We start from the raw sequence: 57,671 nt of genomic DNA, 5'->3' as shown, positions 1-57,671 counted from the left end.
TGCGGACTTTACCGGAGCTAACATGACAGGGGCAAATCTGGATTACGCTTCTGTTAAAAATGCAAGATTTGGTAACAATCAAGGAATGTCTCAAGAAATGAGATGTGACTTAATTGCTCACAAAGCAATATTTGTGACCCAAGGTAATGCTGGAGAAGATATTCTCCATAGCTCTATTCCTTTAGAAGTAAGGTCTGAGACTCCTGTTGCTGTTGGCTAAAAGGTCTTCTGCACTGAGATAAAAAATGTGTACTGTTTAATGGCGGTATGATTAATTTTTAAACCCAAAATTGCGAGACAACACAATTCAAAGTCTCTCGATTTTGGGTTATTTAGAGGCAATATGGAAGGAGGAAGGAGTAACATTACTCATTACTCATAATTCTCCGATCGCATCAATAATTTGTTGTGAAAGATTAAGGAGTCGAAGGGGTTTAGTGAAAATTGCTGCGACATCCAATCCTGCAAAACTTTCTTCTACAGAATATTTAGACTTAGCAGTCATCATAATTACGGGAATATTTTCGGTCTTGGGGCTAGACTTTAATTTTTGTAGCGTTGCTTTACCGTCCAGATCCGGCATCATTAGATCCAATAAAATGACGTCAGGTTGTTGACTTGCAGCCACATCAATAGCTTCTGCTCCAGAGGTTGCATTAATAACATTCCAACCTCCATTCATTTCTAAGCCTAACTGAATTAGCGCCCGGACATCTTCTTCATCATCAACTACTAAAATAGATTTTGTCATGGTGGTTGGGGATTGGGGATTTGCGTTAGCGCAGCGTGGCGTTAGCCATATAGGGATTGGGGACTGATAACTGATAACTTCATCACCCAGTCGCTAGTCCCCAGTCCCCAATTCCTTACTAAGCGGTAACTGAACATAAAAAGTACTTCCTTCACCTAGAGAACTTTCAACCCAGATACGTCCGTTGTGTTGCTCAACTATAGTACGACAAATGGGAAGTCCCAAGCCTGTACCTCCTTTAGCGCGAGAGTCGGAAGCATCTACCTGTTGGAAACGTTCAAAGATTAGTTGTAATTTGTCTTGGGGAATTCCCCGTCCTCGATCCTGAACTTCAATTTGCAGATACTCGCAATTCACACTGCTACGCAACCAAACAGTTTCTCCGGGTTCGGAAAACTTAATTGCATTACTTAATAGGTTTGTTAGGGTTTGCAAGATCCGATCTGGATCTGCATGAATTTGAACTGATGTAGGCTCCACGGAAAGATTTACTTGGGCGGAATCCGCCATTGCTTGCATTGCTTGTGTTGCCTCATTCAACAACTTATCTGCTTGACATTCAATATAGCGCATGGCTATTTTACCCGATTTAATTCGCTCTAGATCGAGAATGTCATTGACCAAACGAATCAAACGTTCCATATTATTGGTCGCAATATTAATGGTTTGCTGACCCAGTTCAGTTAAAGTTCCCAATTTTTGGGTTCCTAAGAGGTCTAATGCGCCAATAATAGAATTCATCGGTGTGCGTAGTTCGTGACTAACGAGGGAGATAAATTCATCTTCCATGCGTTTACGCTCGGTAATATCATTGATGATGCTTAAAGTACATTGAACGCCAGCAAGTTCAATTAATTCGGTAGAAATCAAGACTACTCTGGGTTGACCTTCCTTGGTATAAATTTCATATTCTTTATTATGTAAAGAACCATTTTCAAGTAAATATTGAACTGCACTATCGTATATCTCTGGAGTAAGGGAAGGATTTAACTCGGCGATGGTTCTACCAATAACTTCGGTTTGAGAATAACCGGTTAACTTTAAAAAACTGGGATTTATATCTAAAAAGCGACCCTCTGTAAGAGTTGCGATCGCAATTGGATTGGGACTATAACGAAAAATAACTCCAAATTTTTCTTCTGCGGCGGTACGTTCTACAATTTCTTGCTGTAATTGCTTATTTTGAGCCTGGAGTTGTTTTTGGAGATTACAAATAGTTAGGTGTGTTTCTAAACGAGCTAAAACCTCTTCTACTTGAAATGGTTTAGTAATATAATCTACACCGCCAACCTCAAAGGCTGTAACTTTATCTAGAAGTTCCCCTAATGCACTAATGAAAATAACCGGGATATCGTGGGTACGTTGGTCAGCTTTGAGACGTTTACAGACTTCATAACCATCCATTTCTGGCATTTTAACGTCCAGCAAAATTAAATCCGGGGGTGCGGCTTGAGCGCCTCTTAAACCCGTGGAGGGCTTGGTTACACTACGAACTTTATACCCTTTATCTTTAAGGATTTGTGACAGCAGCGCCAAATTTTCTGGAGTATCATCAATTACTAAAATATCCGCTTTGGGGGTAGCAATTGGAGAGTTAGACATTTTCATGACCCCCGCTTAGTTCAAGAATTGCATCAAAGTCATAGTTTTGGAGCAAATTTGTTAACTCTTTAGCCAAGGCTACATATTCTTGGGGAATTTGTCTAATTAAGCGAGAAATTAAGTCAGCATCAGCTTCAATTCCTGCTTGATATAGAGCTGCAATCCATTCTGGGGGCATAATTTTCAGACTGTTATTGGTCAAAGATTTGGATTTATAAACCTTTGATAGTTGACTATTTGTCTGATCTGTAAATTCATTGTTCGGAGTATTATCGAGGGAATCAAATTCAATAAAAAAGCAAAAAACACTACCAGAATTTGGAGTACTACTTACTTCTAATTCTCCCCCCATTAATTGAACAAATTGTTTGCTAATTGCTAGCCCCATACCTGCACCTCCTCCTGCTTTCAGACCACAACTGGTTTGAACGAAGGGTTGGAATAGTTTATCCATTTCTTCCCTTGCAATTCCTAAACCGGTATCGGAAATTTCAAAATGTAGATAATGGGGAAATTGGGGAAATGGAGAATATAAAGTAGATTTGAGAGTAGAGTTCCCTGAGGAGATCGGAAATATTTCTGATGTTAGTCGAGCACCATTAATAGGTAACTGACAACTATTAGCTGTTAGTTGGTTACTAGCTGTTGATTGTGAAGGTGAGGTGCTAGTCATAAATTGACAACTAACCTTTAATTTGACAATTCCAGAATGGGTAAATTTGATGGCATTATCTAATAGATGAATTAAAACTTGGCGAAGTTTAGTTTCATCGGCGATGATGTGTTGAGGTAAGTTAGAGGCTAAGTCAAATTGAAGAGACAAATGTTTGACTTTTGCTTTTGCTTGGAAGGATTCCCATAAATCTTTCAGTAATTGATGGAAATCAAAAGGAATTGGCTGCAATACAGTTTCCTGGGTTTCAATTTTAGAGATTTCCAATACTTCTTCTACTGATTTTAATAGGCGTTTGCCACTACGGTTAACGATCGCCAAAGCTTCTTTTTGTTGATTGTTAAGGCTTGGATCCTGTCCCATCAAATCGGAAAAACCAAGAATTGCATTGAGGGGTGTGCGCAATTCATGGCTCATATTAGCTAAGAATCTGCTTTTAGCAAGGTTTGCAGCTTCTGCTTTATTTTTTGCTGCTTGTAATAGAGATAATTGTTGTTTTTCCTGCTCTAAAAGTTTAGCTTGACCTAAAGCTATACCTACCTGAGCTGCAACTGCTTCTAAAAATTTGATTTCTTCTTCTGTCCAATGACGAATGCGATCGCACTGATGTAAAACAATAACCCCGTTAGCTTTTCCTTGATAAGAGGTACGAACAACCAGAAGAGATTTGAGTTGTAACTGGCGACAAATATCTTCAACTGGTTGCAAAAGCGGTTCTTGATAAACATCATCAGTATAAACTGCCGTATCTTGCACCAAAACTTTTTGCACGTGGGGGTTACCATCAATGGGAATTTCTATTCCCAACATGGATGAGTAATTATCCAAACGATACTCAGCAACTAAAGGTACCTTTGGTTCTGGGGAATCAATATAAGTATGAATATGACAGCGACTAACGTTAAAAATTTTCCCAACTTGATTTACTGTTGTTTGAAAAATTTGCAGACTGTCTAAGTTATTACGGATTTTTTGAGTAATTTCATTTAATAAAGCATAGCGCTCAACTTGTTTTGCTAAAGCAGTTTCTACATTTTTGCGTTCTAGCTCTGCTCCTGCTCTAGCAGCAAAAATTTTCAATATTAATTCTTCTGTATTGTTATTTCTAGAATTATTATTTCCAGATAGTGGTTTTGTATCTACTACCCCAATGTGACCGATAATTTTTCCCTGTTGGTCAAATACAGGTGTAGCAATATAACTTTCAGCATTTAAGGCTTGTAAAACGGGAACGTCTGGACAGTAAGTTTGTACTGAGTGGGGATATCGGAGGGTTTCACCATTCAGAACTCTTTCACAGGGGGTTCCAGGAATATCGTATTCAAAGTTTTCCGCAAAATCTTCTCCACCCCAAACAGCTAAGGTACGTACTTTATCTTTACTATCTGGAGAAAATTCAGCAATTAAAGCATAACGAGCTTGGAGTACTTCAGCTAAACAACGAACGCAGGAGCGAAAAAATTCGCTACCGATTTTGGTACTCGTTCCTTCGACAATGAATTGTAGTGCTTCTTCCCGTTGTTTACGTCCTGTGACATCTCGAAAATTCCAAATTCTTCCGTAGTATTCTCCTGTCTCTGATTTAACCGGACTGGAATAACGATCGAAAATTCTGCCATCTTTTAAATAAATTTCATCCTGACTGATTTCGTTGGGGTTTTCATACAGGTAATTTACTTTACTTAAAAATTCCTCTGGCTTGGAAACTTGAGATACTGCGTAGGTGAGTAAGTGGTGACAATTACCTTGATTAACAATTTCTTTTGGTATTTGCCATAGTTCGCAAAAACGTCGATTATAGGAGACTACTTGGCGATTTTCATCTATAACCAAAATTCCATCAATTGAAGCCTCTTGCTGTGCTTTTAGTAAAGCAATATTACGCTTCAGAAGTGTGGCACATTTATTATTCTGATTTTTTTGTTCATCATTCATACTTAATAAAATGTATAAAATTAATCTTAAAGTTTTAAGGTGTTAATTTAAGTATCTTGAGTTGAAACATCTTGGGTTCAAAATATCTTGAACCTAAATCGATCGCTTGAGAGTTTGATACAGCAAATGTATATTTTTCCCATCTTTGGGATATTCCGCAACCGACCAATTACACGGAACTTGAAATCTATTTCCATCTGGTGATGTAAATATCTGTTGTCGCAACACAGCAAGGATTTCGCCAAGTCTTTCTGTAGCTTGTATTTTATTTAACCCTGGCATCCCAACTATAAATTCTCCATTACCCCAATATCCTAAAACTTCTCTGCTGCGAAAAACTGATTTAATTAGGCGTCCCCATTTTTGTAATACTCGATCGCTAATAGGGTGACCGTATTGAAAATTTAGTCGATTTAGCTCAGCGATACTCAACATTGCCAGACACATGCTATTTCCATTGTGGGGAAGTCTTGCAAATAAGTGATTTAATTCTTGAGTTGATTCAGTATAATTACTAATACCTGTTTGGGGATCTTTAGTGGAAAGAGTTTGTAGTAACCGACTTCTTTCTAAACGATTGTTAATCCTAGTTAAGAGTTCTGGTCCTATAACTGGCTTATTAATAAAATCATCAGCCCCTGCTGCAAATACTTGACGAACTGTTTCTGGTTCGGAATGAGAAGTAAGAAATAAAACAGGTAATCCTTGCCAACGCCGATCTGTGCGCACTGCTTGACAAAGCTCTACACCTCCAATTTCTGGCATTTCTACATCTAAAATCAATAAATCGGGAGATACAGACTCAAGGGTGTTCCAAAAATGTTGGGGATTTTCCAACCCTGTAATTTCCATTCCCCAAGGTTCCAAGAGAGATTTTACAGTTGATAGAAATATGGGATCGTCGTCTACAACTAAAATTTTGATTGTGGAAGAATAATTACTAGATAATAATTGATACGCAACTTCCCAAATTTGACTTGCTTCTGTTGGTTTAACTAAAAAACCACATCCCCCAGCTTGAGCAACACTCACTCGGTTTTCTAAGTTATCAATTGCACTGATGACTATTGTCGATACGGAGGGAGTGCGCTTTGCTAAAGCCCCGATCAATGCTAAGCTTTCACGCCACTGATTTACAGTATCTATGGTTAATACAACCAATTCTGGGGAATAAGTTTTTAACCATTTCTTCGCTACTTGAATATCTTTAAAATGGTAACAACTCGTACCAGTGGAATGGGCTAATTGTATGAGTTGAGAGCCGAGTTGCACATCTGGACCGATGAGAAGCAAACGTGCTTGTTCATTTGTGGAAGAAGAAAAAGATAAATTAGTTTCAGAAAGTTTTGAATCTGTAGTCTTGGAGCTTTTATTGGTTGAAATATTATTTGTTGAGCTATTATGTGTCGAGCTATTATCTCTGAAACTATGATTTTTTGAGCTTTTAAGTTCTGAACTGGTAGCTGTTGATTCAGATAAAGCCAAAATTTCCCCTAATTCTCGTATCAAGGATGGTAGCGTATGTTGAATTGGGGAATTTTGTTCGAGCAAAAGTAGCTCAATTTCTTTGGCTAACTTACTTCCATCAAATCGCTCAAACATACCCAAAACTCCTGCGAGTTTATGAGCTTCTCGTTTTGCTGACTGTCGTAAATCCTCTGAAAGGTTTTCTTCTTCGATCGCTGTTGCTGCTGTTTGCAATACTGAGAGTCTCTTAACCATCAAACCTTGGTATTGCTCCCACATATTTTCTACAGCCCCTTGATATTTTGTCTCTAAGGTTTTATCTTCTAAAGACCGAGAATCCTGTTGGGGAAGAGCAACAGTTTGAGAGTTTTCAAAGTTCGTTGTTTTGGAAGTATCGATTTGGAAATTATTGACCTGATAATTTATTGCTTCAGTAGTATTGACTTGAGAACTCGTTATTGTGGGACTAGTTTTTTGAGGACTAGTATCTTGAGAGTTAGTACCTTGAGAGTTAGTATCTTGAGAGTTAGTTTCTGGGGAAGTACGTGACGAAACAATGTCTGGGTTAAGTCTGTATCCCAAACCATAAATATTTTCAATCCAACTTGCAGCACCTGCTTTCTTTAACTTTTGGCGCAAACCTTTAATGTGTGCTTTAACGCTATCTTCCAAAGGGGGATCGTCAAAAGTCCAAAGATGCTCTACTATCTGAGAGCGGCTATAAACCCGAGATGGGTTGCGTAAGAATAATTCTAATAAATTGTATTCCTTGGGTGTCAGTCTTATAAGCTTACCAGCATATGTAACCTGGCAACTATTAGGATCTAAACAGAGTTCTCCGATTTCTAAAACCGAACTGGGTGTAACTTCTCCTCGTCTTAACAAAGCCCTGATTCTAGCGTGAAGCTCGCTTAATTCGAAAGGTTTGGTTAAGTAATCATCAGCACCTGCATCTAAACCACGAATTCTATCTGCGATCGCATGTTTTGCAGTCATCAAAAGAATCGGTACGGAATAACTTTCAGATCGCAACTGCTGACATAGGGTAATACCATCAAGTGAGGGTAATCCCACATCCATTAAGATTAGTTCGTAGTTTCCAGTTTGGGCATACTCTAAACCATTTTTCCCATCATAAACTGCGTCTACAACATATTTATGGTGAGTCAAAGATTTTAACAACACATCCGCTAAAACTTCGTCATCTTCAAGTAATAGAATTCGCATTGTTACATCGCCCGTTTCTGAACTAAATATTACTTTTCAAATAAAGGAAGATTACCGCTATGCGGAAGTTAAACGTCAAAATATGTCTTGCGGACATGCTTTGCTAACAAAACAGACCGCGTCCTTACGGACGTTAACGCAGTACAGCAAAAAGTTTATAGATTAAGCTTTTTAGCCATTTAAAATGGTCGGTCTATTTATTTAAGCTTTAGTTTACTAGAGACTTGGTTCCAATCTTACTGCGATTTGCTCAAGTTTGACTTTGATAAGAGTAAAATTTGAAAACAACAGTAAAGTAAAAGAAGAAAGTAAAAGGGTTAAGTGAATCCCTTTTATCTTTCTTAGATACCCTAAATAATTGGAAAAAATCTAATCTATTTTTAAATTATTGGATAATCGGGAAGAAATAGAGAAGAATTAATCGTTACAGGATAAAAAATAGTGCTACGCGGAAGTCATTGGTATCAGCTTTCTCGTAAGAGTCAGTCAAAAGTTTACTAGTCTTAGGTTTGAGGGTTAACCTATGTCCTTACCTAATTACATGTGTGAAATTATTTGCATCATTGTATTTGTCTGGGATAATCAACTGGAAAAATTATAAAAATCGATTTGAATGACCAATCCTCAAACTGAATTTGACTCACCTTGGAAAGAGATTTTACAACTATATTATGAAGAATTCATGTTATTCTTCTTCCCTGAGGCACATAGGGAAATTGATTGGTCGCGAGAACCAGAATTTTTAGACCAAGAACTACAGCAAGTTATTCGAGATGCGGAGTTAGGAAAACGACTGGTTGATAAGTTGGTAAAAATTTATCGCGTTGGTGGAGAAGAATCTTGGATACTTATACATTTGGAAGTCCAAGCACAGGAAGAATCTGATTTTGCCAAACGGATGTACAGTTATAACTACCGCATATTTGATAGGTATAATCGCCCGGTAGCATCGATCGCTGTTTTGGGAGATGAAGGTATTAACTGGCGACCAAAGCAATTTGGCTATGATTTGTTTGGTTGTCGAGTTGATTTTCAGTTTCCAATTGTTAAATTGTTAGAATATAAGCACAGACAAGCTGATTTGGAAGTAAGTCGTAACCCTTTCGCAACAGTAGTCATGGCTCACCTAGTTGCTTTAGAAACTCGTAGCAATCGCTTGAAACGCAAAGAGCAAAAGTTAGCTTTGGTCAGAAAGTTGTACGAACAGGGTTTTCGACGGGAAGAGGTAATTAATTTACTGGCTTTTATCGATTGGATGTTGACGTTACCATCTGAACTAGAACGAGAATTTAAGTATGAATTGGAACAGTTAGAGGTGGAAAGAAAAATGCGTTACGTTACCAGCTTTGAGCGACTTGGAATTGAGAAAGGAATTGAGAAAGGAATTGAGAAAGGATTAATCAAAGGAATTGCTTTGGGATTAAAACTTAAATTTGGAGAATCGGGTCAAAGTTTATTACCGGAAATCGAGTCGATTCAGGACGTCGAAAAGTTATCTGCTGTTTTAGAAGCGATAGAAACTGTAGATTCGCTAGATGAGCTAAGGAAGGTTTATCAGTCAGCAAGCGAGTAGTTCTAGTTGTAAATTCTTATGGACTTCCAAAATTAGGATTTCCGACATTAGAATTTCTAAATTTAATTGCTAGAGTAGGGTGTGTTAGGCGTCAGCCGTAACGCACCGAAAAAAATATAATCTTGTTATCTGAAATTTACGATTTTTGCGCCAACCTGTGGGTGTTGAAAATGGGTTGCTAAATTTAGTGGCTGAAACGCTTGCTCTGTATGCTTTTGAGCGATTTTTGGTTGGAATGAGGTTGGCGCAACGCTTGAAAGCTTTGATTTGCAAGGGTTGTAGCGATTTTTCTGGAGGTCGTACTTGACAAGCAATCGGCTGAAACAGTATTTTAAGTTTGATTGGCGCAAATGTACCTTGAAAACTACATATAGCAAGGCTTCTATTTTGAGCGATTGCAATTAACATTAATCCCTATTAGGGATTGAAAGATAAGGTTTTGGGTTGACGTACTTCTTTCGATGCCGATTGCAATTAACATTAATCCCTATTAGGGATTGAAACTTAGATGGCAACGAGCCAGACTGCTTCCTGACTATAAAATTGTAATTAACATTAATCCCTATTAGGGATTGAAACCTGTGATTCGATTCTCCATTTCCGCGAATACTATATTGCAATTAACATTAATCCCTATTAGGGATTGAAACTTAAATTTAACTTCTTTAAGTTGTTCTAATTCAGATTGCAATTAACATTAATCCCTATTAGGGATTGAAACGCTAGCTTAAAAAATATAGAAAATAAAAAGCAAGGATTGCAATTAACATTAATCCCTATTAGGGATTGAAACATAGAACATCAAGCTGTTAATCCAAATTTCTGGTGATTGCAATTAAAATTATCCCTATCAGGGATTGAAAAATCCCCCAAAATAGGGGGACTTAAGGAACTTTAAATTAATCTGCTCCTTCTATCGGTGCAAAACCTTGACGTTGAATATTCTCCGTAATCGTACGTGGTTCGAGGAATTGTAACAAATAATCTGGACCGCCAGCTTTAAAACCAACACCAGAAAGTTTAAACCCACCAAAGGGCTGTCGCGATACTATCGCCCCAGTAGTATTACGGTTAATATACAAATTACCGACTTCAAAATCTTCCTCTGCTTGCTCAATATGGGAAGGAGTACGAGAATAAAGCCCGCCAGTTAAAGCATAATTAGTATTATTTGCAACTTCTAATCCTTGCTGAAAATCTTTAACTTTAATTACCGCTACCACCGGACCAAAAATTTCTTCCTGAGCTATTACCGCATCCGGTGTAACATCTGCAAAGATTACTGGACCGACAAAATAACCACCTTCCGGTGCTGACATTTCCAAAGCAACCCGTGCTTCGGCTTTACCCTTAACAATATATTCGCGGATTCTAGATTGGGCTGTAGCATCAATCACTGGTACAACTTGAGTTGAAGGTAATTCCGATTTACCAATATTTAAGGATTTTGTTGCTTCGACAAACCTTTCCAAAAAACTATCGTAAACACTTTCTAAAACTACCACTCGGGAACATGCAGAACACTTTTGTCCACTATACCCAAAGGCTGACATGACAATTCCGTCCACAGCTTGATCCAAATCAGCACTTTCATCGACTATGACCGCATTTTTACCGCCCATCTCCGCAATTACCCGCTTTAAGTGCTTTTGTCCCGATCGCAAAATAGCCGCATCTGCATAAATTCGACAACCAACTTCTTGGGAACCTGTAAAAGCAATAATATGGGTTTCGGGATGATTCACTAAGTAGGAACCAACTACGGAACCTTTACCCGGTACATATTGAAATACACCTTGAGGAATTCCTGCTTCTACCAAAACTTCTGCAATTTTTGCTGCAATTACTGAAGATGTCTCCGCAGGTTTAAGTAAGGTACAGTTACCAGTAACCAAAGCTGCAACTGTCATTCCTGTCGCGATCGCAATTGGATAATTCCAAGGTGAAATTACAACTGCAATTCCCCGTGGTTGGTAAACACAACGATTTGTCTCGCCGGAAATATCATAGTTATAACCCCGATCTAAACGCTCCATTTCGTCAGCGTAGTAACGACAAAAGTCGATCGCTTCGCTAACTTCTGCATCTGCTTCCTTGAGGGCTTTTCCTACTTCAAATACTACCCAAGCAGCTAATTCGGCGCGACGTTGTTCCATTAAATCTGCAGCTTTGCGTAAAATTCCCGCACGTTCTTTTACAGGGGTTTTTCGCCAACCGGGAAAGGCTTTTTTTGCAGCTTGAATGGCGGTTTCGGCTTGGTCTACACTGATAAGTCCGATTTTACCTACAACCTCATTATAATTTGAGGGGTTCAGGGAATTTACAAAATTCTCAGTATTAACATATTCGCCATTAATCAAAGGTAAATATGTTTTACCGAGTTGTTGACGAACAGTTGTGATTGCATTTTGGGCAATATTTCTTGCTTCTTCCTTAGCATAATCGGTATCAGCAGCACCGGGAAAACCACCTGTAATGGGAGCAGCAACACTAGAATTACCATTCTCATTTGCTTTTCCGTTACTTTCCCTTATTTCTCCTTTCTGTTTGGGAACCGGTGGAGCTAATAACTCCTCAGGGGGACGATCCTCCATATTTTGCCGCAGGAAGGAACTATTAGCAGTATTTTCTAAGAGACGACGAATTAAATACGCCATTCCCGGTAACAATTTACCGTAAGGACAGTAAACTCTTGTCCGATAACCCTTATCAGCTAAAGTTGCAGCAATTTTATCCCCCATACCATAGAGGACTTGCATTTCAAAGGAACGAGGAGGAACATTTAAACTTTCAGCAATTGCGATCGCGCGGGAAAGGGATCTAATATTATGGCTACCAATTGCAGCATAAACGTATTGATGATTCTCTAACAATAATTGAGTTATAAATTCAAAATTAATATCCGTTGCAGCCTTATCGTTATAAACCGGTATGTCCCAATGTTTTTGTGTCGCTTTGATAGTTTCTTGATCCCAATACGCACCTTTAACCAAACGGATATTAATCGGATAACCCCGCTCTTTAGCCCAGTTAATTAAGTCTTGAGCATCCTCTTTACTGTCATGCAAATAGGCTTGCACTGTCATACCAATATCTGTACGTTGTCTAAATTCATCCTCCATTAATAGTTTTTTCAAAATCTTGAAAGTTATATCTTTGTAGATATACTGTTCCATATCAAAATGGACTGCAACTCCTAACTCTTGGGCGCGATTTAGTAGAGTGCGAATGCGTGAAGTAACCTGTTCCTCACTTCCTTGTTCATCGAGGGGATCGAACTGGGAATAAAAAGCTGTTAATTTAACCGAAACTTGAACTTTTGGTAATTGTTCTCCATTAGCTTCGTCAATTAATGTTACAGTTTTCCAACTTTTAGCAGCTTCTGCTAACTGTTCCATTAACTTCAAATAGCTTTCTAAATAAGCTTGAGCCTCTATCTCTGTAATCACCGCTTCACCGAGTAGATCCACGGTAAAAGCCATTTTATCCTTGCGCAATCTTTCAATGGTTTTGAGAGCTTGTTTGATATTTTCTCCAGAAATATATTTTTGAGCCAAAGTTTCTACTGCTTTAGAAACAGTCGTAGCTGTAATTTGTCCTGGAGGTGATTCGGGGCTAGCAAAATTGAGCATCCCTTTAAGTGCTGAGGGTAGCTCCACAGACTCATCACTTAGATACTCTTGTAAATGTCTCGCAATTTCCGGTTTACTTTGTAGTGCTGGGAGGGTATCAATGAAACGAAATAACTGTACCCGCAATCCAGGATTACTCATAGCCCATGCAAGGATTTTATCATCCCAACGCATGCGATCGCGCAAAGAAGAAAATATGGAACCGCCTTCTTTTTGCGCAGTTAAAAGTTGTCTAGCTATTTCCTGGGTCTTAGCTTCGTAGATATCTTGATTTGCTTGTGCAACCACTGGTGGTAGACTCCTTATAAAATATCAAGTTTTCCTGAGAAAACCTATGTATCTATTGTGGCGCTTGGATTCTATTACCACCATATTCGTCAGGAAATTTTATAATGTTTTGGGGGTTGGAGATTGGGTGGGGATTGGCGTTAGCGGAAGCGTGGCGTATGACTGGCGTCACGCTCCGCTAAGAGCCATAAGCACTGCGTCATATGGGGGATTAGTAACTGACAACTGTTAACTGTAGCCCGTAAGGGCGTGGCGTTAGCCATAAACTGAAAAACAATAGATTAGCACCCATCAAAAACTTATATAAAGAATTTATTCATTAACTTGCTTGAGCAAAGCCATCCACATATCCGCAGGTTCAGAATAATAATCGATTTCTTCAACTTGATACTTCTGAGACCCCGAAGCATTAGCTAAAATTATATAGTCTCCACATTTAATATTTTTCCATCTAGCAGTCATACAACCTCTGGTGCAGTCATTATCAAGGATTTCAAACACATAATCACGCCCAGCAACTAAACCAGTGTAATCGTATGTCTGATTTTGCTGTAACTTAAAAGTTGTTAATACTTCGTGGGATAACCAATCCAAAAAAGTATTTAGACTAACACCTGAAGAAATTAAAAACATAAGTGGGATTAAATAAAATAAATTTAAGTACTATCGCGAAAGTTGTAAATTTGACATTTTGCCTGCACTTAATACTTAGATATTTTAACCCGCACCTCCTAAAAAAATTTTATAAAATGATAGAGATAATCAACTTTTTACATATTCATAAAGATATCGATAAAGCCGATAAAATTGTAATATTTGATTCTTAATTGCTTATTTCACAACTCGCAGGAATTTAAGCAAAGTTAATGTAAGGTAAGCATTTATTGTACTCAAACTTAACTCTTTTTCTGTTTTTCTTAAGTAAATATATACGCATAAAGTATTTTACACAGATTTTTGTGATTTAAGTCATAGACATTTAATATTTAATTTGACCTAAAAAATATATATCTCACAAGGTGTAGAATTGAAATATTTGTTTTGTGAAACTGCCAAGAGTCAAGATACTAAATTGTATAAATTCCATTATTTTAAATTTTTAATCCAAAAATATTTAGTTAAAAGACCCTATAATACTTATTATTTTATTTATCCAATTAAATGCATATTAATCAATGAAATAATCTAGCTTTTAGAGTATATAAAAAAGAATTGATTTTAATTAAAAATTATTGTCATTGATTTCTGTTGGACCTTCTAATAAGGAAAGAAAAATTTCCCATTCTCCTTCAGAAAGTAAAGTCGATTGTGGTTGTATAGTTTCTTCTTTTGCTGCAATTAAAGCAATTTCACGCAGATATTCACTTAAACTTAAAGACCTACTAGCAGCAGCTGTTTCCAATGTTTGCTTTTCTTCTTCGCTAAGTTGAATTTCAACGGTAGTACTTCTGGTTTCGGGGGATGTAGACATGGAAACATCGATTGGGAGTATATTTAATTATGTAAAATCTTAACACCCTATCCTACGATAAGTCTCTATATACCGACAAAACTATGTAATATATAATTTTTTGTATAAAAATAAATCAAATTATTATTTTCTGTATTTATAGTTACATTCGAGCAAAATATTCTAAAAGTAATCTATGAATAAAAATATAACCACCACCAACTTTCTGTAAGAAAATTCTTTCTGTAGCGTAGTCCAAAAAACGAGCATAATTCCAAGGGATAGAACCTCTCTGGAATAGAAGTATGCGTATAATAATATGTTTAATGCAGGTATCAACACCACCAGCAACGATACCAAAACTAAACCCAAAAATTGTCCATCCATTAACGCTCCAACCCAACATAGTTGCTGTGAAACGAAGTATTGATGCTCCAATCATTCCGAACAATAATGAATTTTTGGCTGATTTTCTAATTCCTTGACCTGGATTTGCAAACTTTTGAATTCTCGGTCCTGTAAAACCACGAATTATGACAAAAAATAATCCCATACTCAAGCCAAAAATAATTCCTCTGATCGCCCGCATCCATACAGAAAAATCAAAGCTGACAATACCTACCAATACTTTTTCTAATTCTATATCGGTGACATTTAGTTTAAGTAGTATACCTAAAGTTAATCCATAAATCATTCCTTTAACTAGATTTTTTCTTGCACTTTTCCACGACCATTGCAGTGTTTCCACCGGATTAATTCGATTTAAACCAAAATATAGCCAGAAAAATACAATGGTGAGTGAAAGGGATATTATTGCTTTCTCTGGAGGTATTGTTTTAATTACATGTATTGCAACTAACCATCCAATACCAGTAAATGTAAGTAAAGAACATAATATGTAAAGTCGATATAAATTTTTAGGTAACAGGTCGGGCTGCATTCTTTCAATTAAAAATACTGTTTGCGATCGCTCTTTTAGTTTTTGAGCTAACCAACTCAACCAGTAGATAGATTGACTTTTTGAGTAACTATGTTTTGTAACCCTTCTCTCAAACATTCTTTGGACGTATTTATCAAATAAATGTTGACGATGTTCCTCCAAAGTCATTCCTGGTAGTTCTGTAATCGATATACCCTGATAGGCTAAGGTCATAATATTTAGCATTAAGGGCGATTTTGCTAATTCTTGTAATGTTTCATTGGTTTGAAGTGCTTGTTTGAGAGCAGAAAGCTCTGTACCGAGATTTTGAAGATATTGATATACCTGTTCTAAAGTTAGGGGTTGAATATAGATCGCAGTTTGAAAGTGGAGTTGATGAGATAAATTTTGGTAATCTTTGATTCGACTACAAACTATAATTTCTGTTTCACCATAATTTTGGCAAAATTGATTAATTGCTGCGACACAAGCATCTCTCAAACTAGAATTTACTTCATCTAAACCATCTAAAAGTAATAATAATTGTTGATTCTCTATCCATTTATGAGCAATTTCTTTAGAGACTTGGTAGCTCGCATTAAGTTCTTTAACTAACCATTTATCAATAGTTATTTTGGGATTAGTCCAAGTAGAAAGATTGAATACTACTGGGATAGGTTGGTTGATATTTTGTTGAACAATTCTAATTAAATCACGGGTAATTTCTAGTAATGTTGTAGTTTTACCCGAACCCGGTTCGCCTAGTATTAATAAGGAACGACCAGTTCCCATTTGTAAAAATATATCGATAGCTTTGGTATTTTGACTTATTTCCTGTCGTGTTTGTTCGCTAGTTTCCCATAACATTCCCCAAGGATGGGCTAAAACATCTAGACGATTTTCTAAACCTAATTCAATTAAAGCTACTCCATGTAAAGAAGTTTCTAAAACACCTTTTACCCAATAGTTTGTTACCTTGTTGAGTAATATTTGGCGGTTGCGATAACTTTGCTGACTATATTGATTACTGATTGGTGTATTTAAATTGATTTTAGATAAACCCGGTGGCTGAGTTTGAACCTGGTTAATATTATCTTGGCTGAGATTATCCGGTTCGGGTCGCTTCCAATTTTCTCCCCGGTGGGGTGAAGCTTTATTTTGGGAAATTATATTTTGGGAAATTATATTTTGAGAAGTTTGATTATTGGGAATTTGACCTTCTGAGGATCTAACTGATAAATCTTGCTCTGATAAAGCCCGATATGAGAAAAGTTGATCTTGTGGTTGTAAAGCTGCTAACATCGCCTTTGCATTTGGAAAGCGATCGCTAGGATTGATTTTTGTGGCGCGATTTAAAATATTTTTGAGAAAACTGCTAATATCCCTCCTCGATTCCCAAATTGTTTCGCCGGTTTGAGGATTATTCTGTAATTTGTTGGGAGAGACTCCGGTCAATAGAGCAATTGCTGTCATTCCCAAACTGTAAATATCGCTAGCAAATATTGGTTTTCCTACAGCTTGTTCTGGTGGCATAAAACCAGGAGTACCAATTACTATTGTATTAGTAACTTCACCCCCTAATTCTATTGTGGGGTTAACAATTTCCTTGGCAATGCCAAAATCAATTAAAACAGCTTTAGAATCTTTTTCTCGATAAATAATATTTCCTGGCTTAATATCTCTATGGATAATTCCTTTGGAATGAATATAATCCAAAACATATAAAATATCTATTAAAATATTTTGAACTAAATCCTCGCTAAAAACTCCTTCTTGCCGTAATTTTTGACTTAAAGTTAAACCATCAATTAATTCTTGAACCAAATAAAACTGTTCATTTTCGACAAAATAGGCATATAGTTTTGGTATTTGATTATTCTCTTCACCCAATTCTTCTAAAATTGCAGCTTCACGTGCAAACCTTTCCTGCATAAGTTGATAGACATGTGGCTTCTCTACTACAGGTTTTAATTGTTTGATAACACAAATACGTCGGGAAGGAAGATGGGTATCTTCCGCTAGAAAAGTTTTGCCAAAACCACCTTTTCCCAACGTTCTAATGATGCGATAACGATTATTTAACACCGCTGGTACCATTTGATTTTGTTTGGCAGGAGCTTGTCCTAATATTAATTATGTCGATTTATCCCAAGATATGCATTTATTATCATTGGATAATCTTTAATATTTTAAAATATAATGTTACTTTATTTACTGCACTTCATAAATTGTTTTGATTTAAGTGCGTGTCTGATGACAATCTAAAAAATATAGTAATCCTGTTTGATTTATGGGTATATAAATTCTGTAAGGATGCAACATGTTTCCTTGGGGGAACGCCCTTGAAGACTACTTCTCTATAACAATCCTAAATCATTTATGAAGATGAATATTGTAGAGACGCGCCATGGCGCGTCTCTACAGGATTTACCGTTCACAAATCAGATATGATTGCTATACAATGTTGATTTTGATAAATTATTTAGGAATGCTGTATCTGGAATAAATTTACATTGAATAAATAGGTAAATCCAATCATAATAAGTTGGGTTTTTAATTAATATTCACCTATATATCAATTAGATTATATTTTTTTGGTTATTGAAAATTTATTGATAGTTAAAGCTGATATTTAGTAAATAATGGGTTGTAGTTAAAATATTTTTACATTGTAGTTCCAATAAAATTTATATAAGCATAGAATAATCAGCTGTATGCTCCTCGGCGCATCCCTGCAATAAATATAAAAGGTTTAATGATAGATCAAATATTAGACAGTCGCTATCAGATAACAAAAGCTTTGGGTAAAGGTGGATTTGGCGAAACATTTTTAGCAAAAGATGTGAAGCGTCCGGGAAATCCTGTATGTATTGTCAAAAAACTACATTCTTTTCACGAAAATATTGAAGTATTAAAAGTAGCCCGTCGTTTATTTAAAAAAGAAGCAGAAATTTTGGAAAAGTTGGGAAAACACGATAAAATTCCCACCTTACTAGCCGATATTGAAGAAGGACAAGACTTTTATTTTGTTGAACAATTTATACCAGGAAATACTTTAAATCAAGAAATTCTACCTGGTAAATCTTGGAATGAATTTACAGTTATAAGTTTTTTGAAAGAAATATTGACTATATTGCATTTTGTGCATGGTCAAGGTGTCATTCATCGAGATATCAAACCAGAAAATATTATTCGTCGGACTTCCGATCGCAAATTAGTTTTAATTGACTTTGGTGCAGTAAAAGAAATTGGAACTCAAATCCATCAAGGACAAATAAATCTTACGGTTACAATTGGCACTCCTGGCTATATACCAATCGAGCAAACTCAAGGTAGTCCCCAATTTAATAGTGATATTTATGCTGTAGGAAAGATTGCCATTCAAGCACTTTTGGGTTTAAATATCCAACAACTAATCAATCTTAAAGATCCAAGTAACCCGAGTATGGGAGAGATTATCTGGGAGAATAGGAGAAAGATTAGTCCAAAACTAGCAAATATAATCAATAAAATGGTCCGCTGCGACTATAGTCAGCGCTATCAGTCTGCAAATGAAGTTTTAGCAGATTTAGAAAAAATTACAGCAGGGGCTAAGTCTAACAAAGAAATATCAAATACCAATACTAGTACTAATACTAAATCTGGAATTTTTCGCACCTTATTACCTCAAACTCCAAAACTAAAAACTCTGGTGCTTGCAGGATTGGGAGTTTTGGGTGTAATTGGTATTAGTGCTGGGGTTGTCTGGAGTCAATCAAAAGCTATAGCTGAGTACTTCGACCGACAGGGAGTAACTAAAGGTCAAAAAGGAGAGCATAAAGCAGCTTTAGCAGATTTCAATCGAGCAATTTGGTTTAATCCCCAAGATCCTATAATTTACCAGAACAAAGGTACTTCTCACTTTACTCTCAAGGACTATGGGGGAGCAATTGAGGATTTCACCAAAGTTATCGAACTCGACCCCAACAACGCTTTAGGTTATCACAAAAGGGGTTTAGTTTATTCCTCGTCAAAACATAAACAGCGAGCGATCGCAGACTACACCCGAGCAATTCAGATCGATCCTAAATTGTTTGTAGCTTACCTGATGCGGGGGAATGATCGTTTTTACATGGGAGATAGCCAAGGTGCAGTTAGTGACTACACTAAAGTTATTGAACTCAAACCCGACTTTGCAGAAGCTTATATCGATCGCTGCAATCTGTATAAACAAATTCATGAGTTTAAGAAAGCAATTCGAGACTGCGACAAAGCAATATCCCTGAATCCACAAGATTTTGCTGCTTATAATAACCGGGGAAATCTTCTGAGAGAAATAGGAGACTATCAAGGAGCGATCGCTGACTTTAGCAAAGGTATTAATATTAATCCCAACGCGATTCAACTTTACAATAACCGAGGTAATGTTTATTCCTTGGGATTAAAAGACTATAAGAAAGCAATTGAAGATTACAACCAAGTAATTAAGCGGGATAAAAAATCTGCTGCTGGATATTTAAAGCGGGGTGCAGCACGCTTTGGAATTGGAGACACTCAAGGAGCGATCGCGGATGCTAGCAAAGCAATTGAATTGAAATCGGATTTTGCTCAAGCTTACTCTAACCGGGGAGAATATCGGGCTAAATTAGGGGAAAAGCAAGCAGCAATTAAAGATTTTCAACAAGCAGCAAAGTTTTGTGGAGAGAGAGGTTGGACTGATTGTTATAAAAAATCCCAGCAGTTTATTAAAGGACTGGAAAAAGAATCATGAAAAATCTGGCATAAAAATCTGGAAAAATGATTGTTCGAGATGAAGTATGTGTTACGATGTGTTTTCATCGCTCCATACTGGAATGAAATTCAGATAAATAATTAGATAAATAAGGAATAGAGCAATGTAGTCCTCAATTTCAATCAAATTTGTAAAAGTGCGAATTTTAGCAACTGTAATTAAATGAGTTGCTTGTTAGTAGGAAATTCGCAAACAGATTTTGCTAGTTGAATCCATAGATTGAATCCGTAGAGATATTTCAAAGTCTAAAAAGATTTGTTGATTGTCAAAATCCTGCAGTAGAGACGTAGCACGCTACGTCTTTGCAAGATGCTTGATGCTGAGTTCGACAGGTAAAATGATTTTGATAAATCCTTTGTCTTCAGCGGGTTGAATTTGTAGATTCGATCTATTGATTGAAATTGTTAAGGATCGAAAGTAATGAGACAAATATATAAGTATCCCCGTACCCGTCATATCCAGGGTTCGAGAATTCAACCTGGGGATGGGGATTTAAATAATATCCCGTTTGGGGAAATTCAACACAAATATGTAGTTGTTGAAGAAAAGGTTGATGGAGCAAATGCAGCTATTAGCTTCAGTGCTGATGGAAAGTTACTTCTGCAAAGTAGGGGTCACTATCTAACGGGAGGAGCAAGGGAAAGACACTTTAATTTATTCAAACAATGGGCTAATACCCACGTTACTGCTCTTTGGGAAGTTTTGGGTAGTCGTTATATTTTGTTTGGAGAATGGATGTATGCAAAACATACGGTCTTTTATGATGCTCTACCCCATTATTTTCTGGAATATGATGTCTGGGATTTAGAAAAACTAGTATTTCTCAGTACGAGGGAAAGAAAAAATCTATTAAATGGTTTGAATTTAGTTTCCGTACCGGTTTTATTTACCGGGGAACTGGAATCATATCAGCAATTATTAAATTTTTTGGGTAAGTCCAATTATCAAACCTCAAAGCATTTAGAGCGTTTCCAAGAGATTTGTGTAGCACAAGGACTTGATGTAGAGCGATCGCTAAAACAAACTGACCAAAGTTCCTTAATGGAAGGTTTGTATATCAAGGTTGAGTCGGACAATGTAGTGGAAGCTCGATATAAATATGTGCGTTCTAGTTTTTTGACTACAATCCAAAATTCCGACGGTCATTGGTTGAATCGTCCGATTATTCCCAATGTTCTGCGGTCTGATGTGGATTTGTTTGTTTTTCAGCAAAACCCTGTAGAGACGTACCATGGTACGTCTCTACAACCGGTCAACAATAAATAAGGAGTAAGAATAATGACTTGGATATTTCCCCATTGTCCGACTGGGGATAATTTATCGATTGATTGGTCTGCTTTGGAAAGGGAATTTGACTGTTTAGCACAACTTGCTCATTGTCCTCAAGATAAGCGTTTTCATGCAGAAGGTGACGTTTTAACCCATACAAAGTTAGTCTGCGAAGCTTTGGTAAATTTATCTGAATGGCAGATGTTACCAGAGCAAAAACGGAGTATTTTATTTGCTGCTGCTTTATTACACGATATTGGAAAACCTTCCACCACTCAGATAGAAGAAGATGGAACTATTTCATCCAAAGGACATGTTTTACAGGGTGTAAGGATGACACAACAGATCCTCTGGGATTTGGGAGTTCCTTTTCACTGTCGGGAAGAAGTCGTCAATTTGGTGAAGTACGGTAGTCTACCTTTGTGGTTTTGGGATAAACCAAATCCAGAGAAAGCTGTAATTCAAGTTAGTCAGTTTGTCAGTTGCGACATGCTCGCAATGTTAGCTGAAGCTGATGTTAAGGGAAGATATTGTGGCGATCGCGATGGTTTATTAGAACTAATTGAGTTTTTTCGCGAATTTTGTCGAGAAAATGATTGTTTCGACCGACCGAGGAGTTTTTTATCTTCCCACAGTAGATTTGTTTATTTTCATAAAGAAAATGCTGACCCTAATTATCGTGCTTATGACGATACTCGTTTTCAAGTAACCATGATGTCGGGTTTACCAGGTTCGGGAAAAGATACTTGGATTAAAGAAAATTGTTCCGAACTCAAAGTTATTTCCCTGGACGAGCTACGACGTTTTATGGGTGTAGAACCAACGGAAAATCAAGGAATCGTTGCAAATCGAGCCAAAGCGATCGCAAAAGAATATATGCGTAACGGGGAGTCTTTTGTCTGGAATGCAACTAATATCAATCGACAGTTAAGGGATATATTAATTCGTTTATTTACTTCTTATCAAGCAAGGATACGTATTGTTTATTTGGAGACTGCTTGGGAAGAATTATTACAACGAAATAAAACTCGCATTCATAAGGTACCAGAAAAAGTACTCTACAAAATGAGAAATCGTTTGGATGTGCCGAAAATTACAGAAGCCCATGAGGTTGAGTGGGTTATTAGCGCTACGCGCAAGTAAAAAGTAAGAAGTAAGAAGTAAGAAGTAAGAAGTAAGAAGTAAGAAGTAAGAAGTAAGAAGTCAGAACAGACCGCGCCTACGGCGAGCAGGAGTCAGAAGTCAGGAGTCAGATACGTTAACGTTACTCATTAATCATCACTTGTTACTCATTACTCATTACTCATTACTCATTACTCATTACTCATTACTCATCACTTATTACCAATTACCCATTACCTAAAATGTTACCTATTCAAGATGTCTATAATCGCATTATTTGGGATGCGCGACTCGATAAAAGGAATTTTATTATCGGTTTCCACGAACGGAACTCAGATACTGGAATTCAAGAAATGCACGTACTTCAGTGGTCTGCAAATGGAGATATACCTTGGCATCGTATTCGATATATACGTTGTAAAGATACGATTGTTTGGGATAGAGATCGAAATTTAGATTTGTTCGCTGCTAAGCAATTACCTGTTAATGCTTGGAATGATCGAGATAACTCAAATTCTCAGAAATCAATGAGTTCTAAAAAATCATTGAATCCTCAGAAATTATTGAATTCTCAAAAATCATTAGAAGCTGATGCTGTAAAGTTTGTTCACAAGAGCGTTTACAAATATAACGGGTCGATTTGGGAAGAGGTTAATCAAAATCCAGACTCAGTAAGATTGAAAAGTTTGAATGTGGTCAGCTTCAATGTTCTCCATGATCGGTATGAAGCAGAGAAAATTCAAACAGTGAAACGAATACCAGTAATTTTCCAGCATTTGAAGGAATCTGATGCAGATATTATCGCTATTCAAGAAGCTACACCAAATTTCTTAGAGTTGCTTTTATCTGAAAATTGGGTACGCGATCGCTATTATATTTCTGAGTCAATTGATGGGGAAAATATCAAACCATCAGGTAACTTGTTGATGTCCCGTCTACCATTTACTTTGGTAGAACATCGATTCTCCATCCACAAAAGCTTGATGGTCGGTACTTACAAAATTAATGGTGAAGTATTACAAGTTGGAGTAGTACATTTAACTAGTGACCGCGCCCAAAATGCAGCGGAGAAAAGAAAATATCAGCTAAATACCTTGCTGAAATATCTTCAAAGTCAACCGGGAGATAGTTTAATTGTTGGTGATTTTAATACCAGAGGTAAACAACTACAGGAGATATTAGATCTCTATGGTTTTACTGACCTATGGGAAGAATTACATCCCGAACAATTAGGATATACTTTCGACCCTCAACAAAACCCATTAGCGGAGTTGATGAGTCTGGAGGGAGAAGCAGCAAGGTTCGATCGGATTTTACTACACTCTGTGGATCGTAAATTTTCTCCAAATTCGATCAATTTATTTGCTTGCGAACCTATAGCAGGTACACCGATTTATCCCTCCGATCACTTTGGTATTCGCGCAACAATAGATATTAATAGTTACTTGCTAGATGAAAAGAAGCAAGATTTAAAATCTATTTCTCCAAAGTCTAATTCTTTAAATTCTAATTCTTTAAAGTCTATTTCACCTACTTACAGAAGCGCTATAGTCATAATTCCACCTAAAGAGGTTCTAGCTGAAATTCAAAATATTAGATATCTTCATGATGCAAGATATAAACGATGGATGCCGCATATTAACTTAATTTACGGTTTTTTACCAGAGTCATATTTTGTAGAAGCTGGAAAAATTATTGCTCCTATAGTTGCTAATTTAGAACCTTTTACTATTACTTTAGATAGTTTCCAAACATTCACCCATCGCAAAAGTTCTACAGCTTGGTTACGTCCCCAAAGTCAACCTGAGAAAGCATTACAGGAATTACAGACAGCATTACAAACTTTGTTTCCTCAATGTGACGAACAAAGCAAAAAATCAAAAACTGGTTTCACCCCACATCTGAGCGTGGGACAGTTTTCTAGTTCAGCAGAAGCATTTGCGAAATTACCGGAATGGGAACCAATAAGCTTTACGGTATCGTCCATCGCATTAATTAGTCGTCGGAATGACGAACCTTTTGAAGTTAGACAGGTTATTCCTTTAGGAAACAAATCTATTCAAGAAGCTTCTCAAAATTCTAATTCTCCCAGCAATCACAAACTCATTGAATTAGTAAATCAGCTGGAACCAGAAATAACATCAGCACAAAAAGCACAGCGTCAGACCATTATCGAAATAGTTCAGCAAGCTTGTACCGAATCCTTATGTTTTCCTGCAAATTTACATTTGCTTGGATCGGAACGTTTGGGAGTCGCAACCCCTGATAGTGACTTAGATGCTGTATGTGAAATTCCTATTTATTTGACTGGGGAAACTTTTCTCAAAAATGTAGAGCAACGTTTACAAGATTTATGCGAGAGAACTCAATTAATAACAGAAGCAAGAGTTCCTTTATTACGTTTGAAATTGGAAGGAATATCTGTAGATTTACTTTACGTTCAAATCAAATCTGTAGAAAGTAATTCTGAATCTAAACTTGAACCAGACTTACTTAAAGTCATTGCGACGCAAGGAAGCAATCCCAACCGATTTGAAGTAGAACTAGATTCCCCCAGCTTTAAAGCAATAGTTGGATCTTGGGAAGCAGATACAATTATTCAAACCGTAACTAGACACATACCACTTACATATTTCCGTCTATTACTGAGAACAATCAGAGCTTGGGCTAAATCTCGTTGGATATACAGCAACACTTACGGCTTTTTGGGTGGTTTTTCTTGGGCTTTATTAACTGCCTGGAGTTGTCAAAATTATCACATAAATTATGATGATAATGATATTTCCCTAGATAAATTACTCTTTAACTTTTTTAACCTGCTTGTTCAACACGATTGGAGTAAACCGATTTCTTTAACAGATACAGGGCTTCAGTATAAAGTAAGATTACCTCAGGACTGGATGCCGATAATTACCTCGATAAAACCTTGTCAAAATTCCGCACGTAATGTGACAAAATCGACATTCAATATTTTACGCAGCGAGTTCATCAGAGGTGCAGATCTAAGCAAGCAAGCATTAATCCATAATGAAAACTGGAATCTGTTATTTGATTCACCCGATTTTAATTCAGGATTCAAACTATTAAAGTCTGATGTTTTAGAACTCAATACATTAATTAAATTAGAAATACGCGATAAACGCCTAAGAGGCGTTCCGCGAAGCGATCACGATCGGGATTTAGAAAACAGTTTTAGTCTGGTAGAAAGTCAAATTGTCGGTTTAATTATTCAGTTGGAGCAGTTAGGTATTTTTGTTAGACCTCATACCCAAAGAGAAACCTTTCAAAATATTGAACCTCAAAATATTGAACTGCAAAATATTGGATGTATCAAACTGAGTTTAGATATTCCTTCTGATTGCAATTCAAGTTTAGTAGAAAAAATCTGCGATCGCTTTGTTAGTCAATTTTATGACTCAGGTGTAAATTTTAACGATTTTGACATCACATTTATTCCATTTGAGCAAAATGTTCTTGGAGCAAAGCGTGAAGAAACGTAAACCGACCACCGACTTTGTTGATTAATTTGCGATCGCTAGCGTAGGTGAGAAAGTGAGCGTAGTTCCAGGGTATTGAGCCGTTTTTCCAGAGTATAAGGCGAAGAGAAATGTCTTGAAGAATGGGATTTCCGGCAAAATTTATCCCACAAAAAAGTGCGAATGAAAATCCTTGAATTAGAATAGTCTCTACATTTAAGTTTCGACCTTGTATTTGCGCCGTTGCTAAAAACAATAAAATTGTAATAGGTGAAGCAATAAAAATAAAAATAGCAGTATTTTTTGCAGATTCTTGAATACCTTGATTAGGATATTTTCTATAGTTTAAACGTTCCCCTCTCATACCAGAAATTAGCCCATAAATCATTCCACAAATTAGTCCATAAACCAAATTAGAAATTACCCCAATTATCAAGCCGACAAGCAGTCCAGCTTTAAAATTAAAACCTATTTTTAAAGTTTCAGTAGCATTTATTTTTGGCACAATTAGATAAATAGCTCCAATAATTGTTCCAGCAATAAATCCATTATTCACTCCAAAAATCAGCCCAAAAATAACCCCAAATATCAGCCCAGAAATCAGCCACAAAGTCAAATAATACTGTATATCTCCAAACTTATTATCTAAATAACTAGGCTGCATTTGCTCCATATAAAATTCCTTGAGATTATGCTCCTCCATTTTCTGTGCTAACCATATTAACCATCGCTTGGTATCCTCAGTTTTATATCCCTTCTTATCGTGGTGTGTTTCTAGCTTTCTTTTAATAAAAGCATCAAACAAATTTTTGCGGACATTTTTTTGATATTGTTCCCGTTCATCTTCAGAATTAAAACGCTTAACTGTATTCTTTAAACCATCTGGATAAGCAATGGGAATCAAACTTAAAAATAAAGGTATCTTTGCTAATTCACCTAAACCATCTGGATCATTTTGAAGATTTTTCCATAATTTAGGAACACCAATCCGTCGCAAGTATTCTGTAATCTGTCCTTCACTTAAAGCTTGTAAATAAACCGCACCCCGCAAACGATTTAAAATTGCTCTACCTTCTTCATATTCTTCTCGACGACAGCAAACAACCAAGGGTAATAAACTGGAGTTGTTTTGCAAAAAATCATTAATTTTATCGATACATTTTTTCTGTCTGGTTAAACCCAATTCATCCAAACCATCGAGCAAAGGTGATAATTTATTTTCAGACAACCATTGACGACTGATATTTTCTGAAACGTTGTAGCGAAATTTCAAATCAGCAATCAACCATTCCCCAATTCCTTGTTTGTCATCCCTCCAGTTGGTAAGTTCAAATAATACTGGAATTGGTTTCTCTGGATCTTGTTCAGCGCGTTCAATTAAATCTCTTGCAAGTTCCAATAGTAAAATAGTTTTACCAGCACCAGGTTCACCTAAAATCAGTAACCGACCTGCAATATCTGACTTATTAAAAGCTTCGATAATTGGTTCACCTGAATCTAACTTACTCGTCCCACCACCAAAAATTTTTAACCATCGCTTTGGTTGTAACCATCCCGAACTGAACGAAGTATTACTGTTATTTGTTGTTAAAGGTTGTCTTCCAATCCGTTCTTGTTGTGCTTCTGTTCTCACCCGTATAATTTCTTGATGGTGTAGTGGTGAGTCATTTAACCTGATTTCTACATCAACCTTCATTGCTTTTAACAATTCTGGTCGCCAATCATCCGGGGTTTTTAATGTTTTTGTACTATTTGTTGTAATATTTGGATTAGTGAGCTTACCTTGTTTCCATGCTTGGTAAATTTTCCATACCAGTTTAGATACATGCCGAAAAAATAACAGTAAAACTATTACACCAACAGTCTTAGTTGCAACTTGAAGTGATAAAGTACTTTTACTGAAAAAATCTTTCCAGCCAGTAATAATTAAACTTAAAACTGTAACTTCAAATGTAAGCCAGACAGTTAAAACTTTATTACCTTGAACATCTGGGATGGGGGGTAACTGATTAATTAAATAACCGCCCAAAGCAGCTAATAACGTCAACACCAGTGTCACAAAAAAATTTGTTAGCATGTTGTGTCGGAAAAAATCCCAATTATCAGAGTACTAGCACTCTGTTAGAACTTCAAATGATGCTGAATAAATTCCAGATTTAACCGAAACCTCGTTTTGTTCAAAATCCCACCTTGAAATAAATAAATTTCAACACTCATAATCTAAGTACGTTAAAACGCACTGTAAACCTTACCCAGTCTGATTTATCAGGCTTTTGCTATGAGCCTGGGATTTTAATCCAAGGCGGATACTTGTAATTTAAAACTCGCCAACCCTCAATCTAAACCCTTTTAACTCATTACTCCTTACTTCTTACTCTTTACTTCTTACTCTTTACTTCTTACTTCTCACTCTTTACTTTTCCAATTTTCCTTTTTGTGCAACTTTAACTGTTAACAATTCGACTTTAATTGGTACACTATTTACTTCAGTACCCCTATTGACCAGCGCCTATGGTTCACGTGAAGCGCGTGGAACTTACCAATTTTAAATCCTTCGGTGGCAGCACTCAAGTGCCATTGTTGGGGGGATTTACTGTGATTTCTGGACCTAACGGTTCTGGTAAATCAAATATTCTGGATGCGTTGCTATTTTGTTTGGGACTTGCTAGTTCCAAGGGGATGCGAGCAGACAGGCTTCCAGATCTAGTAAACACCAACCAAATTAAAAAAGGAAACCGTTCTACAATTGAAACTAACGTCACGGTAACGTTAGACCTTTCTGACTACACTCAAGATGAAGATGATGACGCACCAATTGAATCTCAGGTTGTAGTAGAAGAAGACCCCTCAGAGGAAGGAAATGAAGCTGAGTTAGATCCAGAAGAGTTATTAGAACTTAAGAAAAAGCAAGAACAAACCGAAGAAGAAAAACATCGCAAGGAAAGAATCCGTGCAATATCCGGTGGGGAGTGGAGTGTCACCCGGAGATTGAGGGTAACACCTCAAGGTACTTATTCTTCAAGTTATTTGATTAATGGTATTTCCTCAAATCTTACCGAGTTACATGAGGAGTTGGATCGACTGCGAATTTATCCTGAGGGATATAATGTTGTACTTCAGGGGGATGTCACCAGCATTATTTCCATGAAAGCCCGTGAAAGGCGAGAAATTATTGATGAATTAGCTGGTGTGGCGACCTTCGATCGCAAAATAAATAAGGCGAAGGATACTTTAGAGGAAGTTAAGGAAAAAGAAGATAGTTGTAGAATTATTGAAACCGAATTAACGGCACAGTGTGAGCGTTTAGCTCAAGATAAAGCCAAAGCTGAGAAATATCAAAAACTGCGAGCGGAATTTCTCGAAAAGCAAAAGTGGGAAGGGGTTTTATCCTGGCGATCGCTGCAAGCACAACAGGAAAATTTAATCACCAAAATTCAAGAGGGTGATAAGAATAATACGGAACTTACCCAGCAACTTGAGAGGGTAAATACCGAGATTGATGAGAAAAATAAGGAATTAGAACAGTTAACCGCACATTTAAATGCATTGGGAGGCGAACAGCTTTTAAATGCACAATCTACTTTGGCAAATCAGGAAGCTGAACGCAAGCAGGTTCAACGTCAGCAAACGGAGTTACAATCCGCGATTGAAAACACTGCAAACCGCATTAAACGCACCCAGCAGGATATTCAAGAACAACAGCATACCTTAGAAGAATTAGCCCAACAATATCAGGTAGAGACGCGCCATGGCGCGTCTCTACAAGTAGAAAGGGATACAGCGCGACAGGAATTAGAAAATTCTCGGGAAGCTGCGACGGAAATTGCTTCGGCTTCGGAAGCATGGGTGCAACAACAAACTAACTACAATCGTCAAATTGAGACTTTGTTGCAAAGTTTAGAACCCCAGCGTACGGAGCAAGCACAATTAAGGGAACGTAACAACCAACTACAGCAACAAATTCAAGAACAAACTCAATTAGTTGCAACTCTCGAACCACAATTAACAGAGAAACAAGAACAGCTCACTCAACTAGAAACAGAGTTTAATACTTCTAATGAACCGATCCAAGATTTAGCACAAAACTTGGCAGCGACGGAACAAGAGTTAGATATTCAGCAGCAAACCCAAAAACGTCTGTTACAGGAACAACGGGAAAAGCAACGTCAACTAGATAAATTAGAAGCCCAAGCTCAAGCACAGCAGGAAGCCCAGGGAACCCATGCTAGTAAACTAATTCTTAAGTCGGGATTGAGTGGTGTTTGTGGCTTAGTAGCCCAATTAGGAAGGGTCGATCCCCAATATCAGCTAGCCCTAGAAATATGTGCAGGGGCGAGATTGGGGCATATTGTGGTGGAAGATGATATTGTTGCTTCTACAGGAATTGAATTATTAAAACAAAAACGGGCTGGTCGGGCGACCTTTTTACCATTAAATAAAATTAGAGCGCCGCGAATTTCCCAGTCAGATAAACTGAATTATGCCAATGGTTTTATTGATTATGCAGTAAATTTAATTGAATGCGATCGCCGTTATGATGATGTGTTTGCCTATGTTTTTGGTAACACTGTAGTATTTTCTACTTTAAATCAAGCCCGTAATTACTTAGGACAATTTCGCATAGTTACTCTTAGTGGTGAACTATTGGAAACCAGTGGAGCAATGACCGGTGGTAGTGTTAGTCAACGTTCTACCTTAAAGTTTGGAACTGCAGATGGAACAGATAATGTAGAGACGCGCCATGGTGCGTCTCTACGGGAAAGACTAGAAGAAATCGAACGGGTTTTGGGACGTTGTACCGAAGCGATCGCAACTCTTTCCCAAAGAACCAAGGAACTTTCCCTAGAATTAACAGAAGCACGTCAAGGAAAAAGAGAACAAAAACTACGTTTAGAACAGTTACAAAAAGAAGTTAAAAATTTAGCATCCCGTTTAGAAGAAGCGCGATCGCAACTTACTCAAAATACTGAGCGCTTATCAACAGCCCAATCTCGTCTGGAAATATTAGATCGGGAATTACCCAGCCAAGAGGAAGAATTACAACAGCTGCGCCAAGCCTTAGCTGAGTTAGAATCTTCCCAAACCCCCAACGAATGGCAACAAATTCAAGCTACAATCAAAAGTAAAGAACAAGAACTACAACAAAAAGAAACAAACTTACGGAAAGTAGAAGAAACCTTAAAAAACTTAGAAAATCAACAACAACGTTTACAGGAAAAAACCCAAGAAGCACAACAACGTCTCAAACAATACGAACGGGAAGAAGTAAATAAAAAAGAAAACTTAGAAAAGCTGAGAACTCAAGATACAGAATTAACCAATGCGATCGCTCAAACCAGAGTGACATTAAGCGAATTGGAAAAAAACCTGGGAGAAGAAAAACAAAAACGCGACAGTGTCGAACAAGAAGTACGCTCCCTGTTGTTACGCCAACAACAAGTAGAATGGGAACTACAAAAACTTCAAGAGTCTCAACATTCCCGGCGAGAAACTTTAGAACAAGTAAAAGCTCAATTAGAAGTCGTTAGCGCTGAATTACCATCTCCCCTCCCAGAAGTACCCGATAAGGTTGACTTAGAAGCTTTGAAGAAAGAATTAAAATCCCTTTCTCGGCGGATGCAAGCAATGGAACCAGTAAATATGCTGGCATTAGAAGAATACGAACGCACCCAAAAACGCTTGCAAGAATTAACCGAAAAACTGGAAACACTAGAAGGAGAACGCACTGAATTACTATTGCGGATTGAAAACTTTACTACATTACGTCAACGCGCTTTTAAAGAAGCATTTGATGCAGTCAACGAAAATTTTCAATCAATCTTCGCCGAACTTTCCGACGGTGATGGTTATCTCCAACTCGATAATCCCGAAGATCCATTTGGTAGCGGATTAAACCTAGTAGCCCATCCCAAAGGTAAACCAGTCCAACGTCTTGCTTCCATGTCCGGGGGAGAAAAATCACTAACAGCGTTAAGTTTTATTTTTGCCCTACAGAGGTATCGCCCCTCACCGTTTTATGCTTTTGATGAAGTAGATATGTTTCTAGATGGAGCAAATGTTGAACGATTAGCTAAAATGATTAAGCAACAAGCGCAACAAGCACAATTTATAGTTGTGAGTTTGCGTCGTCCGATGATAGAATCAGCCGAACGCACAATCGGCGTGACACAAGCACGGGGGGCTTATACTCAAGTTTTGGGTATTAAGTTACAATCCTCCAGCACAACTGCTTGAGTTTTAGTTAATAATAGTGTATAGATAAACCGGATTCGAGATCGGGACTCGGTATATAATGACCTCTGAAAAAGTTATTAGGCGCTCCGATATTTTAAACACCCAGGTAATTACTGGTGATAACGGTAAGCGATTGGGAATTGTTAATCAACTTTGGGTGGATATAGATCGCAGGGAAGTTGTGGCTCTCGGCTTGCGAGATAGCCTGATTTCCGTTTCTAGCATCCCCCGCTATATGTATTTAAGTAGTATCGATCAGATCGGCGACGTTATCCTAGTTGAAAATGAAGATGTAATAGAAGATGTCGAAGTTGACATTTACAGCAACCTAATTAACTGGGAGGTCATCACAGAAACAGGTGAAGTTCTCGGTAGGGTAAGGGGTTTTAAATTCAACGGCGAAACAGGTCAAATTCATACTATCGTCATTGCTAACTTAGGATTACCACAAATTCCTGAACAACTTCTTAGCACTTATGAGCTACCAATGGAAGAAGTTGTTAGTGTAGGACCCAATAGACTGATCGTATTCGAAAGTGCAGAAGAACGTTTAACTCAGCTTACGGTCGGTTTGTTAGAGCGTATGGGGATCGGTAAAGCTCCCTGGGAAAAAGAAGATGAAGCTTGGAACGCTCAACCAAAAACAGTTGCACCATCCAATCAGCTTCCTTCTGGGGTACCTTTAGAACCACCCAGACAAAAAGTTCGTCGTCCCGAACCTGTAGCGGAAGAAGTTTGGGATGAAGACGATTACGAAGAAGTTCCCAGACGTAGGGAAATGGAAGCTCGACCATTAGAACCCGAACCTTATGAGCCAGAACCCTACGAAGCACAAACAGTCGAATACGAAGAAGAGGAAGATAACTGGAGTGAAGCCACTGGCAAAGATAAGTATCAACAAACACCTCCTCCCCGTCAACCCAAACCCAGCAAGACTCCTGAATATGCTACTTACGATGATGATGTAAATAGTGATGTTTGGGGTGATGATGAACCGCCAAAACCAATTAATATTCCAAAAAAAGTTAAAGAAAAACAACCAGAATATGAAGAAGAAGGTGGATATTAGTTGTTGATATTGGTTGATATGCCTAAATAACTACAAAGCTTAAGGCTTGTTAGTAATAATTCCCGATTATGTAGAGACGTAGCATTGCTACGTCTTTGCTTTTGGTTACTACTAAAAATTTAAAATATCTAAGGATTCTTCAATTTCTAGATCGAGAATTTTCTCCCGCGCTTGTTTATGTTCTGTTAATTTTCCTTGTTGTTGATATATTTCTGTTGCTTTTTGAAAGTCTGTGATTGCAGCTTCCTTGTCTTCCAACTCATAAAAAATATCGCCGCGTTTGTTATAAATTTCGGCATTCTCGGGATTAATTTTGATTGCTTCGGTATAATCTGCGATCGCAGCTTCCTTATCTCCAAAATCGTAATATGCGTCACCACGTTTCACATAAATTTTAGGGTCGGGATCGATGTCAATAATGCGGGTGTAATCTAAAATTGCTCCCCTGTAATCCCCTAGGTCGTAACGATTATTCCCACGATTTTTGTAAGCAGGTACATCTTCAGGATTAATTCCTTTTATTATTTCTTTTGCTTGGGAAATTTCCAGGTGATTTTCCAGATGATTGGGAACCTGAGTTAAATTTTCGTAACTATAATTGCGATCACCCCGCGCGTTGCGATCGCCCTGCGCGTTGCGAACGGGATTAATATCAATTGCGCACACATAATCTTCAATTGCACCTTGCTTATCTCCTAAGTTGTAACGAGCATCCGCTCGGTTTCTATAAGCATTAGCATCAAAAGGATTAAGCCTAATAACCTCACTATAGTCAGCGATCGCACCTTCATAATCGCCTAATTGATAGCGAGCATCACCTAAATAATTGTAAGCTTTAACGTAATTGGGATGATTTGTAACTACCCAAGTACAATCTTCAATTGCACCTTGATAATCCCCCAACTGATACTTTGCAAAACCACGTTTATAATAAATTTCGGTTTCATTGGGCTTGATTTGCAGAGCTTGAGTGTAATTTTCCATCGCCCGATTGTAATCAGTCTTTTCCAAAAAGCGATCGCCCAACTTGACATAGAAACTATATAATTCAGTCCCAGACTTTAATCGAGACTCAATCGATAAACTACCAGAATGACTAGATACTAATTTCCGTTGACCAATGCGATCGCCATAAATTCGATGGTTTATGGCTTGATTTCTAAGTTCTTGATTTTTAAGCTCTCGATATTTAAATTCTTGATGTTCAAGCTCTTGATTTCTAATTTCTTGATTTCTAAGTTCTTGATTTTTAATTTCTTGATTTTTAATTTCTTGGTTATTAAACCCTTGACTTCTAAGTTCTTGACTTCTTATTTCCGATACAGTCTCAATTCTCGCCGATTGGATTTCTTCCAGATAACACCGCAATCCACTACCATGGAATAATTGATCGATACCAAAAGAAATTTTACCCGTTTTCAACTTGATCATCTTAGTTGGGAGAAAACCCGCCAAAATCAAGTTAAACTTGGACTGTGCCTCATTCACCTGTTCTTGAATTAGAACGCAAACTACAACAGCATTTTTTCTTACTTCTTCTACACTCAGCGACCATCTAACCTTATCAAAGGTACCAGAGCGAGATTTTACTTCAATACCAATAGTAGGGTCAGAAAGCAAAGTAAAATCAACATTACCATCTCCTCCAAAACGCTTAGCATAATCAATTTCTGTAATTAAATCCGCTAAACGTTCTTTGACAACTTCTTCACCTAACTTTCCCTTTAAATTACTGATAAAAACATCACGGACAGTACCAGCACGTTTATACTTTTCCGCCATTTCCCAACAAAAATCTCGTAATAGCCTTAACCTCTCTCCAGAGATTATTGTGAGTTCACTATATTCGCCTTCTTTTTGACAATGCAGCAGACAACCAGATTTTAATCTTTTGATGAAATCAGACTGTAGCGATCGCAGTACCGTAGTCCAGTCCATTTAAAATTCTGCGATTCTGGGGATGGGGGTATTGTAGGGAAAATTTTATGTGTTGTAAAGTTTTTTTTACTGGATTTAATCCAAGATTTTTCTCTGTAGAAGTATACTAATCAATGGTTTGAGTGGATCTTAATTTGACTAATCTCACTACGAGTAGCCTCTGATTTGTTAGCCTATAGGTACAACACAAATATAGCGCTATGCGCAAGTAAAAAGTCAAAGGTAAAAAGTCAAAATTATGACCTATGCGGTTCCGCTAACAAAAGCTCATAAATCATATGTTTTGCCAGATTTACCAATATCCAAAACTTGTTACTTAGTGCTGTAACACTTACCGACAACCGTAAAGCAAATTAATTACACTAATAACAAACGTACTGCACAAATTGTGCTATCTATGTTTTACATTTAATTAAGCAACAATGAGAAGAAACTCGTCCACTAGAACAGCTACTAAGTCTCCTGCTCTTGGCAACTCTACCTTTAATTTAACCTCGATCGCCATTTTAGGAGGGGTACTTATTTTAGGTATAGGTATAGGTATTGCTTTTAGCTCAACAGCGACACTGACACCTTCTAATGTAGCTACCCGCGAATTTATTGATATTAAAGCGCCGAACCCTGAAATTTGTGTCCAATATGGAGCTAGTGCCATGGTAATGGATGCTAGGCTATTTTTAACCCTCAACCCATTCAGTGTTTATGTATCCCAGTCTAGTATGCGTCCGGGTTGCGTATTAAGAACTAATAACTGGCAAGTTTTAGAACAAAAAGGGCTAATAACATCCCAACAAGTAAGAGATTGCAAGAATCGTCTGAACACCTTTGCATTTACAGGTGAATTGGGTAGTAAAGATGTAAATATCAGTTGCGTTTATCAAAACAGTGGCGCGCAAAACTTCTTTTTGAACGAACCAGGAGCGGTTGCACCACCAGTCGAAACAGAAAGATTTTAATACTGTTTGTTTAAAATTTTTTGATTCTAATGCCATATTTGGCGAATTTTCCTATACGTGTAAATCTTAAGACGTAGCGTTCTAAGTATTTATGGTTGCTACGTCTATATTTGAGAAGTAAAAGATGGCAGAATAATGCGCTGTAGAAACTCAGGAGATAGGAGTCAGGAGATAGGACAGACCGCGCTCTAACGAGCGTTAACGCAGTGGGGCGTCAGCACAGCAGGAGATAGGAGTTAGGAGTCAGAACAGACCGCTCAGAAGTTAGAAATGTAACTATTAGTCAGAATTAACGCAAAAATCAAATAATACTGACAATTATTATTTATGTGCGATTAATCATTACAAAACAGATAGGGTGTGTTAGCGACAGTGTAACGCACCATTGATAAGATTTTTTTAAGGAAGAGTATTTGGAAAAGGCTGACCAAATTCAATAACTTTTGGATTATTGGAAGTATTTGAATTATTAAAATTGTTTGAATTATTTGAATTATTTGAATTATTTAATATGGTCGGGGTTGGAAAATCTGGTACAGTCACACTTGGTACTTTTATACTTGGCACCATAACATTTGGTACCGTCACATTTGGTTGATTATTAAGATTTCTTCTTGCTGGCTGAATTTGAAATCTCGATGGTGGTAAAACATAACCGTTGGAAAATTCTTGAGGAAATGAATTATTGGGAGAAATACTTGGAACAAATATAGGTAACTGTTGCTGATTATAATTACGATTATTGCCAAATTGACTGTTGACTGGTGGTAGATTTTGTAAGCCAGGTTGAGGAAGACTTGGATTGAGACGTAGGAGATCGTTAGGAAGATTTGTAGCAGGAATATTAACAGCACCGGGTGGATTGATTGGTGGTAGCTGTTCTCTGTAATTTTCGTTATTGTAAGATCTGCTGTTAACTGGTCCTCCTGGTAAGGAATTTAAAGGAGGTAGGGGAACATTCTGATTTTGTTGTGGAAACCGATTTCTTCTACCTGAAGGGAAACTGCGGCGAGGTTGTGATTCTCTGGTATAAGGTAAAGGAGGATATTGGCGACGGTTGTAATAAGTATTAGGTGAGGGTAACGGGTAACGACCTTGACCTCGTCCAATAGAATTATAGTTGCTTGCAATCAAAGGACGAAATACCCAACCAAGAGAATTTCGGCGAGATATCCGCTGTAATCGCATTTGACTGGAATCGAAAAACGTTCCCGGAGCTAAATCCATCACAATGCGAGTTACGTTTTCGTCAAACTGGGAAACACGGATACCTTGGATATTCCCATAAAATCTTTGTTGTGTAGGAACGTAACCTAACTTTGTATCCGGTAAATCCACCACAATACGAGGAGGTTGAGGAAGATAGAAATAACGTGGTTGAGAAGAACCCGAAAGCATGACTTCTAATTGTTGAGCTTCCGGATAAAATTTCCAATTTTCTAATCTTGCGATCGGTTCAGCTAAACTTCTACCAGCACTCAAAGAAAGTGCTACGTAAAAACTGAATAAACCAAATTTCAGTACCTGCTTACACCCAGAAACTAGTTTTTGAGTTGCGATTTGCTTCAACACGACCTTTATCTCCAGTTTTTATGGCTAATTATTAACGAGCAAGCACTTACAAATAATTGTCTTGTAATGACTTAAAAAGCTTAAACGATTTTTTTTATAGCTTGTATCATTGGTTGAAATTTAATATAGCTCGATTGGTTTGTAAATAGCACAAGAAGCAATTTATTGGAAATTGTGAGAAAAAATTGATTTTATTTTTAGAATTGTATCGAAATAAATTTATTTATTTTTTATGTTGAGTTCATTTGAAGTTCATCTTATTTTCATGTTCATGATTTATATATATAAATTGTTATAAACTGACATCTCGTTTTCTATTGATACTAGTCTTAGGCTTTTGGCCATAACACACAAGTGTGGGTGAAAGCCTATTTTTCTGGGAATAATCGTTAATAATGAATGGATAATTAACGATTATTTTTGTTTGCAGATATATTCTCTGTTGCTTGATGATGGTAATTGATAATTGGCGATCGCACTGCATATCACTACTAAAACCTAGCTGTAGCCGTTCGCTTATATGAGGATATAGCAATAAACGCCTAAGAGACGTTCTACAAAGCAATCGCGTAGCAGTTAGTATCTGTTTTTTAGAAAAAAGTCTGAAATACGAAATAATTCAATGGTTAATTAACACATGGTTATAATTGCCAATAATACTTATTTATTAAGTATTAATTAATCATCTCAGGTTAACATCAAAAATTTAACTAAGAAATTTAAATGTTTTGCGCAGTATAGTTTTCCCCATTGCATAGATTCATCAACGTTGACGCTTTTTCTCTTCTAAACGCATTCTTTTTTCTTCAGTCAAATCATCAAAACATTGAGGACAGGAAATTCCCTCCTCGTACTTTGGTGAAGATTTCTCGGTTTCCGAAATCGGATAACCGCAACCAGGACACATCTCATAATTACCAGCTTCTAAACCGTGACGGACTGTGACCCTTTCATCAAAAACAAAACATTCACCTGACCACAGACTTTCTTTTGCTGGTACTTCTTCTAAGTATTTGAGAATTCCACCTTTGAGATGATACACCTCCTCAAATCCCTGGGAAAGCATAAAAGATGTAGCTTTTTCGCAGCGAATTCCGCCCGTACAAAATAGGGCTACTTTTTTGTGTTTGCTTGGCTCGAGATTTTCAAGCACATATTCAGGAAACTCTCGGAAAGATTCAGTGTGGGGATTTTGCGCGCCCTGAAAAGTCCCAATTCCAACCTCATAACCATTGCGGGTATCGATTAGTGTAACTTCAGGATCGGAGATTACATCATTCCAATCTTGGGGATTGACGTAAGTTCCAACTTGCTCGCTTGGATCGACATCTGATAAACCGATGGTGACAATTTCTTTTTTCAAACGCACTTTCATACGCTTAAAAGGTGAATTTTCGGTGTAGGATTCTTTATGTTCTAGATCCTGTAAGCGTGGATCGGAACGCAAAAATGATAGTACTGAATCAATACTCTTGCGATCGCCAGCAATCGTACCATTAATACCTTCTTCTGCGAGTAAAATCGTCCCCTTGACTCTTAAATCTTGACAGTAAGATTGTAAGGGATCCTGTTTCTTAGCAAAATCTGCTAATTTGACAAATTTATACAGTGCAGCAATAACTAAAGTCATAATTTCTTAACTTTTTAAATATTTGAATTTCAAGTTGATGATATGCAGGGAAGATTATTTTGTGTGCTTTAAAATTCTACATTTTCCCAAACTTTATTGTTGGTGTAAAACTTAAATAAGTTTAAAATATTTGCTATAAACTGCTACAAAATTTCAACCTGTAGGTCAAAATAACCACGATTATCATTTACAATAATCTTAGTAAATTTAAAATACTGAAGCTAAAATACCTAAGTATAAAGTAAATATTTTTTTACCGTTTTTTGACTTTTGACTTTTTACTTTTGAATTATATTCTGGGGGTATAGCTCAGTTGGTAGAGCGCCTGCTTTGCAAGCAGGATGTCAGCGGTTCGAGTCCGCTTATCTCCATGTAAAAATAAGTAGAGATGGATTAGCATAGTACTCCACAAGGAAATAATTATCTCCTCTAGAATAATCTGTACTAATCCATCTTTGATGTTTATTTAGTTTGTATAACGAAATTACTTCACTCTCAGCCAACGGTAAATTTATGTCTGGTTAATTAGGTTTAGCCAAAAATTCTTTAATAGTCGCGATTGAACAAACCAAGCAAAGGTGCCAGAATCAATCCAAACACAAAACCACCGATGTGAGCCCAGTAAGCAACTCCACCTGTTTCTACACCCATAACTGCAGCAGTTTGTAGACTAGCAAGACCAGATATTACGTTTTGGATCACGAAGAACCCTATAAGTATGTATGCAGGTACCCTGATTGTAGTGATAAAAATACCCAGAAATACAAAAGTATTAACAACTGCTCGGGGAAAGCGGATTACATAAGCACCCAACACACCAGCGATCGCACCACTTGCTCCCAAAGAAGGAATCATCGAACCCGGAGAAATAATATATTGACACAAAGCAGCCAAAGCACCACAGGCTAAGTAAAAAATTATGTATTTAAAATGACCCAAGCGGTCTTCAATATTATTACCAAAGACCCAAAGATACACCATATTTGAAATTAGATGCCACCAACCGCCATGCAAAAATTGAGAAGTAAACAGAGTCCCCCATTCCGGTAGTCCTTGGTTCGCAGCCAATATTACAGGACATTGAAAAGCAGATCGCGTAAATGGGACTAAAACACCAAAGCTTTCGCTCAACTGTCGCGGTACTAGTGCGTAGGCTTGAAAAAATTGACAAAGCTGAGCATTGGGTAATGTAAATTCGTGGAGAAATACGAGAATATTGATAGCAATAAACCCATAAGTAACATACGGGGTAATTCTGGTTGGATTTTCGTCTGATAGAGGAAACACAGGTGGGTTTTTCCTAATTACTAATTAACTGCAATATAGCTTGTGGAACTAGCGAATGCGAAGGATAAATGTTGCACCTGAGTTGTTTATTTTGGGGATTGGGGAAAGTATGGGGAGTGTGGGGAGTGTGGGAAGTGTGGGAAGTATGGGGAGTGTGGGAGGTGTGGGGAGTGTGGGAAGTGTGGGGAGTGTGGGGAGTTTGGGGATTGGGTATTTAGAATAACATAATAAGGAATAACTCCTGACTTATTACTCCTTACTCCTTACTCCTTACTCCTTACTCCTTACTCCTTACTTACTCCTTACTCATTACCCATTACTCCTTACTCATTACTAATATTGCTCTTCAGCTTTGTCACTAAATAAACCTAAAATTGGACCGATAATTGCTCCAAACACAAAACCACCTGCATGAGCCCAATAAGCAATACCACCACCCTCCATACCAATGTTTGTTGGAGCTTCTAAGCTTGCAAAGCCATAAAAAGCCTGTTCTAAAAACCAAAATCCCAAAAAGAAAAAAGCAGGTACCCGAAATGTCGGGAAAAATATACCTAAAGGAACCAAAGTTAAAACTTCTGCTTTGGGAAAACGAAGAATATACGCACCCATCACTCCGGCGATCGCACCGCTAGCACCCAAAGAAGGAATCAGAGAAGTCTGAGAAAAATACCATTGGGCTAAACCAGCTAAAACTCCACAAGTCAAATAAAAAATTAAATACTTTACATGACCCAATTTATCTTCAATGTTATTACCAAAAATCCACAGAAATAACATGTTTCCACCCAAGTGTAATAAACCACCATGTAAAAACTGAGAAGTAAATAGGGTTGCCCATTCTGGTATAGGTTGATTTACCTGCACCCCGGAAAAGCTTAAACTCAATTCTCGCGGTACTATCGCAAACAAATGGAAAAATCCATTTAAAGCTGGTGCAGGTAAACTACTTTCATAGAGGAAAACTAAGACATTACAAGCAATTAGCCCAAAAGTTACATAGGGTGTAATACTAGTTGGATTATTATCTCGAATCGGTACCACGGGTTTTTGTTCGTATCAATATATATAACCACGATAGCGAGATTGTCTTAGTTTTACTTCTAGCTTATGGATAAACTTAATAGTATCTATTAGTATCTTAAAGTGGAAGATAAATTACATCGTTCTACTATAAAGATAATTTGTAACTGTTAACTGGTAACTGATAACTGATAACTGTAAATAAGTCTTAACGGCGATCGCGTTCGAGTTCGTATATCACCTTTTCAGTTAACCAGTTAACCGAACGTCCGGGATTAGTGACATTCGCACCTGCAATTAATCTATTAGCAGTTCGGCGATCGTTATATAAAAGCTTCAAAAGTCTTTTGCGCAATGGTGGACTAGCTCGATCAATCCAAGAACCATAGTTTGATGAATTAATATTGGTCTTTAAAGACTTATTCCCTTTATTAATTCGCCAGATCAAACCAGCTGCTCCAGCACCTACTAACCCGATTGTCAGTATTCTGCTCAAATTACCAAGACTATTTGGATTTCCACTATTAGTTTGAGCTACAATCTGACTCACATCACCATCAAAACTCTGACTGGTAAAAGATTCTGTTAATGAGTTGTTGGTTTGCAGTGGATTAACACTAAGAAAAGAAACAGAAAGTAATGTAGTAGCTATAAGTGTAGTAACAAAGTTAGATAACTTAGAACTTCGACTAGAACTTTGACTGGGACTCAGACTAGAACTTCGACTAGAACTGTGACTAATAGTTTCGAGCATAAAATTAAGAACTCCTTAGAATTAAATAGTTACAAGTAAACTTTTATAATCAGTAATAATTGTTGAAGAACGACCGCTCAGCGAACCGTTCCATTGCTTATTCTTAGTGTGACAATCAAATATGACAAAAAAGTGTCAACTTAATTCCAAACATAATAACTGCATGATTATTGATGTGGTCTTGCTTGTTATAGACTAAGCAAAATATTAGTGTCCCTAAAAGCAAAAACCCCAGCATTAGATGCATGGGGAATTTCAAGAGCAAAATTATTCTTAAAAGCAGAATTCTTCGGTAGATTAAATTTTCTCGCAACTATCGTAATTATTTATCCTGACATTAAATCCATCAGATGGAAAACTGATTTTTGCAGTCTTTGGACAAGGAAAATCTAAGTATTTTTGTGTTTTCTGGGGACGAAGTAGTGACACTATAGTTCGCCTAATGCGCAAAATTACTTCAGTATTACGAAAACCCAAATGACAATACAACTTTCCAAGTAAACCTTCTTCAATTGGTTGGAAATCTGGTTTTAACTGATAAACCCAGTTTGCAATTTCACAAGCTTCATCCAAATGAGTACGAGCAATTGAATGCGCGATAATCCAAAGAATTTCACAAGCTGCATTAATTCTTCGAGGTGTTAATTCTCCCCGAATCAATAACTGATTGATAATATTTTTGTAGATTAATATATGCTGTAAATCAGTTCCCAAGCCTTTTAAACTTGTAGCAAATAGTAATCGCTTTTTACTATGATGGCGACGACAAAGGGTTGGTTCATAAACAACAGCTATCTTAGGTTTTGCAAGAGCAACTTCTAACATCAAGCAACGATCGTCTCTCGATGCAAAACCAGCAGATGCAAATGAAGTTCGGTGGGGAATATTTTCAATTAACTCTCTTTTGAAAAGAAATGCAGAGTAATGGGAGCTATCTCCTTCACCTAATTGCTGAGCAATAAAATCATCGCAGTCAACCCAGTTTTGACTTCTAATTAATTCTTCACGTTCATTATAAATTTCATAACCGCCAACTACTAAGTCAGCTTGGGTTTTTTCAGCTATTTCAAATTGTTTATCATTCGCATCTGGGTACAACCAATCATCAGAATCTAAAAAACGAATATATTTCCCTTTTGCGATCTGAAATGCTCGATTTACAGCCCAAGGTTTTCCCCAGTTACTGACTTGTCGCAAGGTTACGAGATCGGGCTGCTGTTGCAACCATTCCCATGTTCCATCTGTACTGGCATCATCAATAACAATGATTTCAACTTTACATTTACTCCGGCGACAAGACTCTATTGCTTTTGGAAGAGACCAGAGACGATTATATGCACAAATGATTACACTAACATCCATATAATTCTTTAAATAATAGTACTTAAAAACCGAATTGTATGACTTGAGATATGAATCTAATTTTTTATTAGTAAAATATTTGAATTACATATTTAATCTAGGAGCTAAAGATTGCAGATGAAAATTTATAAAAACAAAATTGATTAAATTTGAAATTGATGAAATAATTTATCTATCAACAAAAATACTTTGTTTTAAAGTCAGAAAATATCAATGAGTAATTGATAAGCTTCTATTAATTTAGCTTTAGGATAAGAATATATAGTAAACCATAATACACTTATATCTATCGAAGGTTATATTTACATAGAAATCAAGAATACTTCATTGCTGTGCACAAAATATACATGCTATTAAAGCACTTGCGATTAAAGTAGTTATTTATTAGATTTTCTCAATCTATAAAAGTAAATCTTACCTTATTGTAAATCAATGAGTTTAAAAAAAATATAATTCACTTGAGATTCAAAAATATATATAGATAACTTTATTTTTGCTTTACCATAAATAGAAATAGAACAAGTTTTTATAAAGTGCTTTATTGATAATTTAATACAGTGGTTTTCTATAATTTACAAAAATTTATTGACAAAATTAGAAATCTTATAACAGCTTCTGAAGATATAACTGTGCAAGTATTACAAAACTCGTAAATTAAAGTGTCAAAAAAATAAAGTGTAAAAAAAGCAAGTAACACCTTTGATAGAATATCTTCCTTGCCATAAATGATTATTTTGCACACTCATTAATTAAAAAATAATTTTAATGGATGGTAAATTTTATCACTGAATATTAAAGCTAAATATTGCAACAAGTAATTAAACACCATAGTTCATAGGATTCTTCGTCAGAATTTTGTCACTTAGACCCAATTTTGGGGTGCATAAAATATTTCTTAATCTTAGTGCTTACAAGAAGAAGTGAAAATAATTACAATAAGATATTTTGATAGTTGCTAAGTAAATAATTAGAGAAATAGTTGGGTATGGATATCGAAGAGTTGAAGCGGCGTTATGCAGCAGGAGAAAGGGATTTTTCAACAGTAAATCTGAGCAGAGCCAAATTGATCGGGCTAGATTTGGTAGGGATTAACCTATGTGCGGCAAATTTGATGGGAGCGAATTTGGCTAAAGCAAAAATGTGGGGAGCAAATTTGAGTGGTGCGAACCTAGCAAAGGCTAACTTGACTCGTGCTAACTTGAGCGGAGCCAATCTAAAAGATGCTAATTTGCGGGGTGCAAAACTGAGGTACACAAAATTATACGGGGCTGCTTTAGATAGAGCGTGTTACGATAGCACCACAAAATTTACTCAAGGATTTGACCCTGAGAGTAACAATATGCATAGATTCTAAAGTTCATATAGCAGAATTAAGGAGACAGGAGCCAGAAGCCAGGAGTATAATCCCCTTTACGCCTAAGTTCTAGCTTTTTAGCTATATCTTACTAGCTTGCAATCCGCCATCATATATAAAGTTCATAATTTTACGAACTTCAAAAATTCTCAACCGCAAATTAAAAGATAAACTTAAATTTCGCTACATTTCTGGGGAAATGGTTCAGATTCCGATAAGATAACAGTGTACGCATAGATACGCATAGGTATTAACAGATAAGGTAAAATCTGGCTGTAAATCTGGGCTATATCGCAATTTTATGCGGATTATAGCGCTCTATATTGCATTGGAGACACACAATAAAATATACCTGCTCGGCCTACCGGGTAAATAATTAGTTCAAAAAAATTAGTTCAAAAAAATTAGTTCAAGAAATTGATAGGAAACATTTGTCTCATTGCAATGAGAATCGCAATCAAAGTTATAAAATTAGAGTTTCATTGTTAGCTTGATTCAAATCTAGCTGCAAAGATTACCTGGAGGCTAACAGATAAATAATGCTTTACCTTTGCAAGCCAGAACTCCTGTCTGTTAACTGCTCTATCTATTTCCTGCGTTTCATTGGAAAGGAGCTATCAATAGTATAATGTCCGATATCCATATTCATAATTTAACTGGCTTGGAGCAATCAAATATTCAAGTTCTAAATTTCCCTTCTCTACCAATCCAACGTCCATTACTAATGGTTGGTCATGGGACTAGAGATGAGCAAGGAAAACAAGCTTTATTAGATTTCGCTACAACATATCAAAGTTTAGATCGTTCTCGTCCAGTTATACCTTGTTTTTTGGAACTGACTGCTCCGACAATTCAAGAAGGTATAGATGAGTGCATCAAACAAGGCTACACGGATATTTCTGTACTACCCATACTGTTATTTGCTGCTCGTCACAATAAGTTTGATGTGACTAACGAGTTAGATAGAGCTCGAGCAAAATATCCTCAACTAAAACTTCACTATGGCAGACATTTTGGTATTACCCCAGGGATTCTTGAACTTTGGAAAGAGCGTTTAGCAGTACTCGATCTCCCCGAACATAACCCACAACAAATTGCTCGTGAAGACACCGTTTTGCTATTTGTTGGTCGAGGTTCTAGCGATCCTGACGCTAATGGTGATGTGTGTAAACTTGCACGTGTAATGTGGGAAGGTAGCGGCTATGGAACTGTAGAAACTTGCTTTATCGGTATTACTCACCCCAGGTTAGAAGAGGGTTTTTTTAGAGCGAGATTTTACCAACCCAAACGGATTATTGTTTTACCATACTTCTTATTTACTGGTGCACTAGTTAAAAAAATCTTCCATATTACAGCACAACAACAAGAAGAATATCCAGAAATATCCATCACATGTCTACCGGAGATGGGTTTAAACTCTCAACTTTTATCCGTACTGCGGGAACGAGAAATTGAAACCCAAGTTGGACAAGTAAACATGAATTGTGAGATTTGTAAATTTAGATTGACAGCATTATCCCATGGCAATGGTGAAGCCCATCATCATCACGGACACGACCATTCTCACTCTCATTCTCATTCCCATTCCTCGGTCGATCCCTATGCAGATGTGAACAAGTATCATCAGAAAATTTGGCAAGCACCTTAAGATAAGTCAAAAACACGTACAAGCTATGAATTAGTGAAGTCAGTTGATTGAAACTCCCCTGACTGAATGAAGTACAGGGGATTTTTGGTTCTAAGACAATACTTGCTCAGTTAAAATCTAGGATAAATAGAATGTCATCTAAATCAAAATTCTCGAAAAATTCATGTCTAAAGAATTTGTAATTGGCGCTAAAGTCCGACTTGTAACTCTCCCACCTTACGTTAAAACAGCAGACCCCATGCCTATGTTGCGTCCCCCTGATATCTTGGAGGTGGGAGAAGAAGGTGTAGTACTCGATCGCCGTCCTGGTGGATATTGGGGTATACGCTTCGCCAAAGGAGCATTTTTAATGGATAGTCAATACATTGAAGCAATTGATACAGTAACTACTGAATAGGTAACTAATTGTAACTAATGATTGTAAACTTATTTAAAGTTGTGGATATTTTGCTGGTGTTATGATTTCCCGTCGGAATTTTTTAAATATATTTTTTGCTGTATGTTTTGCTGTTTTGGGATGGTTTAATTTTGCTCCTACAGCAAATGCATTGGGTGGTAAATTACCTGAAATTAATCAGCCCGCACCCGAGTTTACTCTTTCTACTAACACTGGCGATGGTGAAGTTTCCCTGTCTGACTATCGTGGTAAATGGGTAGTACTTTACTTTTATCCCAAGGATTTTACCCCTGGCTGTACTATAGAAGCACGACGTTTTCAGCAAGATTTACCTAAGTATATCGAAAAAAATACTCAGGTAATTGGTGTCAGTGCTGACGATATTGATTCCCATGCAGAATTTTGTGATTCTGAAGGCTTAAAATTTCCTTTGCTAGCTGATACTAGTGGGGCTGTAAGTAAAGATTATGGTTCTTGGATTGGTTTTGTTTCCATGCGTCATACTTTTATTATTGACCCAGAAGGTTTACTGCGTGAAACTTTTGTAAAGGTTAATCCATCAATTCACAGCACTGAAGTTTTAGCAAGATTAGAGGAATTACGCTCAGTGGCTTGAGGATAAAATATTAACCTCGGTTTTCATCGGCTTAGCGCTATATTTACAAATATTCATTAAGTCTTCCCCCTCGCTCTACCTCGACAAGGGGGAATTCGTATAAATATTGATAACATTTCACTTAATTTAATAAGAATATTTACTAATTCAGGATTATTTGCTTGTTCTAATGTTGTCAAAGTAATTATATGTTTTTGAGGTAAATCTATGGCTCGTCAACGTTGGGCTTCTAGAACTGTTTTTTTGCTAGCAGCCGTGGGTTCAGCAGTCGGCTTGGGTAATGTGTGGCGCTTTCCTTACTTAGCTGGAAAATATGGTGGAGGGGCATTTCTTATACCTTACCTCATTGCCTTAATTATTGTCGGTATGCCGATGCTAATTTTGGAATTTGTGGTGGGACAAAAAATGCAACAGGGTGCGATTGGCTCGTTCCGGAAACTTCACCCCTATGCAGGTGGCTTGGGTATTTTTACCATGATTTCTTCCTTGGTGATTGTTTCTTATTATGCCGTAGTCATGGCTTGGTCTGTGATTTATTTTGTAGCGTCTTTTGGGGTGCAGTGGTCGGATAATCCCAAAAATTACTTTAATAACAGTGTTCTCCAGATTAGCGATGGAGTTGACAATTTAGGAGGGATTAACTGGTCTATTCTTCTTTGTTTAATAATTGTTTGGGTTTTGGTTTATTTTTGTATTTGGCAAGGGACAAAAAGTGTTGGGAAAGTAGTTCTTTATTCAGTACCTTTACCAGTTGTGCTACTGGGTTTACTGCTGTTACGGGCAATTACTTTACCTGGTTTTTTAGATGGCTGGAGAGTTTACCTTAATCCGGTTTGGAGTGCACTAGTAGACCCGGAAGTTTGGACATCTGCCTTTTCGCAGATTTTCTTCACCCTCTCACTAGGATTTGGGATTATGATTACCTATTCTAGCTATAAGCAAGAAGATGATGATATTGCTCGAGATGCTTGGTCTACAGCAATAATAAATAGTGCAATTAGTTTATTTGCAGGCTTTGTGGTGTTTGGAATTTTGGGTTATATGGCTTCCCAAACAAATACTCCCTTAAAAGAATTAGCGGCTTCAGGTCCTGGTCTGGCGTTTGTGGTTTTTCCAGAAGCTTTGAGCTTGATGCCACTACCCTGGTTATTCAGTATTTTATTTTTTGTGATGCTTTTATCCTTAGGGATTGATAGTGCATTCTCAATAGTCGAAGTATTGAATGGAGCTATTCTGGATAAACACAAACATCTAAAACCTTCTGTTGTTTCATTTTGGGTTTGTATTGCTGGATTTATTGCTGGAATAATTTACACAACTCGTGCTGGGCTTTATTTTTTAGACATTACAGATCATTTTCTTACCAACTATAATTTAATATTGGCAGCAATTTTCCAAGTTATCCTTGCTGGATGGATATATGGAGTAGAGCGACTCCGAAGATATGTTAATCAAGTTAGTGATTGGCAAGTTGGCAAATGGTGGAATGTTTCCATCAAATATGTAATTCCAGTGATTTTGACCTGTTTACTTGCTACCCAGTTTTCCAAAGATATCAACACGCCTTATGGAGGATATCCAGGTTGGGCTTTGGGAATTGGTTGGGCAATTGTTTTGATTCCACTTGTGTTATTTATTTTGTGTTTGCTGAATGATTGGAGAAGAAATATCGAAGTTTAGTTTAGTTTGGTTTAGTTTAGTTTAGTTTAAGAGTTTACCTTACTTGAAATAATAGATCGAAAATAATGGCAAGCTAAATGTTAAGTTATGTGTTTGAATTATTTGTCTAATTTAACAGAACCGCTCACACTCAAACTATAGCTTGCCGACCCTTTACTCGATCTCCGACTGATTTGCATAATAATTTTTTGCTGATTTTGAACCTGCAATTTTTGAACTTTACGCTTACTTTTTGAAATGACACCTACACCAAAAGATTTTAATTTATTCCCATCAACATCGAATAAATCGACTGTGACATAGTTCAGAGTATTTTTGTCATTTGGAGCTACATCTAAGGCGATCGCAACTTCTCCCGCTTCCGCAACAAAGCTGTAGAAATATTCGCTTTGATTATCTTTATCTACTGTTCCTGCGATCTCACTCTTAGTTAATGCAGTTGGATTATTGCGATCGGTTGATTGGGCATAAGTGGGATTTACTGATGTTATTAGGACAAATATTGTAGCGATAGGTATAGCCACCTGCTTGCAAATCGCAATAGTTTTTAGAAATCTATTCGGTTGCTTATTAAGTTTTATATTTTTCAGCATGGTTGATTTTATGTATTTTGTCTTTATAATTAACTTGTACTGGGATATTGATTATATACATACTATCTAACAATAATTTGTATCAAATATAAATATTATTTAAGACTCAGCAATCTTAAATCTGTAAATCTAAAATTGGTAAATTATAACTATTTCTACTTAAATAAAATAATCTTGTATTTCCAAATGTAGCTGCGGATGATTCCTATATAATAAGCGTTACCACTTATTTAAAGAGTTATTTTGTAAATCTTAGTTAACAGTTATTTGAATTTTAATGAAATAGAATAAAAAAATTGACAAGTAATAAACATCATGAAATGAGAGGAAGATAAAGGCATATGAGAATCATCATAAGCCCATAAAAACAAGTTCCTAAAAAGCTTGTTTAGAAATTGTAATTAATTCATTACGTGAGGATTTATCTGTAGTAAAAGTTGTAAAAATTATAGGTTTAAATGTACAGCAAATACAGGAATTCAAAACAGAATTCAAAGCCGAGTTAAAACCTGAAAATAATAAGCAGTGGATGCAGTTATTAGATTGGAGTGAGGAAAGTGCAATGTTAATATGACTGCAGTCAGTCATTGGGCTTAATTAATTTAAAGCCCCAAGGTTTTAATGCTGCGATCGCGACTTCTTCATCTATACCTTCATAAGCTTCCCATTCTTCGGGATGCTCTTTAGGATGTCCATCACCCACATTACCCGCTACTTTAATAATGGGAATATCTACGGATAAATCAGCATAGGTGCGGACGCTAATCGTATCGCGTTCCATTGATATGGGTAGGACTAATTGAACTTTATGTCCTACAAACTTTGCTTTTTTCTGTGAGTTAGCAACAGATTCGCGTATTAAACAGATATCACCAGCTGTTCCCCAAGTGGTTTTGTAGATATAAAGGAACGAAATATAAGTTTTTGGCTTGACGGCTCTTTTGAGAACTTTCACGATCTGTAATTCCTATTCTTCGTTTCTGATTCAATCATTTAATTATCGCTGGTTTGAAACCAAAAAATGTATAAAAAATACTATGAATTTCAATTAAGCTCACTTTTACATATTCAGCACATAAGAGCCCTTAGAAGCTTTTAAACTTGGTTTGTAATTTTTATGTGGATTTAATTAAATTAATATAATTTCTAGGTTAAGTGATGGTAAATTTAAGGTAAAATCTACTTCTTAAATCTATTGTGGCTGACTTTGCTGCATTAAACTTCAGTGGTAGGAAATAAAAATTCATTAAGAAAATTAATTGTCAGATACTTCTCTAATCTGTACTTAGAGTTTCTTGAAATATTTAGCAACTGACCAAAGTTCAAAACCTGACTTTTCATAGGTGTGACGTGCTGGAGCATGACCGGGATCGCCTCCGGTCTCAACCATCGCAATAGACATCCCAGCGTCTTTCATCCGATCCAAAGCAAATTCTATCAGAGCGCTGCCAATACCGCGACCTTGAAAGTCTGGATCGACAGCAACCATATAGATTTCACCCATGCTGTCTTCTGAGTGAAGTTTCACAGCGACAAAACCTACTGTTGCTCCTGCATCGATCGCAACCCATACATTTGTATCCTCTGCAGCACAGACATCCTTCACAGCTTTTTGCTGGCTCACACGCCAATTATCGGGATAAAATGTTTGGTATACATCAGCATTCATGGCTTTCTGAATTGAATCAAAGACTGGAGTCCATGCTCGAAGCGAAAGACGAATAACGGCATCAAGGTGGCTTGGGTTGTATGGTTCAATTTGCATTAATGATTTTCTTTTATCGGTGAAATTATTCCTATCTGAAAAACTGGGCGTTAGGCGGTCGAGTCAAATCCTTGTTAGGTGTAGTACCCGACATTTTAACAATTTATCAATCCCATTTATCAATAACTCTTTGCCATTTGAGTTGCAATGAGATCGAAAAATTTGCCGATCAATTTTTTAAATAGATTTAATCTTACAGGATAAAAGTAATCTGATTCAAACCATCCATTTTCCATATAGTAGTTATAATCTCGGAATGTCTCATTTTGCAATATTTTTATTCTTGAACGCGCTATCCTAAACATCATCAGCATAAATAAAGAAGGATTTGGATATTCTTTTTTTATTAATTTTGAATAGAATCTTTTACTATGCTTGTCAATTATCTTGTCATTTTTTTTCTGGCGTTTCTCTGTCACCGGCTCAACCGTGGTAACACAAGAACCTTTGACAACATTAAAGCCTAATGCACTGCCCATTGAGTCCAAATATTCTACAATATCTTCACCTCCACCGAATCCTTGTGTTATTATGCTGGTGAATGTTTTCCCGAAAAAAAACGGACGATGAAAAAAGAATGCAAGCCTATCAAGGAATAGTTTCATCAACGCAGATACCTGAAAGGTATAGTTAGGAGATGCGAATATTACACCGTCTGAATCAATCATTTTTTTGATAAGTTTATCTCTGTCGTCTTTGAGTGGACAACATTCTTCACCCTTGTCAAAGCACAATAGACAACTTTTACATATTTCCAAGTTGCAATCACTTAACATAACTATTTCATATTCTATGTTTCCAAGGGATTGTAATTTTTGTAGTAATTTTTCAGTAGCCTTATAAGTATGATGTTTCCGTGCGCTACCAATAAATGCAGTAACTTTCATACATTTAACCCCCTTTATTGTAAAAATATATTTGTTGTTAGGGGTGACTGAAGCCTTCAAAAAATGAGGTGCTCCAGAATAATAACCTGGGGTATAAATTATTATGTAAACCGAGATAATAAATCTTCCAATGTTCCCTTACTATCTGATTTAGAGACTAAAACCCAGTCTTTTCCTCCTTTCACTTTAATCCTGGAGCAATAAAATGAGGATGTTGTGAGGAAGTTAAAGAAAGAATGGTCATATTAAAAAACCCTCAGGGGGTGACAATCTTACAAGAGCGTTATCCAGAATAAATAAAGGTTCATTTAACAAAGTAATCTCTTTTGGGAGAACAAAAATCTCAAAGTCCCCCAGAATTCGTGGATTTAGGGGACTATACTCTGGTATTAATATTAATTAAATCAATTCAAGAATTAAGATATTCGTCAAATCTTTCCTGTAGTTGTTCTACTGTCAAATTTTGAGTCCAATATTCAACCACTGCATGACCAAAAGCCCAAGCATTGCAATCGGGAGATTCAGAATTTTTCATGAGAACAGGCCATAATGTCAGTAAATCAAATTTGAGTTGCTTTTCACCTGTATCTAATAGTAGAAATAGGTCATATGCCATTTGTAATTTACCAATTACAATAGGTAACTGTTCTACTGGAATTTTTTCTGCTAGCGCATACGCCAAAGTTGGGGAACCCGTTGATAATGTGGAAATAAACTGCAGTACGGGACTTTTCAGTAAAGCTGTTACTCCTTGGGTTGTAGTCATTTGAAAGGTGTAGTGATCGATTATTTTGGCTGCTGCAACTGTACGGGCTTCGAGATCCCGCAAAAACCGAGCCAAACGTAGTTGCTTTGCTGGCGCGATCGCATCTAATAAGCCCAAAGATAGTTCATCTACATTCCAAACTTGGCGATTGGTTTTAACATCGTAAGTAACAACCGGTAATACTTGCTGGGAAAATTCCCCAAGTAATTCAGCCCGATATTTAGTAGCTTCCCGAATAGCAATTTCTTTGGGACGTTCCCCTGCTAACCAGTTGTAGGGAGGTTCCCATTCCCGGATCGGACGCAGGCGATCAACTTGAGTGACAATGGTAATTACAGGTAAATCTTCTACTTCCTCCTTCATCTCTTTGAGAAAGTCTGCATCCATTTGTAGCGCTGGATCTAAAGCAGGTGTAACCAATAATAATAAATCTGCGGTAATAGCATAATCAAGTACAAGTTTGCGGAAATCTGCGTTATTAATTTGTTCGTAACCGGGAGTATCCCAAAGTGTCAGGGTTTCACCACTGGAGGTTTCCCATTGATAATTTTGAATTTTATCGGTACTGGGTAATACGTCAACTTCTGCTAATTCTGATTGGAATAGTGTATTGATTAAACTACTTTTCCCCGCTCCAGTTCGCCCTACTAGTAAAATACTGACAGGTTTTTGTTCGACAACCTCTGCTGGTTCGGCTTGCACCATAACTTCTTTCAAAGTTTGGGTTTTTGCTTTTGGTAGACTTAATGTGGATTCAGAAACTTCTACAAATGGTAAATTATCCCCACCGTAAAGGGCTACAGCTTGCTGACAGAGATTACGCAATGCAGCTTCACGCAACATCTGACTTAAATTTACTAGTAATTGTTGACTAGCTTCATCACCATAATTTTGACTGACCCGTTTTGCGATCGCGGCGATGGGATTTAAGAACCACTGGGCTAAACTCCAAGTATTCCAGAGTTTGCGGGCTGATGGTTCTAGTTTTTGGTAAACTTCATAGGCGCGATATGCTTGTCCTACTGTAACTTGATTGAGGACGGGTGATAATTTCTGCATCCACCGATCCATATCATCTACTGTACCCCTGATTAAACCGTAGGCTTGGGGGACATAAATATTTAGCAGGGGATATTTGACTTCTGGATGGTAAATATTAGCAATTGCAACAATTAAATCTTGACACCTTTGCCAAAAAGTTTCCCAGTCTTCCCAAATTGGCGCATCTTCTCGCGTTGATTGAAGAATTTCTTGCAGTATTTCTTCTACTTGTCTGACGTTGTCATCTCCTGCTATTTGGGCGGTATTTTCCGCCACAGACTCGATTTCTTCGTTAACCTCCGCGATTACAGCTTCTACCTCTTCAAATTGGGAACGTGTCCATTTCACCAATAACCAACGCCAACCTACCAAGACAAGGGTGAATATTCCCCAAATCCAGTTAATTCCCCATTCGTGAATTTGTAAGCTTGCAGATACTAATATAAAAATTACGATGCTTGCAAATGGGGTTGCTAAGGTAATCCATTGCCAAGGTTTTAAGCGAATCATTGGTTTTGTGGGTGTTTAAATGAGATTTCCTATCACTATTTTGGACATAAATTTTTTCTGATTGCTGCAGTGCTCCTCTGCTCGCACTCCTTCTACTCCTGCTCGTTCTACTCGTTCCCAGGCTCCAGCCTGGGAATGCAACCGCTAAGGCTCCGCCTCTTGGTTGTGTCCCATTTGCGGGAGTTCGTGGTTTTCTTGAGGCGGAGCCTCAGGCTATGGGTTCCCACCCAGAGACTGGGAACCAGGAAACCAGAAACCACATATCCCCTACAGGTCACTACATAAGCAAGCAATATGGTTAACATTTTCAAAAAAATATGTTATTATTACTCATAAGGTTAGAAAACTGGCAAATAAAACCGCAGAACTCGCTTATCGTCAAAAAAACCGAGAAAAAATCGACTCGCTTCGCGAGTGAGGTAAGTGTAAAGAGGAAGAAGAGTAAAGGATAAAAGGGCGAAAGTGAAAAGGGCTAAGGAAGAGCCCTCCCAACCCCGCAGACGCAGACAACACGAAAGCCAACATAGTTGATGTAGTAGACGCGACCTTTCCTATCGTTGATGGCGCGAGACGCAGAACGGCAGCGTTTAGGATTGTTATCCCAGGAACCGCCCCGCAGCACTGTATTTCCTTGTTTGTTTTTATTTATCCATGCAATATAACCATTTGGTGCAACCTTATAATCATTATGCCAATCATCCAGGCATAATTCCCAGACGTTGCCGTGGATATCATATAAACCAAAGGCATTGGCTTTATTGAATTGTCCTACTAGAGTAGTTTTTTTTCTATATTCTCCTTCATTTTCGTCAGCAAAAGCATAACCGGCATTATAATTCGCTAACTCACTTGTAATTGTCTCACCAAAGTGAAACGGTGTAGTAGTACCAGTACGACAGGCGTATTCCCATTCTGCTTCTGAAGGTAGGCTATATTGCCTGTCTGTATGCTGTGAGAGGCGTTTGCAAAACTCCTCTGCGTCATACCATGAAACTTGCTCTACGGGGAGATTATTTCCTTTGAAATATGATGGATCGGGATTTAATTTTCTATCTACTTTAGGTAAAGCAGCTACGGCTTTCCATTGTTCCTGGGTCACTTGGTATTTTCCCATGAAGAAAGCTGGAACTGTTACCTCATGTTGAGGTTTTTCAGTGTCAAGTCCTTCCCCTTCTGGCGAACCCATCATAAATTTACCACCGGGGATGTAAACCATATCTAGGGTGATATTATTTCTTAGGTATTCGGTGAAGTATCTGGCTTGTTTGCGTTCTAGCTTAATGATTTCCCCACGCCGGTTTACGGTAACGGTGTCAAAGGAGAATTTCAGTAGATGGAAAACTTTTTGAAAAAGAGATAATTGCAAGCAAAAATGCACTTTCTATGGAGAACAGACTCCCAAATTGTCAGTAAAAAAATGACTTAGAAAACTATTAATTCAATACAAATGTTCTAACAACAGAGAAAAAATATAAGTATTAGTTATATAATTATGTATTTTAGGCTAGAGTTGTATGTTAACTGGATATTTTGCGAATAAAATTGTTAATGAAGTCTTAAATTATGTCGAATCAAAAATAAATGACTAATTACATGTAAATATTTAATATTTTCATCATAAAAATCGTATTTTTTGACACAAAATTCCCATGCAAGTGTAATTTTTTGCTTTCATAAGTCGATGAATTACTTTAAAGAATAAATACTTGCATTGACATTAAAACTATATATTTTAGATGAGTTTAGCTATTAGTTAAATGTCTGGAATATAGATGATTTCTCTTACTTGATAAATGCGATTTACTGCATTAGATAAAAATGCTAGCATTTGTTTTAAACTGAATAAATGATTATAGACTAAACGTCCACCTCGTCTAGGTTTAGATATTTTGAACCATAAAATATAAATCCAGATATTAACTAATAAAAACGAAATTCCAACAAATAGTAGTCTTATGATAGGATTTTTGCTGGTAGTTCTAATCCGACAAATATTTTTGAGACGATAACTAGTTTCAATCCCAAATCTTTTTCTATAATCTTCAGAAATATAATCTAAATTTATGTCTACTTTGTAAACGACATAAGCTAAATATTCAATACCATGCTTCCCTCTCTTTCCTTTACGATACCTACAGATAATACATAAATCAAAAGTAATTTCATTATAAGAACCTTGATTCATAGTATGATTTGTTCTATAGCTTTTTTTACCTTTAAGATATTGGTTAATTCCTCCAGCCTTGCCATTTCTAACTGCTGGCATTATAAAAGGTATATCTAAAGCTATTAACCATCTTATTACTGAACTACTATAAAATCCTCTATCTAAATAGAGTCTCTTAATTTTTAGATTTAAAGAGTTTATTTTATCCAAAAGATAAGTGATAATAGCTACATTTGTATAATATTTTTTCACTCCAACAATAGAAGA

The 57,671-nt window shown here is 37.0% G+C and carries 39 protein-coding genes, 1 tRNA gene and 1 CRISPR repeat array (2 of these 41 cut by a window edge); of the genes, 16 read left to right on the top strand and 24 right to left on the bottom strand.

What is annotated here, in order from left to right:
• Positions 1–220, top strand: partial view of a pentapeptide repeat-containing protein gene (locus QNJ50_RS06555; RefSeq protein WP_300633364.1) — the 3' end only. Its footprint begins 566 nt before the window's first position; 220 of the gene's 786 nt are visible here — the last part of the coding sequence; its start codon lies off the left edge, out of view; its stop codon occupies positions 218–220.
• A gap of 156 nt (positions 221–376) precedes the next feature.
• Here the strand turns inward: QNJ50_RS06555 and QNJ50_RS06550 are convergent, their stop codons facing one another.
• The 4 genes from QNJ50_RS06550 to QNJ50_RS06535 form a co-directional block, all read right to left on the bottom strand.
• Positions 377–751 carry a response regulator gene (locus QNJ50_RS06550; protein ID WP_300633362.1) on the bottom strand — a complete coding sequence of 125 codons (375 nt, stop codon included), beginning with the start codon at positions 749–751 and terminating at the stop codon, positions 377–379.
• A gap of 93 nt (positions 752–844) precedes the next feature.
• Entirely contained in the window at positions 845–2,353 is a 1,509-nt protein-coding gene (locus QNJ50_RS06545) for an ATP-binding protein (protein ID WP_300633361.1), read from the bottom strand.
• Complete coding sequence (locus tag QNJ50_RS06540; protein ID WP_300633360.1) at positions 2,346–4,961, bottom strand: GAF domain-containing protein; 2,616 nt, start codon at positions 4,959–4,961, stop codon at positions 2,346–2,348. The genes QNJ50_RS06545 and QNJ50_RS06540 overlap by 8 nt, the downstream gene beginning before the upstream one ends.
• Before the next feature lie 93 nt (positions 4,962–5,054).
• Positions 5,055–7,655 (bottom strand): response regulator, encoded by a 2,601-nt coding sequence (locus QNJ50_RS06535; RefSeq protein WP_300633359.1) that lies wholly within the window; start codon positions 7,653–7,655, stop codon positions 5,055–5,057.
• Positions 7,656–8,268: 613 nt separating this feature from the next.
• Between QNJ50_RS06535 and QNJ50_RS06530 the strand changes: the two genes are divergently transcribed.
• On the top strand, positions 8,269–9,228 hold the full coding sequence (locus QNJ50_RS06530) for a cytosolic protein (RefSeq protein ID WP_300633358.1): 960 nt from the start codon (positions 8,269–8,271) through the stop codon (positions 9,226–9,228).
• A 394-nt stretch (positions 9,229–9,622) separates the two neighbouring features.
• A CRISPR array of direct repeats spans positions 9,623–10,091; the repeat unit is 31 nt; unit sequence AATTAACATTAATCCCTATTAGGGATTGAAA.
• Between the two features lie 36 nt (positions 10,092–10,127).
• Here QNJ50_RS06530 and pruA read toward each other — a convergent pair.
• The 4 genes from pruA to QNJ50_RS06510 form a co-directional block, all read right to left on the bottom strand.
• Positions 10,128–13,148, bottom strand: a complete 3,021-nt coding sequence (pruA, locus tag QNJ50_RS06525) for an L-glutamate gamma-semialdehyde dehydrogenase (RefSeq protein WP_300633357.1) — start codon at positions 13,146–13,148, stop codon at positions 10,128–10,130.
• A gap of 312 nt (positions 13,149–13,460) precedes the next feature.
• Positions 13,461–13,781 carry a hypothetical protein gene (locus QNJ50_RS06520; RefSeq protein WP_300633356.1) on the bottom strand — a complete coding sequence of 107 codons (321 nt, stop codon included), beginning with the start codon at positions 13,779–13,781 and terminating at the stop codon, positions 13,461–13,463.
• Between the two features lie 589 nt (positions 13,782–14,370).
• Positions 14,371–14,619 carry a DUF1778 domain-containing protein gene (locus tag QNJ50_RS06515; protein WP_300633355.1) on the bottom strand — a complete coding sequence of 83 codons (249 nt, stop codon included), beginning with the start codon at positions 14,617–14,619 and terminating at the stop codon, positions 14,371–14,373.
• Between the two features lie 142 nt (positions 14,620–14,761).
• Complete coding sequence (locus QNJ50_RS06510) at positions 14,762–17,614, bottom strand: protein kinase (protein ID WP_300633353.1); 2,853 nt, start codon at positions 17,612–17,614, stop codon at positions 14,762–14,764.
• A 658-nt stretch (positions 17,615–18,272) separates the two neighbouring features.
• Between QNJ50_RS06510 and QNJ50_RS06505 the strand changes: the two genes are divergently transcribed.
• The 4 genes from QNJ50_RS06505 to QNJ50_RS06490 all read left to right on the top strand — a co-directional run bounded on the left by QNJ50_RS06505 (position 18,273) and on the right by QNJ50_RS06490 (position 26,179).
• A complete protein-coding gene (locus QNJ50_RS06505) occupies positions 18,273–20,267 on the top strand; it encodes a serine/threonine-protein kinase (RefSeq protein ID WP_300633351.1) in 1,995 nt (664 codons plus the stop codon).
• 441 nt (positions 20,268–20,708) lie between these two features.
• A complete protein-coding gene (locus tag QNJ50_RS06500; RefSeq protein WP_300633350.1) occupies positions 20,709–21,554 on the top strand; it encodes an RNA ligase family protein in 846 nt (281 codons plus the stop codon).
• A 12-nt stretch (positions 21,555–21,566) separates the two neighbouring features.
• Positions 21,567–22,700 carry an AAA family ATPase gene (locus QNJ50_RS06495; protein WP_300633348.1) on the top strand — a complete coding sequence of 378 codons (1,134 nt, stop codon included), beginning with the start codon at positions 21,567–21,569 and terminating at the stop codon, positions 22,698–22,700.
• Between the two features lie 221 nt (positions 22,701–22,921).
• Entirely contained in the window at positions 22,922–26,179 is a 3,258-nt protein-coding gene (locus QNJ50_RS06490) for a poly(A) polymerase (RefSeq protein ID WP_300633346.1), read from the top strand.
• On the opposite strand, the gene QNJ50_RS06485 is transcribed toward QNJ50_RS06490, so the two are convergent.
• Entirely contained in the window at positions 26,130–28,232 is a 2,103-nt protein-coding gene (locus tag QNJ50_RS06485; RefSeq protein ID WP_300633344.1) for an NACHT domain-containing protein, read from the bottom strand. The genes QNJ50_RS06490 and QNJ50_RS06485 overlap by 50 nt on opposite strands.
• A gap of 434 nt (positions 28,233–28,666) precedes the next feature.
• Here QNJ50_RS06485 and smc point away from each other — a divergent pair, with 434 nt between their 5' ends.
• Together smc and QNJ50_RS06475 are read left to right on the top strand one after the other, a co-directional pair.
• Positions 28,667–32,389 carry a chromosome segregation protein SMC gene (smc, locus tag QNJ50_RS06480; RefSeq protein ID WP_300633342.1) on the top strand — a complete coding sequence of 1,241 codons (3,723 nt, stop codon included), beginning with the start codon at positions 28,667–28,669 and terminating at the stop codon, positions 32,387–32,389.
• Between the two features lie 58 nt (positions 32,390–32,447).
• Positions 32,448–33,458: a PRC-barrel domain-containing protein gene (locus QNJ50_RS06475; RefSeq protein ID WP_300633340.1), complete on the top strand. Its 1,011-nt coding sequence runs from the start codon at positions 32,448–32,450 to the stop codon at positions 33,456–33,458.
• Positions 33,459–33,569: 111 nt separating this feature from the next.
• On the opposite strand, the gene QNJ50_RS06470 is transcribed toward QNJ50_RS06475, so the two are convergent.
• Complete coding sequence (locus QNJ50_RS06470) at positions 33,570–35,396, bottom strand: tetratricopeptide repeat protein (RefSeq protein WP_300633338.1); 1,827 nt, start codon at positions 35,394–35,396, stop codon at positions 33,570–33,572.
• Between the two features lie 422 nt (positions 35,397–35,818).
• Here QNJ50_RS06470 and QNJ50_RS06465 point away from each other — a divergent pair, with 422 nt between their 5' ends.
• Positions 35,819–36,352 carry a DUF3172 domain-containing protein gene (locus QNJ50_RS06465; RefSeq protein WP_300633336.1) on the top strand — a complete coding sequence of 178 codons (534 nt, stop codon included), beginning with the start codon at positions 35,819–35,821 and terminating at the stop codon, positions 36,350–36,352.
• 399 nt (positions 36,353–36,751) lie between these two features.
• Here QNJ50_RS06465 and QNJ50_RS06460 read toward each other — a convergent pair whose 3' ends face one another.
• On the bottom strand, positions 36,752–37,924 hold the full coding sequence (locus QNJ50_RS06460) for an AMIN domain-containing protein (protein ID WP_300633334.1): 1,173 nt from the start codon (positions 37,922–37,924) through the stop codon (positions 36,752–36,754).
• Positions 37,925–38,687: 763 nt separating this feature from the next.
• Positions 38,688–39,554 (bottom strand): rhodanese-related sulfurtransferase, encoded by an 867-nt coding sequence (locus QNJ50_RS06455; protein ID WP_300633332.1) that lies wholly within the window; start codon positions 39,552–39,554, stop codon positions 38,688–38,690.
• 298 nt (positions 39,555–39,852) lie between these two features.
• Here QNJ50_RS06455 and QNJ50_RS06450 point away from each other — a divergent pair.
• A tRNA-Ala gene (locus QNJ50_RS06450) sits at positions 39,853–39,925 on the top strand.
• Between the two features lie 175 nt (positions 39,926–40,100).
• Here QNJ50_RS06450 and QNJ50_RS06445 read toward each other — a convergent pair.
• On the bottom strand, positions 40,101–40,841 hold the full coding sequence (locus tag QNJ50_RS06445) for a rhomboid family intramembrane serine protease (RefSeq protein WP_300633330.1): 741 nt from the start codon (positions 40,839–40,841) through the stop codon (positions 40,101–40,103).
• Between the two features lie 55 nt (positions 40,842–40,896).
• On the opposite strand from QNJ50_RS06445, the gene QNJ50_RS06440 reads away from it, so the two are divergent.
• Positions 40,897–41,064: a hypothetical protein gene (locus QNJ50_RS06440; protein WP_300633328.1), complete on the top strand. Its 168-nt coding sequence runs from the start codon at positions 40,897–40,899 to the stop codon at positions 41,062–41,064.
• 110 nt (positions 41,065–41,174) lie between these two features.
• Here the strand turns inward: QNJ50_RS06440 and QNJ50_RS06435 are convergent, their stop codons facing one another.
• From QNJ50_RS06435 to QNJ50_RS06425, 3 genes are all read right to left on the bottom strand, one after another.
• On the bottom strand, positions 41,175–41,885 hold the full coding sequence (locus QNJ50_RS06435) for a rhomboid family intramembrane serine protease (protein ID WP_300633327.1): 711 nt from the start codon (positions 41,883–41,885) through the stop codon (positions 41,175–41,177).
• A gap of 187 nt (positions 41,886–42,072) precedes the next feature.
• Positions 42,073–42,618: a hypothetical protein gene (locus tag QNJ50_RS06430; RefSeq protein WP_300633325.1), complete on the bottom strand. Its 546-nt coding sequence runs from the start codon at positions 42,616–42,618 to the stop codon at positions 42,073–42,075.
• A gap of 297 nt (positions 42,619–42,915) precedes the next feature.
• Entirely contained in the window at positions 42,916–43,980 is a 1,065-nt protein-coding gene (locus tag QNJ50_RS06425; protein WP_300633323.1) for a glycosyltransferase family 2 protein, read from the bottom strand.
• Positions 43,981–44,965: 985 nt separating this feature from the next.
• On the opposite strand from QNJ50_RS06425, the gene QNJ50_RS06420 reads away from it, so the two are divergent.
• The 5 genes from QNJ50_RS06420 (at position 44,966) to QNJ50_RS06400 (ending at position 49,675) form a co-directional block, all read left to right on the top strand.
• Positions 44,966–45,334: a pentapeptide repeat-containing protein gene (locus QNJ50_RS06420; protein WP_300633321.1), complete on the top strand. Its 369-nt coding sequence runs from the start codon at positions 44,966–44,968 to the stop codon at positions 45,332–45,334.
• A 628-nt stretch (positions 45,335–45,962) separates the two neighbouring features.
• Positions 45,963–46,982: a sirohydrochlorin chelatase gene (locus QNJ50_RS06415; protein WP_300633319.1), complete on the top strand. Its 1,020-nt coding sequence runs from the start codon at positions 45,963–45,965 to the stop codon at positions 46,980–46,982.
• Positions 46,983–47,145: 163 nt separating this feature from the next.
• Entirely contained in the window at positions 47,146–47,379 is a 234-nt protein-coding gene (gene sipA, locus QNJ50_RS06410) for a regulatory protein SipA (protein WP_300633317.1), read from the top strand.
• 61 nt (positions 47,380–47,440) lie between these two features.
• A complete protein-coding gene (locus tag QNJ50_RS06405) occupies positions 47,441–47,995 on the top strand; it encodes a peroxiredoxin (RefSeq protein WP_300633315.1) in 555 nt (184 codons plus the stop codon).
• Positions 47,996–48,202: 207 nt separating this feature from the next.
• Complete coding sequence (locus QNJ50_RS06400; RefSeq protein WP_300633313.1) at positions 48,203–49,675, top strand: sodium-dependent transporter; 1,473 nt, start codon at positions 48,203–48,205, stop codon at positions 49,673–49,675.
• Positions 49,676–49,773: 98 nt separating this feature from the next.
• Here the strand turns inward: QNJ50_RS06400 and QNJ50_RS06395 are convergent, their stop codons facing one another.
• From QNJ50_RS06395 to QNJ50_RS06360, 8 genes are all read right to left on the bottom strand, one after another.
• Positions 49,774–50,268, bottom strand: coding sequence for a hypothetical protein (locus QNJ50_RS06395; RefSeq protein ID WP_300633311.1), 495 nt, complete (start codon positions 50,266–50,268; stop codon positions 49,774–49,776).
• 580 nt (positions 50,269–50,848) lie between these two features.
• On the bottom strand, positions 50,849–51,223 hold the full coding sequence (locus QNJ50_RS06390; RefSeq protein WP_300633309.1) for a hypothetical protein: 375 nt from the start codon (positions 51,221–51,223) through the stop codon (positions 50,849–50,851).
• Between the two features lie 330 nt (positions 51,224–51,553).
• Entirely contained in the window at positions 51,554–52,033 is a 480-nt protein-coding gene (locus QNJ50_RS06385; RefSeq protein ID WP_300633308.1) for a GNAT family N-acetyltransferase, read from the bottom strand.
• A gap of 119 nt (positions 52,034–52,152) precedes the next feature.
• A complete protein-coding gene (locus QNJ50_RS06380) occupies positions 52,153–52,920 on the bottom strand; it encodes an NAD(P)H-dependent oxidoreductase (RefSeq protein WP_300633307.1) in 768 nt (255 codons plus the stop codon).
• A 409-nt stretch (positions 52,921–53,329) separates the two neighbouring features.
• Positions 53,330–55,237: a GTPase family protein gene (locus tag QNJ50_RS06375; protein ID WP_300633305.1), complete on the bottom strand. Its 1,908-nt coding sequence runs from the start codon at positions 55,235–55,237 to the stop codon at positions 53,330–53,332.
• 472 nt (positions 55,238–55,709) lie between these two features.
• A complete protein-coding gene (locus QNJ50_RS06370) occupies positions 55,710–56,603 on the bottom strand; it encodes a formylglycine-generating enzyme family protein (protein ID WP_300633303.1) in 894 nt (297 codons plus the stop codon).
• 387 nt (positions 56,604–56,990) lie between these two features.
• Positions 56,991–57,656 carry a transposase gene (locus tag QNJ50_RS06365; protein ID WP_300633300.1) on the bottom strand — a complete coding sequence of 222 codons (666 nt, stop codon included), beginning with the start codon at positions 57,654–57,656 and terminating at the stop codon, positions 56,991–56,993.
• Positions 57,607–57,671, bottom strand: the 3' end of a protein-coding gene (locus QNJ50_RS06360) for a hypothetical protein (protein WP_300633298.1). 466 nt of this gene lie beyond the right edge of the window; the window shows 65 of its 531 coding nt (coding positions 467–531); the start codon falls outside the window, past its right edge; it ends in the stop codon at positions 57,607–57,609. Before QNJ50_RS06360 ends, QNJ50_RS06365 begins: the two co-directional genes overlap by 50 nt.

The organism is Mastigocoleus sp. MO_188.B34, from assembly GCF_030065675.1.
Classification (GTDB): domain Bacteria; phylum Cyanobacteriota; class Cyanobacteriia; order Cyanobacteriales; family Nostocaceae; genus Mastigocoleus.
The sequence above is the reverse complement of the archived record's forward strand: the minus strand, read 5'-3'. Positions and strand labels throughout refer to the sequence as shown.

Bases quoted from the DNA above. Each gene is read 5' to 3' on its own strand.
- QNJ50_RS06550 (WP_300633362.1), bottom strand. From the start codon at position 751: ATGACAAAATCTATTTTAGTAGTTGATGATGAAGAAGATGTCCGGGCG.
- QNJ50_RS06545 (WP_300633361.1), bottom strand. From the start codon at position 2,353: ATGTCTAACTCTCCAATTGCTACCCCCAAAGCGGATATTTTAGTAATT.
- QNJ50_RS06540 (WP_300633360.1), bottom strand. From the start codon at position 4,961: ATGAATGATGAACAAAAAAATCAGAATAATAAATGTGCCACACTTCTG.
- QNJ50_RS06535 (WP_300633359.1), bottom strand. From the start codon at position 7,655: ATGCGAATTCTATTACTTGAAGATGACGAAGTTTTAGCGGATGTGTTG.
- QNJ50_RS06530 (WP_300633358.1), top strand. From the start codon at position 8,269: ATGACCAATCCTCAAACTGAATTTGACTCACCTTGGAAAGAGATTTTA.
- QNJ50_RS06520 (WP_300633356.1), bottom strand. From the start codon at position 13,781: ATGTTTTTAATTTCTTCAGGTGTTAGTCTAAATACTTTTTTGGATTGG.
- QNJ50_RS06515 (WP_300633355.1), bottom strand. From the start codon at position 14,619: ATGTCTACATCCCCCGAAACCAGAAGTACTACCGTTGAAATTCAACTT.
- QNJ50_RS06510 (WP_300633353.1), bottom strand. From the start codon at position 17,614: ATGGTACCAGCGGTGTTAAATAATCGTTATCGCATCATTAGAACGTTG.
- QNJ50_RS06505 (WP_300633351.1), top strand. From the start codon at position 18,273: ATGATAGATCAAATATTAGACAGTCGCTATCAGATAACAAAAGCTTTG.
- QNJ50_RS06500 (WP_300633350.1), top strand. From the start codon at position 20,709: ATGAGACAAATATATAAGTATCCCCGTACCCGTCATATCCAGGGTTCG.
- QNJ50_RS06495 (WP_300633348.1), top strand. From the start codon at position 21,567: ATGACTTGGATATTTCCCCATTGTCCGACTGGGGATAATTTATCGATT.
- QNJ50_RS06490 (WP_300633346.1), top strand. From the start codon at position 22,922: ATGTTACCTATTCAAGATGTCTATAATCGCATTATTTGGGATGCGCGA.
- QNJ50_RS06485 (WP_300633344.1), bottom strand. From the start codon at position 28,232: ATGCTAACAAATTTTTTTGTGACACTGGTGTTGACGTTATTAGCTGCT.
- smc (WP_300633342.1), top strand. From the start codon at position 28,667: ATGGTTCACGTGAAGCGCGTGGAACTTACCAATTTTAAATCCTTCGGT.
- QNJ50_RS06475 (WP_300633340.1), top strand. From the start codon at position 32,448: ATGACCTCTGAAAAAGTTATTAGGCGCTCCGATATTTTAAACACCCAG.
- QNJ50_RS06470 (WP_300633338.1), bottom strand. From the start codon at position 35,396: ATGGACTGGACTACGGTACTGCGATCGCTACAGTCTGATTTCATCAAA.
- QNJ50_RS06465 (WP_300633336.1), top strand. From the start codon at position 35,819: ATGAGAAGAAACTCGTCCACTAGAACAGCTACTAAGTCTCCTGCTCTT.
- QNJ50_RS06455 (WP_300633332.1), bottom strand. From the start codon at position 39,554: ATGACTTTAGTTATTGCTGCACTGTATAAATTTGTCAAATTAGCAGAT.
- QNJ50_RS06440 (WP_300633328.1), top strand. From the start codon at position 40,897: ATGCGAAGGATAAATGTTGCACCTGAGTTGTTTATTTTGGGGATTGGG.
- QNJ50_RS06430 (WP_300633325.1), bottom strand. From the start codon at position 42,618: ATGCTCGAAACTATTAGTCACAGTTCTAGTCGAAGTTCTAGTCTGAGT.
- QNJ50_RS06425 (WP_300633323.1), bottom strand. From the start codon at position 43,980: ATGGATGTTAGTGTAATCATTTGTGCATATAATCGTCTCTGGTCTCTT.
- QNJ50_RS06420 (WP_300633321.1), top strand. From the start codon at position 44,966: ATGGATATCGAAGAGTTGAAGCGGCGTTATGCAGCAGGAGAAAGGGAT.
- QNJ50_RS06415 (WP_300633319.1), top strand. From the start codon at position 45,963: ATGTCCGATATCCATATTCATAATTTAACTGGCTTGGAGCAATCAAAT.
- sipA (WP_300633317.1), top strand. From the start codon at position 47,146: ATGTCTAAAGAATTTGTAATTGGCGCTAAAGTCCGACTTGTAACTCTC.
- QNJ50_RS06405 (WP_300633315.1), top strand. From the start codon at position 47,441: ATGATTTCCCGTCGGAATTTTTTAAATATATTTTTTGCTGTATGTTTT.
- QNJ50_RS06400 (WP_300633313.1), top strand. From the start codon at position 48,203: ATGGCTCGTCAACGTTGGGCTTCTAGAACTGTTTTTTTGCTAGCAGCC.
- QNJ50_RS06395 (WP_300633311.1), bottom strand. From the start codon at position 50,268: ATGCTGAAAAATATAAAACTTAATAAGCAACCGAATAGATTTCTAAAA.
- QNJ50_RS06385 (WP_300633308.1), bottom strand. From the start codon at position 52,033: ATGCAAATTGAACCATACAACCCAAGCCACCTTGATGCCGTTATTCGT.
- QNJ50_RS06380 (WP_300633307.1), bottom strand. From the start codon at position 52,920: ATGAAAGTTACTGCATTTATTGGTAGCGCACGGAAACATCATACTTAT.
- QNJ50_RS06375 (WP_300633305.1), bottom strand. From the start codon at position 55,237: ATGATTCGCTTAAAACCTTGGCAATGGATTACCTTAGCAACCCCATTT.